Genomic DNA, 57,671 nt, shown 5'->3' with positions numbered 1-57,671 from the left:
CCTGTTTCAACTGTGGTATCGAAAGTAAAATCACCCCACTTGTCGTAGTCATCAAATGCAGTATCGGTTAGACCTACTTCTACGTAGTGCTCTTGGTTCTTACTCTTGTACAGGTCGTATCCAATAAAGACTTTATCGATCGCCAGAACCATATCACCTGAACCGCCTTTCCAGTTCTCACGCTCATAGTCCAGCTCTAAGCGATAATGCATCTTGTCGTTTTTACCCTTCACTCCCATAGTTGCGAAGGAATCGTCAATGAAATTTTGGTCGGCGTAAAACTCACCGTAGTCGTAGTTAGCACCAATATGGCCACCAACACCGACCTCACCATAGAGTTTTACGAAGTCACCGTTTTCATCTTCATAAATAGTGACAGCATTCGCTGCACTGGCTACAAATAGAGAAGACAAAGCCAATGCAATAGCATTCTTTGAAGTCATATCTAAATCCTTGTTCAAGACATTATTCTATTAATGATTTGGAAAGCTTTGGGGCAAGGTATCGATTGCTATGGCCAATACCATAGAAGGTAAAAATACAACACCGACCACTTATACAAACCAGCAGGTGGTGCGTAATATCCCTGTTTTATGTAACAGCTTGAAGTCATCCGTATTACAAATGAGATGTTTATCACTCGTTAAGTGATAATTTTATGAGTAAAAGTTTTGTTTCAACAAATAACGACATATCTCTGTTCAAACATCGAACAACTTTATGTAATTTTGAACTAGGACTCAGAAATAATTAAAACCGGGGGGATTGGAGTGGTCTTTAAAAAACGGACAGCAAAAAAAAGCCACCTATTCGGTGGCTTGGTAAGAGCTTAAAATACGACTACGGACGTGTCACAAACCCTACAGCTTCGTATGCTTTTTTCAATGTAACGGCAGCGCGCTCTGATGCTTTTTCAGCACCCGCTTTCATGACAGTGTCCATGTAAGCACGATCTTCTCGGATGCGCTTGTATTCAGATTGAATAGGTTCAAGCATTTCAACGATAGCGGCACCAACGTCTTTCTTAAATGGGCCGTACATTTCAACACCTTGGTACTGAGCTTCAATTTCTTCAAACGTTTTGCCGGTTGCCGCTGAGTAAAGGCTCATCAGGTTAGAAATACCCGCTTTGTTTTCCCAATCGCTGGCAATACGTGGTGGTGTTTCTGTGTCTGTTTGGGCCTTGTTGATCTTCTTAATGATCGACTTAGGCTCTTCTAGCAGAGTGATAACATTTTTACGGTTATCGTCTGACTTAGACATTTTCTTGGTTGCGTCTTGCAGGCTCATTACACGCGCATTCACTGTTGGAATGTACGGCTCTGGAATTTGAAAAAGAGGCTGCTCTGGCGTGCTGTACAAGTTATTAAAACGCGTTGCTATATCACGAGCTAACTCTAGGTGCTGCTTTTGGTCATTACCGACCGGCACTTGGTGTGCACCGTATAATAGAATGTCGGCAGCCATAAGTACTGGGTAACCGAATAGACCTGCATTTACGTCGTTCGCGTAACGTGCAGATTTATCTTTAAACTGAGTCATTCGGCTCAGTTCACCCATTTGGGTGTAACAGTTAAGAAGCCAACCAAGCTGAGCATGCTCTGGTACGTGTGACTGAACAAATAGCGTGCTCTTCTTTGGATCAACACCGACAGCAAGACAGATTGCTAATGCGTCTAGAGTCGCTTCATGCAGCGCTTTCGGATCTTGACGAACCGTAATTGCGTGAAGGTCTACAACACAGTATTGGCAATCGTAATCATCTTGCATCTGTTGCCATTGACGTAGAGCACCCAAGTAGTTACCGATACTTAGTTCACCTGATGGTTGAACACCACTCAATACGATGGGTTTGCTCATGCTTATGATTCCTTTGACTTCATAAAAATTCGATTAAAAAAACCGTGTCGAATTTATCAACACGGTTTAAGCAGTGTACTCATTGGCGAGTATATTACTAGAGGCTTTCGCTAAGTTTTCTGTGCTTTATGCTGAAACTAGGACGACTTCTAGCAATTGCGCAATGTCATCCGCAACATAGTCAGGATTAGATACAGAAATTGACTCACCATGGTTGTAGCCATAAGTTAAACCAAATGAGTAACAGCCCGCATTTTTAGCGGCCTTAATATCATTGCTTGAGTCGCCTACCATCAACATTTCTTCCGCTTTTACAGCGTGCTTTTCTAGTAGCCAGTTCAACGCCATTGGGTTCGGCTTTTTCTCTGGGAATGAATCACCACCGATAACATCAACAAAGTATTTATCGATACCATGTTGCGCTAACACATCCGGAACAAACTTAGAGGGCTTGTTGGTCACCAGCGCCATTGTGAAGCCAGCTTTATCGAGCTCTGCCAAAGTCTCTTTGACAGATGGGTACAGATGACTCAGTTTGTGGCCGCCTTGCTCATAAAAGTCATCAAACATAACCCGGGCTTTTTTCAGCAGCTCAGGTTCAAGGCTTGGATCAACCGTTAGGCTTTGACTCAGAGAACGTCCGATAAGAACATCGGCACCATTACCGACATAATCGCGAACTTGCTCTTCAGCGACTGACGGGAAGCCGAGTCCCTGACACGCTTGATCTGCTGCGACAGCTAAATCTGGCACGCTATCTAGCAAGGTTCCATCCAAATCAAAGGCGATCAGTTTTATTGCGCTTAATGACATCTTACTTTCCTATTAATATTGTCGTCTTACAAGTTGAGCGATAAGACGTAAAAAGGGGCTAATCAGCCCCTTAATCTAAATTCTGTGTCTAGTTCTACTTTTATGCGTTAACTTTTGCAAGTTCTGCACGCATTTGGTCAATCACTTCTTTGTAATCTGGTTGATTAAAAATTGCAGAACCAGCAACAAACATATCAGCGCCAGCTTCGGCGATCTCACGAATGTTGTCTACCTTCACGCCACCGTCAATTTCTAAACGGATGTCACGACCGGATTCATCAATCATCTTACGCACGGCACGTAGCTTATCTAGCGTATTTGGAATGAAAGACTGACCGCCAAACCCAGGGTTTACCGACATAAGCAAAATCATGTCGACTTTATCCATGATGTAATCAAGGCAAGACAATGGCGTCGCTGGGTTCAATACCACACCCGCTTTACAGCCATGCTCTTTGATCAATTGCAGAGTTCGGTCAATATGCTCAGAGGCTTCCACATGGAAAGTGATCATTGATGCCCCCGCTTTAGCAAATTCAGGGACAATATTATCAACCGGCTTCACCATCAAGTGAACATCGATAGGCGCTGTAATACCGTAATCACGTAGAGCCTTACAAATCGGCGCACCAAAAGTCAGGTTGGGTACGTAATGGTTATCCATTACATCGAAATGCACCACATCTGCACCATCTGCCAGTACACGCTCAACATCTTCACCAAGACGAGCAAAATCTGCAGACAAAATAGACGGGGCGATTAGAAAATCTTTCATACCTGACCTCTTAAAAGTGAGTAAATGGTGACATAGCGCCATTGCATAGTAATGAATCAAAACCATACAATTATTTGTGCGCAATTCTACCTAAGCCACTAGCGAGATCCTAGAGCTAGAAAAGATAAGTTGAAGAAATGTTAGCTAAGCAGCGATTAGCGTCGTTCAAAGATATGAAGCAAAGTGATATGAGAAATTTGAGCTCAGGAAATCATCACCGACAGTCGTGGACAATTAACACTGTTGATTCTTTTCACTGTGGAACAAAGCCAGCAGTTCATCAACCTTGTTACGGCCCGCTCCATTACGACTAATTGTTCGCTTCACTTTTACCACATTTAAATCGGCACCGTGATACAAACGTCGAGTCAACGTTGTGTCGTGATTAGAGATCAATACTGGAATGTCTCTTTCTATCGCCGCTTTTTCCGCAACATCTGCCAAGGCGGCTTGATCATCAAGAGAAAAGCCGTTGCCCGCATAAGAGGTGAAATTTGCAGTATTAGACAGCGGTGCGTATGGCGGATCGCAATACACTACGCACCCCTTTCTTGCTCGACGAAAAGTTTCTACATAACCTTCACAAACGAACGTCGCTTTTTGGGCTTTTTCTGCGAAAAACTCGAGTTCTGCTTCTGGAAAGTATGGCTTTTTGTAAGAACCGAAAGGAACATTGAAGCCACCCTTTTTGTTGTAGCGGCACAATCCATTAAAACCGAAACGGTTCATGTACAGAAACGCCAATGAACGGTACATGATGTTATCCGTTGCATTAAATTGAGCACGAATATCTAAGTACGCTTCTTTACGGTTATTTTCAGGACAAAACCAACGCTTAGACTCACTGATATAAGTCTCAGGGTCTGTTTTGAGCAGGTTATAAAGATTGATCAGATCTGGGTTGATATCTGCAAGTAGGTATTGGTCATAATCCGTATTCAGAAATACTGAACCAGCACCAACGAATGGTTCAACTAGCTTGCGAGCAGGTGGCAGGTGGCGTTGGATGTCTTCAACTAGGCCATATTTACCACCAGCCCATTTTAGAAAGGCACGCTGCTTTTTCATTTACTGCTCTATCTATCAACCGAAAAATAAGGCTGCGGAATGTAACATATTTTTGAGGGAAGCTCAGTGTTATTTCGCACGATCTATCTCTCGATGAACTTGATTCAACGATTTTGCCCAAGGCCCTAAGCTTCGCAAAGCTTCCGGTAAGCTTTCTACCGCGTCTCGTGCCACTTGAATCGTTGGGTAATCGCGGTAAGTAATAATAAACCACTCCGCATCATTACGTACGGTCGGGTAAATTCTTACTTCATTTTTAATATTGTATTTTTCGATGAATGACTGAACATCTTCCAACGATGTCATCGCCCCTAACTGTAACGTATAACCTCTTGGTGACAAGGCTTTCAGCTCTTCTCGGGCAAATGAGAAAGTAATGGTAGTGGTCGGTTTTTCCGCTTCTTCCGATTCTTTAACCAACGCCTCTTCAGCCTTGGCATCAGGCATAACTTCGGTTTCGTTGGTTACCGGCTCACTGATATTTACTTCCGCAGAAAGTATCGTATTTTCTTCAACTGCAGCATCAATAGCACTAGTGTCGACAGACTTTGGCTTATCGTCTAATAATGCGTCCACAACGTCGGAAGTGATCACGACACGCTGCTGATCTTGTTCCACACTGCCTACGCTTGCCGTATCTCCAACCACAGCCGGTGGCAAAGAAGCAGAGTCGTCATCAGCCCCTTGATAGCTAGGATCCATCAATGCCGAGTCAGACGCTTCGTCAACATCGCCAACCATAGTGAGACTCGCATCGGCTTCACTCACAGCCGTCTCAAACGTCGGGATCACCGTCTGTTCGATAGGTGCGATAAGCGCTTGAGCTTTATCTTCTGCTGAGGGTTGGTTCAGCATCCACCAGTAGCCTCCGCCGATAACCACCAACAGCAATGCGACAAGTATGGCAATCGTGGCAGGAGAGCCTATGATTGAGCGAATAATAATCCTTTTTTCCACTTTCAACTCTCCTAGAGCCATTAATTCACCAGGGATAGGGTTTGTTTTTTTAAACGCAGACCGCACGCGCTTTTCTGCGTCATCTTCGACATAGCGAACCACAAGAGATTCAAAGAACTGCAAGGCTTCTATTGAAGTAAGGTCATCAATTTCCAGGTCAACCGGCTTATGCTCTTGCCCATAACTTAAACGAGTTAATAAAGAGTCTAAGTTTCCAGATTCAGAAAACAAGACAACGTTGATGGTCCACTCAGGTTTGGTTTGAGCTTCTAGCACTAGCATCCACAATTCTGATACGAGAGCTTCCGTCAACTGGTGCGCGTCGTCTACAACAATGACGACATCACATAATTCGCCATCAAGCAGCCTATCAAGGCTATCTGCTAAGGAGTCTTGTTGATTAAAGAGAGGGTCTGATACGATTTGACTAAGAATAGTCGAACGACGCTGAAGGTCATCTTGACTAGGGTGGCAAAGGAGTAAGCACTGGTTCTTTTCAGGAACCCATGCTTCGAGATAGCGTTGAGCAAGCCATGATTTACCGGAGCCAAGTTTCCCTCCGACTGTCACTAAATTGGAGCCAAAATTCGTCAGAAGCTGCAAGCGTTCAAGCAGCTCGATCTGAGATTCTAACTCTAATACCCTTAACTCATGAGCCAAACTCATTCGATGTCCCTACTGATGGTTGATCAGTACACTTAGAAAGCTGCTTAGCGAATAATGATACTAAGCAGCCTAAGTAACCATAATTAAAGAGTACGGCAGAAATCGATCGCTTGTTTGATTATGTCTTGAGGCACATCAGCAACGACTTCAGCTGTTCCAATACCAGTTGGCAATACAAGGCGCAACTGACCAGATAAGACTTTCTTGTCACGCATCATATGTTTCATGAAATCGTCAAAAGACATACTTTCTGGAGTATGAACTGGTAACTTCGCATTCTTGAGTATAGAAATAATTTGCTCAAGCTGCTGCTCGGAAATCAATCCTTGTAATTGCGCGGTTTTGGCAGCCATCACTGTTCCAGATGATACAGCCTCCCCGTGTAACCAATTACCATAACCTAGTTCAGCTTCAATGGCATGACCAAATGTATGACCTAGGTTCAATAACGCTCTGATTCCAGACTCTTTTTCATCTAAAGCTACAACTTCCGCTTTAATTGCACAGCATCGAGCAATCGCGGTGATCAATGCCGACTCATCCAGTTGATAAAGCTTTTCTAAGTTTTCTTCTAACCAAGAGAAAAACTCAGCGTCGTAAATGATCCCGTACTTAATAACTTCAGCAATACCAGCGGCGAATTCTCGCGGCGGAAGCGTTGCTAAACAATTAGTATCAATAATCACAGACTTAGGTTGATAAAAAGCCCCAATCATATTCTTACCAAGAGGATGATTGACCGCCGTTTTACCACCAACAGATGAATCTACTTGAGACAATAAAGTCGTAGGGATTTGTACAAAGTCGATACCACGCTGATAACAAGCAGCTGCAAAACCAACTAAATCACCAATAACACCACCACCTAACGCAATTACCACCATATCGCGGCTGTAATTACCTTCAAGCAAATAGCCCATTACTGAATTAAATGTTTCTAAGGTTTTGTATTGCTCACCATCAGGCAGCTCCAATAATGAAGCTTGGCAACCTATTTTATCCAAAAGGGATAAAATCTTATCAGCATACAAAGGTGCAACGGTTACATTACTGATAACCAATACTTTTTGTTTGGAAGATAAGAAAGAAAGGTACGCCGGGTCTTCAAATAACCCGGCGCCGATAGAGATTGGGTAGCTACGCTCAGCTAGATTGACCGTAATCCGTTCCATGGTTTGCTCTCCGAAAAATGAACTTAACGTTCTTCTAGCATTTTTACGATCTGGTTGGCTACCACTTTTGCACTTTGATCGTCAGTTCGAACTGTGTAGTCCGACACTTCTTCGTACAGTGCATTACGTGATGTCGCTAAGTCTTCTAAAACTTCGCGAGGATTGTCTGTTTGAAGTAAAGGACGCTTCTTGTCGCGATTAGTGCGAGCAAGTTGCTTTTCAATCGTTGTTTCTAAGTAAACAACGATGCCTCGTGCAGATAGACGGTTACGGTTTTCCTTGCTCATTACTGAACCACCGCCTGTTGCAAGAACAATACCTTGTTCTTCAGTCAGATCGTTGATTACAGATTCTTCACGTTTACGGAAACCTTCTTCACCTTCAACATCAAAAACCCATGCGATATCAGCGCCAGTGCGCTCTTCGATCACGGTGTCAGAGTCCAAAAACTCCATATGAAGTTGGGAAGCTAGGTGTCTACCAATTGTACTTTTGCCGGCGCCCATTGGGCCAACAAGAAAAATATTGCGTTTCTCAGCCATGTTTAGCAGTAATTTACAACGTTAATTCAATGACATCGCCACAAGGTAGGTCAGTAGTGATACTGAAATTTAAAGGCCTGTGGCACCGATTCCTCACAGATAATTCGTGATAAGACCCGAAATTATCAAGGTTAGGTGCCACTAATGCAACTTTATTTTCGATCTAATTGTACCTTACTGAATCACAACTTTAGGTGTAACGAATATAAGGAGCTCACTTTTACCCACATTTTCGTAGCTGCGCCTGAACAATGCGCCCAATAACGGTAAGTCTCCTAGCAGTGGAACCTTGTCCACGCTATTGGTAATACTATGTTGAAATATCCCCCCTAAGACGACTGTTTCTCCGTTATTAACCAATACTTGAGTCCCAATTCTTTGCGTATCAATAGCTATGGCCTCACCAGTACCCGTTTTCACCACCTGGCCGGGCCTATCCTGAGTGACGCTTAAATCCAATACGAGACGATTATCTGGCGTGATTTGAGGGGTGACTTTAAGGCTTAACACGGCCTTTTTAAAAGCCACCGACGTCGCACCACTAGAGGATGACTCTAAGTAAGGGATTTCAGTACCTTGCTCAATGTAAGCTGGCTTTTTATTGGTGGTGATTAAACGAGGGCTAGAAATGATTTCCGCTTTAGATTCACGTTGTAGCGCTGAGAGTTCCAAATCCAGTAATGTATCCGATCCGAGTTTTGCGACTTGGAAAGCTATGCTAGAGGCATTAGGAGACGTAGCCGCCAAGTTCACATTTAGGAAATCGTCGATACTAGAACTACCGCCTTCATTATCGTCTCCATCATCGTTACCGCCATCGTAAAGACCAATCGCCGCTAGGTTACTTTCAATAGAGCCACCAACAGTGTTATTGCCATTCGTTGAAGAAAAGCCCCAACGCACCCCGAGCTCATCAAGGTTGCCTTCATTGACTGTCACAATTCGCGCCTCTATTTGCACTTGCTTGACCGGAATATCTAGCGATTGCACAATTTCACGGATAACTTCAATGTTTTCCGGTAGCTCTCTTAATAACAAGGAGTTGGTGCGCTCATCTATGGTGATAGAACCTCTGTCCGATAACATACTCACTGCGCCTTCGCCGCCTATCATGTCGGCGATATCCGATGCTTTAGCAAAATTAATCTTGATGATTTCCGACTTAAGTTCCCCTAGCTCTTCTTCAAGGCGAGATTTCTCGAGCGCTTGTTGCTCTCGCAAATCTAGCTCCGCTTTAGGTGCCACCAAAATAACGTTGCCATCCACTCGTTTATCGAGCCCTTTGACTTGAAGAATAATATCCAGCACCTGTTGCCAAGGCACACCATCCAAACGCAGCGTTAAGTTCCCAGAGACCGAATCCGATACCACCAGGTTAAAGCTGTTATAGTCGGCGATTAACTGGAGCACATTACGCACAGGAATATCTTGGAAGTTAATCGAGATTAGCTTGCCTTCTTTTTCCAAAATGCTTTTCTCGACAACGGGAGTGCTGTCTTCAGGCTGACTAATGATCACTTCAATAAAACGATCTTTAAGGGTGTATTCGTAGTGGTATTCACCATTTACTTCCGCTAACAATCGCGTACTTGGCGACTCCCGGAACACTTCGATACTTTCGACCAAGGTCGAGAAATCTTTTACATCGAGTAAATATAATTTTTCATCCGACACTTCGGTATTCAATAGCTCAATGCTTAACCCTTCCTGTGCTCGCTGCACGTCTACAACCGCAGAGCTGGTTGCAAGTTCGATCAAGATCACCGCATCTTTATCTTTATTAAGCCTGAAATCGATACTCTTAAGCGCATTACTTGAAGCTGACTCCGCATGAATAAACAGCGAAAACATCAAGGTGACACAGAGCAAGACACTTTGAAAAACCTTATTCATGGGTAGCGTTATTCCTTTAATCATAATTTTACATCTCATATCCACAACAGGATAAGTGGGTTATTTCAGGGCTAGCTTCACATTGCGTTTGTGCCAACAACCTAAGCCATCTGGTAACGTTTCATTGATCAATACGTACTTGTTGGTGACTTTCGTCACTCTGCCGTTATTCAGACCTATAAATTGGCCATTTTTTATTTTGACTACATTGCCAGAAGGAGTTTGGACTAACCCGGAAACGGAACTACCACTACCCATGACTCCTTTTAGTCTCAATTTACTGAGCGGATACTTCTCAAGCTTGCCCGTTTTTGAGCGAGCTCTTGGTTGCCAGCAATCTTTTTTGACTATCGGCTGATTTTGCACAATCGCTTCTTTAGGAAGGACAAAGGGAGGCCGCTGGTCATGTTGTTGATAACGAGCGGCCACAAAATCAATCGAAGGGGTAAGCTGTTCGATATCTTTTCGAGCCTTCGCTTCAACTTGAGAAACAAAGTCCGATAAAGACTCATTGTTTGCCTTACACCCAGCAAGCATTACGAGAATGGCGCAAGCGAAAGCGACTTTATTTATCTTCATCTTTCACCTCAGGCTTAAACTGGTAGGTGTATGCACGAACACGAAAATGGAGAGTGCTGCTTTCTTGACTCACTCGCTGCCAATGCACATCATCGAAGCTAATGATCCTAGGTAACTTCGCAATCGCGGCAGAAAAGTCGCCAATGCTGTGGTAATCCCCGGTGAGTTCGATGTTTAACGGCAGCCGGTATAAAAACTCTTTGTTTTGCTTTTCGCCCCAATCAATCCGAGTAAATGTTAAGTCGTTATCGAGCCCGAGCTCATTGACAGAAGCGAGCATACTGGCGAGCTCCTTCTGGACAGGTAACTGCTGCAACAAATAATCGTAACGGCTTGTTAGCTCATCAACTTGTGTTTGTAGCTTTGGCAGTGTCGCGACTTTGTTCGCTTTGATTTGCAGGGTCGTTTTAAGCGTTTGCTCTTGCTGCTTCAGTTCATCTAGCGCTTCTTGCTGAGGCATGACGTAAAACCACACCCCGAAGCCTTGAATCACGATCATTAATAACAGCACAACCAACAGTTGAGGAAATAAAGGCCACTCGGTAATTTCATCGATATCTAGGTCTTGCAGACTAATCATGATGATCACCTCCAACCTTGGCCTGTAAACTCTCGTCATTAAAAGTCACCGGCTTCAAAGAGAAAGAGACTTTGAAAGTTTGAAACTCTTTATTGAAACGCTTTCGATTATGGATAATCGAATGCATCTCGACATCCTTCAGTAACTTTGAGCGTTCTAAGTTATCGAGCATAGTCGCTAATCGAGCGGTACTATCACTGATCCCCGATAGTTCCAAGTCTTGACCGTTCATTTTGATTTTGTCGACATACACACCTTCAGGGATCATCTCCGGCATGATATTCATGAACTCAGTCGTTTTATTACGGCCGGTTTGGAGTGACTCCACCACATCTAGACGAGTCAATATGGCTTGATGCTCTTGCTCGGCAAGTTTTAAAGAACGAATTCGATTATCAAGTTGGGCGATATATTGCTTTAGGTAACTGAGCCTAGCGTGCTGTATGCCCTGCTGTTCTTTGAAGTGAAGCCCAACAGCCCACTGAGCAATCACGGCCATAATCGTCCCAAACAACAGTAACCCGATAAAACGTCGTCTATGCTGGGCTCGTATTTCATCTCGCCAAGGTAATAAATTAATTTGATGCAACATGCTTGGTGGCCTCCCATTGAAGTCCACTAATCGCTAGACCAGCAGCAAAGCCAAATACCTGCCAATCCACATTGTTACGCCTTTTCTTGGTCATCTTATTTTCAAACAGGCTTAATGGATTCAATAACTCACACTCTAATTTGAGTTGTCGTTCCAACTCTTCTGCTAATAAAGGAATCGTCGCCCCTTCCCCCATTAGCCAAATACCTGCGATAGGCTCTGACGCATTCACCGACAAGTACAAATGCAGTTGGCGCTTAAGCCGCTCTATTAGCTCATTGATAAAAACCTGTGTCTGCTGACCCGCCTCTAACCAATCCCCTTCTATATTGTTATCCGCATTAAGGTGACGAGTCCCGAAAGGTATATCTTTGTAGTAAGGCGTTTGGTTGCTTGGAAGTAAGCCCAATGAAGTTTGATTCACACCAACATCCACCAGTAACCAGCGTTGCTTATCCGGATTTAGCCTCGTAGCTAATTGCCACACATTCAGTAGACTATGAGCCTGAATATCTACAACGACAGGTTGAAAACCAGCTTTCCGCATGGCTTCCGAGCGGCTTTCTACCACTTCCTTTCGCGTGGCGTACACCTGATAGCTTGTTGTTGTACTCTTGTTTAATCGCTTCTCTTCCGTCTCAACGAAATCCAAACTTAATTCTTCGATGGGAAAGGGAGATTGATGAGCAAATGTCTGATAGATAGCAAACTCTTTTTCTCGGTGCTCTAGTTCGCTATCTATTTGTAAGACCTTACTTATTACCGCGCTGTCAGGCACAGATATCGCCACTTTCCGACTAAATAACGGCAAGCCCTTTCTTAGTTCTTTGAGTTTCTTTACAATTTTCTGATACTCCAAGGTATGGTTATCAGTGAAAATGTCGTCAGAAATGGCTAGCTCCTTGTAACCCACTAACGCAAACAGCTCTCCGGCTGGCTTCAGCACCACAGCTTTTATGCTATGACTGCCTATATCTATACCTGTAATTAATGATGACCCCATGTAACCTAGCTCCTGAAATGCTCAGCTTTCTCGTTTGCTTAGTTTGAAAAGGTTGTGATTATTGGTTAAATAAGCGTTAATAAACGAAAGCTAATTTTTTAGCCTAGAGTACAAGGGTTTGCAGCTTAACAGCCTTAACTAATCAGGGATTATCCGGTGAAGTTCATAAAGCGATTATTCATATTTTCATTGATTTGCATGATTCTTGGAGTCAGTACAATTATTGGGTTTTATTATTATGTAAAACCTGAATTGCCAGATGTAGCGACACTTCGAGATGTCGAGCTTCAAACTCCAATGCAAGTATTCAGTCAAGATGGAAAACTCATTTCCCAGTTCGGTGAAAAGCGTAGAAATCCAGTCACTTACGATGAGATACCTCGACACTTGGTCGAAGCATTAATTGCGACTGAAGACAGCCGATTTTACGACCATCCGGGTATCGACCCTATCGGTATTACTCGTGCAGCAATCGTTGTTGCGATGTCGGGTTCTGCAAAACAAGGTGCGAGTACCATTACTCAGCAGCTTGCGCGTAACTTCTTCTTATCTAATGAGAAAACGTACATGCGTAAGATTAAAGAGATCTTCATTGCGATCCACATTGAGCAACTGCTTAGCAAAGAAGAGATCATGGAGCTGTACGTAAACAAGATCTTCCTTGGCCACCGCTCATATGGCTTCGGCGCAGCAGCGCGTGTTTACTTCGGTAAAGATCTTCCAGATCTAACCCTAAGTGAGCTAGCTACGCTTGCAGGTATGCCAAAAGCACCATCAACAATGAACCCTATCTATTCTGTTGAACGTGCAACCAACCGTCGTAACGTTGTATTACGTCGTATGTTGGACGAGAAATACATCACTCAAGCAGAGTTCGATGAAGCTCGCAGTGAAGAGCTGATCTCGAAGTACCACGGTGCAGAGATTGAACTCAGCGCGCCTTATGTTGCAGAAGTTGCACGTGCTTGGATGGTAGAACGCTATGGCGAAGCCGCTTATACATCAGGCATGAAAGTGTACACAACGGTAGATTCAAAACTTCAAGCTGCAGCTAACCACGCGACCATCAAAAACTTGTTAGCTTATGATGAACGCCACGGTTACCGCGGTGCTGAAAAAGTCCTTTGGGAAAATGCCTCATCCGCATGGGACCAAGAGAAAATTGAAAAGCATCTACGTTCACAGCCTACCTATGGTCAATTGCTTCCAGCTGTCGTCACCAGTACAGACAAACAAGAGGCAACGGCCTGGGTTAAAAATGTGGGTACAGTACAAATCGATTGGCAAGGCATGAGCTGGGCTCGAAAATTCTTAACTGATGATCGTCAAGGCCCTGAACCAAAATCGACTCAAGATGTGTTAGCTGCCGGTGAACAAATTTGGGTAAGAAGTGTAGAGCTACCGATAGAAGGGGCTGATGAAAATGCCGAGCAACAAGTCACTTGGCGACTCAGCCAAGTCCCGAATGCCAATACCGCATTTGTGGCGATGAACCCAGAAAATGGCGCGATCATCTCTTTGGTTGGTGGTTTCAACTTTGTGCACAACAAGTTCAACCGTGCAACTCAATCCGTTCGCCAAGTGGGCTCAAGCATTAAACCTTTCATTTATTCAGCAGCGATTGATAAAGGCCTCACGCTCGCATCGCTGATCAATGATGCCCCAATTAACCAATGGGATAAAAGTCAAGGTACCGCCTGGCGTCCCAAAAACTCTCCACCAACCTATGTGGGACCTACTCGCCTACGTATCGGCTTAGCACAATCAAAAAACGTAATGGCAGTACGAGTGCTGCGTGACGTTGGCTTAGATGACACTCGCAATTACCTCACTCGTTTTGGGTTTGATATTAGCGATCTCCCGCGTTCTGAAACCATTGCTCTAGGCGCGGGAAGCTTAACGCCAGTGAAAATGGCTCAGGGTTACTCGGTATTTGCCAATGGTGGTTACTATGTCGAACCTTTCTACATAAGCCATATTGAAAGCCCATTTGGAGATGTCGAATTTGAAGCGTCACCAAAAATCGTGTGTCACGATAACTGCGAGCAACCTGCAGAATCCGACGCGATGGCTGATGAGTTTGCTGAACAAGATGTCGATGCTGAAGTTCAATACGCTCCGCAAGTCATTTCAGAACAAACGGCATTCTTAGTCCGTGAAATGATGTACAGCAACATTTGGGGTGGTGGTAACTGGCGTGAAGGAACTGGTTGGAACGGCACTGGTTGGCGTGCTCAACCACTCAAACGTCGCGATATTGGTGGAAAGACCGGTACGACTAACGACTCTAAAGATGCATGGTACAACGGCTACGGCCCAGGTATCGTTGCAACGGCTTGGGTAGGGTTTGACAACCACACTCGTAAGCTTGGTAAAACTAAGCCAAATAAAAACTTAGGTAAGAACCAAATTAGTGGTGGTGAAGCGGGGGCGAAAACCGCTCAGCCAGCTTGGGTTGATTTCATGGGAACTGCACTGGCAGATGTTCCAGCTCAAAGAAAGCAATTGCCGGAAGATATCGTTCGTGTACGCATCGACCGTAACACCGGCCTATTAACGAATAAGTTTGATGGTTCATCGATGTTTGAGTTCTTCCTAAAAGGTACTGAACCAACGGAATACGTCACAGAAACTCTGACTGATGATATTTACTCCACATCAAGCTCAGGTGAAAGCGAAGAACTCTTCTAAGTCTAGGTAGAACAAAAAAGGTTGATGCAATGCATCAACCTTTTTTATTGCTCGCGAAGTATTGTTTTAATCACACAACTCGAGCTGCTGCTTAATTGATAAAGCCAATTGTTCAAAACGCGCTTTAAGCGGGGAGCCCGGGCGGTAAGCCACGACAATTCGGCGTGAAGGCGTTGGGTTTACAGCAGGCAAATAGCAGACTCCGTCCTTTTTCTTTTCTGGTGGCAATGAGAGCTCAGGTAATAAAGTAATCCCCGCTCCTGCTGCCACCATATTTCTCAACGTTTCCAAGCTAGTTGCTTTAAAACGCTCATCATCTTTTGCGCCAGCAGCAAAACAAAAACCTAACGCTTGGTCACGTAAACAATGACCATCTCCTAACGCTAAGACTGTTTTACCATTAAGCTGAAGCATATCGATTTCTTCTTGCTCTGCCCATTCATGATCGCAAGGCACTGCAACACTCAATGGCTCGTCGTAGACATCAATCTCTTTAAACCCTGACGTTTCATCTACCGCGGCCAAGACCAAACAATCGAGTTTGCCGTCTTCCAGTTGGCTTACCAATTGATGAGTTTGAGCTTCGTGTAAGTAAAGCTCTAAGTCTGGAAAGCTTTCTTTCAAATGAGGAACAATCTTAGGAAGTATGTATGGCCCAACCGTTGGAATGAAGCCAATGTGCATCGGCCCACTCATCGATTCGCCATGACCACTCGCCATCTCTTTAAACGTTTTTACCTCAGCCAAGATTCGCTTCGCTTGTTCAACAAGCTGAAGGCCTGACTCCGTAAAAATCACCTTTCTCGGGCTACGCTCTGTCAGCTGAAGTCCAATTTCATCTTCAAGTTTACGTATTTGCCCACTGAGAGTTGGTTGACTCACAAAACACGCCTCGGCCGCTTTTCTGAAGTGTTTATGCTCCGCAAGCGCTACCAAGTATTCAAAGTCACGAATGTTCATGATCAGTCTCTTACCTCAGGTTTTAATAAGAACAACAGGGGGATAAATCGAGACATTTTAAAACAAAATGCTCTTGATAGAATTTACCTATCAAAACCATAACATCAAACGATTAGAGCTATCAAAGAATTTATCGAATAATAGGCTCAACGAAACGAAACAGAGCGCAGAAAACGCTAAGCTCTGAAAGAATCAAATTAGAAATTTAAGGAAACCATTATGTTTGCATCTAAAGAAGGTCAATCAATCCCTCAAGTAACATTCCCAACTCGCCAAGGCGATGCATGGGTTAACGTAACGACAGATGAGCTATTCAAAGACAAGACAGTTATCGTATTCAGCCTACCAGGCGCGTTTACTCCAACATGTTCGTCAAGCCACTTACCTCGTTACAACGAACTACACTCAGTGTTCAAAGAAAATGGCGTTGATGAAATCCTATGTGTTTCGGTAAACGACACATTCGTAATGAACGCATGGAAAGCAGACCAAGAAGCAGAAAACATCACATTCATTCCAGATGGTAACGGCGATTTCACAGACGGCATGGGTATGCTAGTTGAGAAAAACGACATCGGCTTTGGCAAACGTTCATGGCGCTACAGCATGCTGGTTAAAAACGGCGTGGTAGAAAAAATGTTCATCGAAGAAGACGTAGCAGGCGACCCGTTCAAGGTTTCTGATGCTGATACTATGCTTAACTACCTTGCTCCTGAGCACAAAGAGCAAGAGTCAATCACAGTGTTCACTAAGCCAGGCTGCCCTTTCTGTATGAAAGCGAAACAGAACCTAATCGACAAAGGTCTAAACTACGAAGAAGTCGTACTAGGTAAAGACGCAACAACAGTAAGCTTACGTGCAATCTCTGGTCGCACTACTGTTCCTCAAGTCTTCATCGGTGGTAAACACATTGGTGGCAGCGAAGAACTAGAAGCTTTCCTAGGCTAATCACTAGCAAATCGATAAAGCTTAGTCATAAAAGAACTTAAGCAATATCAGCTAACCCACCCTCTTGTGGGTTAGCAACTCCAAACCGCTCTTATCTGAGTTTTGGAAAGACAACATAGCTTCGGCTCGTTACGTTAAGAGTCCAGCTAAAACAAATAAAACAAAATCACAAAACTGGCCCGCTATCCTGACTCAAAAAAATCACTTGAGTTGGAGGGGTTCGTTCAAACTAAATTTAGCTATTGCGAGAAAATTATTATGGAACAAGTCAATGTAGATGTAGCAGTTATCGGGGGCGGTACGGCAGGTCTAGGGTCTTACCGCGCTGCAAAAGCACACACTGACCGTGTTGTGATGATTGAAGGCGGCCCTTACGGTACAACCTGTGCTCGTGTTGGTTGTATGCCATCTAAACTGCTTATTGCAGCAGCAGAAAGCGTACACCACATCGAGAAAGCTCCGGCTTTTGGCGTTCACCCACAAGGGGCTATCGTAATTAACGGTCGTGAAGTGATGGACCGAGTGAAATTTGAACGTGACCGTTTTGTTGGTTTTGTTTTAGAAGGCGTTGATGAAATTCCAGAGCAAGATAAAATCTCTGGCTACGCAAAATTCTTAGACGACAGCACACTACAAATTGATGACCACACGGTTGTGACGGCTAAGCGTATTGTTATCGCGACAGGCTCTCGCCCAGCATACCCAGCCGTTTGGAATGAACTGGGTGACCGTCTAATCATTAACGATGACGTGTTCAACTGGGATGATTTACCAGAATCGGTTGCCGTATTTGGCCCTGGTGTCATTGGCCTTGAGCTTGGTCAGTCACTACACCGCTTAGGTGTTAAAACAAAACTGTTTGGTTTGGGTGGTCAAGTTGGCCCAGTAACCGACCCAGAAGTAATGGCTTACGCAAACAAAGCCTTCAATGAAGAGTTCTACCTAGATGCCGACGTAAAAATCGAAAGCATGAAACGTATTACCACTGAATCGGGTGAACCGCGTGTCGAAATCCAATTCATCAACAAGCAAGGCGACCTAGAAACTAATATTGTTGAGTACGTACTCGCAGCCACAGGTCGTCGCCCTAATACGGACAAGCTTGGCCTAGAGAATACTTCTCTTGAGCTTGATGAGCGTGGTGTGCCAATCGCAGATCACTACACGCTACAAACATCACTTCCATCTGTCTTTATTGCAGGTGATGCAAGTAACCAACTGCCTCTGCTACATGAAGCCGCAGACCAAGCGCGCATTGCAGGTGATAACGCAGGTCGCTTCCCTGAAATCCGTGCTGGCCTACGCCGCTCTAAAATCTCAGCGGTATTCTCTGATCCGCAAATAGCAATGGTGGGTGAAACCTACAAAGAGATCACAGCCCGCTTAGGTACATGTGGCTGTTTCGCAACGGGCGAAGTATCTTTCGAAAACCAAGGTCGTTCACGAGTGATGCTACGCAACAAAGGTATCCTGCACGTGTACGGTGAGCAGGGCACAGGCCGCTTCCTTGGCGCTGAAATGATGGGACCAAACGCAGAACACTTAGCTCACTTATTAGCATGGGCACATCAGAACAAGATGACGGTTTCTGAAATGCTAGACATGCCGTTCTACCACCCAGTAATCGAAGAAGGCGTACGAACAGCACTACGTGACCTTAATGCGAAGCTGCACCTTGGTCCTGAAATGGTGAAACATTGTCTAGATTGCGGCCCTGGTTGTTAATCATTAGACTCACCAATTAAGTCCTAAATACTAAAAAGGAAAGCCAATGGCTTTCCTTTTGCATTTCTATTATCTAAGAAATTAACAACAGCTACTGTTTTTCTCAGCCGCAATCACGGAGATCTCAACAAGAAGTGCTTCTCGAGCCATGTCGCCTGTAACACATGCACGAGCTGGCGCGTGACCTTCAGGTACCCATGCGTCCCATACCGCATTCATCTCTTGGAAATCATCCATCGACTTAAGGTAGATTGTCGCTGATAGCATGTGCTCTTTATCACTGCCTGCTTGTTCTAGCAATGCTTCAACTTTATCTAGCATCGTCTGAGTTTGCTCTGTAATGCCTTTAGTCGCATCGGCACAAACTTGGCCACATAGGTAAATAGTACCGTTATGCTTCACGATACGGCTCATACGCTGTTTAGTTTCTTGACGAACAATCATGCTAATTCTCTCATTCAGTTAGGATGCCGTCCTCGGCATTCGACATGTTATAGTTGAATAGATAAGGATAACGCGAATAGAGCCCAAGATGACATGCCCTCATTGCAATAAAGAGAACAAACTTAGCCAAAAACTTGGCCGATGCCATCGATGCATGATTCAGCTGACCGTGTTATCTATCGTAGGCTGGGGAATATGGTGGGTAGTATTCAGAGATTCCTCCAAAAGTATCAATTCGATTACTTTGATAATGGCGAACTCCGCTTTCAACGGTTTGCTCACACTCCACTTATTAATGAAGTTTATTTTTCTGCCTCTACGCAGTCGAGGGAAAACCCCCTCAAATCGCAGATAGAAAAAAGCCCCAAAACCAATCGGTTTTGGGGCTCTCCTAGATATATTTCTAAGAAAAAGCAGTGGTACTTTAATAGACCGGCTGCTTTCTCATTAGTTCCCAAAAGTATCGATCTTTTTTGATCTTTTTTTGAGAATTCATTTCAACCCATTACAATCAATTACTTATGCTACATTAACCTTTGCAATCATTTGTTCCATTAGATTCACTTCCAAGGCAACTTCATCACAAGCATGCTGACGAGGACACTGGTCGCAATCTTTTAGCACCTTTTCAGGTAGCAGAGATTTCGACGTTGGTAAGAAGTCATGTTTCATAAAGAACTCAGGTGTACGAGTCAGTACAAACACTTTCTTAATCGCCATTTGGCGCGCTTTCTCTACCAAGTGTTGAACAATCGCAGTGCCCTGCCCTTGACCTTGCCAACCGGCTTCAACACCCAGTGAACGAATTTCTGCTAAGCCAGAGTCATACACATAGAGCGATGCACAACCCGTCACTTCACCATGGTGTTCTGCGACCGCAAACGAACCAATATCACGCACTAATTCATTACGAGAACGCGGTAGGTTTTCACCCATATTCGCCCAGTAAGCGACCATGCCTTCTAATGCTTCGATGTCAGTCAAACGAGCTGGACGAACCTTGACGATTGAGGTATCACGCTGCGCCAAACGCTTCTCAGCTTGGTCAACGGCATAAGCCACTTGCTTCGGTGATACACCACCAAGCGCACTACGTTTTTCTAAGCACGACTCAATCGTTAGAATGTCATACACATCTTCTTCAATCACTTCAGAGAACTCTTTCATCTCTGCAATGCTTAGTTCTTCTAAAGCACAGCCTTTCGAAATTGCCGCAACAACGGTCACCCCAACAATATGGTGCGCTTCACGGAAAGGAATGCCTTTCGCTACTAGGTAGTCAGCTAACTCCGTTGAGTTAGCGTAACCTTGTTTCGCCGCTTCAAGTGTACGCTCACCGTTCACTTTAATACCGTCAAAACACAGTGCCGCCATTTCCATACAATCATTCCAAGTGTCTAAAGCGTCGAACAGACCTTCTTTATCTTCTTGCATGTCTTTGTTGTAAGCTAAAGGCAATGCTTTCACTGTCATCATCATGCCAGCAAGTGAACCATAAACACGGCCAGTTTTACCACGGATAAGCTCTAGCGCATCTGGGTTTTTCTTCTGTGGCATCAGAGATGAACCAGATGTCACGGTATCCGCTAACTCGATGAAGTTTGATTCACCAGAGTTGTAGAAAATCATATCTTCAGCAAGGCGCGAAAGGTGAAGCATAGAAATAGAAGCGATCGACATCAGCTCCATCACATGGTCACGGTCAGAGACTGAATCTAGAGAGTTGCGCGTTGCACGACGGAAACCTAAGTTGTGAGCTAGCTCTTCACGGTCCATTGGATACGCAGTTCCCGCAAGAGCACCAGAACCCAGCGGACATGTATCTAGACGTTTGATTGCATCACTCAGACGAGAGTAATCACGCTCGAACATTTCAACGTAAGCCAAACACCAGTGAGCAAAAGTCACTGGCTGAGCACGTTGCAAGTGAGTATAACCAGGAAGCACGGTTTCTTGATGCTGAGAAGCAACGTTGACCATTTGGCTCTGTAGACGATCAAGCGCCAGTAGTAGCTGATTACCTTGCTGACGACACCATAGTTTCAGATCGGTCGCCACTTGGTCATTACGAGAACGGCCAGTATGAAGCTTTTTACCCAAATCACCGACTTTGCCGATAAGTTGTTGTTCAACCCAGCTGTGAATATCTTCTGCATCAGAACGTAGAATCTGTTCAGGATCTTCCATCACTTCAAGTTTTAGCTCATTTAGCGCTAACTCAAGCTTCTGCTGTTCTTCTTCAGTTAATACGTTGACCGACAGTAGAGCTTTAGACCAGGCGATAGAGCCCACAATGTCTTGCTCAGCGAGTCGGTAATCAAAACGAAGTGAATCGTTAAAATCTTTAAACCGCGTATCTGCTGCTTGGGTAAATCTTCCGCCCCATAATGCCATTGTGTCTCTCCTAAATGCTCAGTGCTAACTGTCTAGTGCAACTCGTAATTCTAATTATGAATTCAGTATTTATCTGATGGTTCAAATCTACGGTAATTCAAAGTAAAAATAAAGTATAAATTCATTATTTTTACATATTTATTCAATCAATTGTCGTTTTAAAGATTTATACAGTTCAAAGTGCGAATTATAAGTAACCGCTACAAAAAAAACGAAGCCTATTTGCTAAGCAAATAGGCTTCGTTTCAATAAGCTCTTATTTCTATATTAAGCAGTACGTTACTACTTTTGGCTATTCAATGCACGGATACGGCTTGATAGCGAGTAAAGACGGATGAAACCTTCAGCATGGCTTTGGTCGTAAACTTCATCTTCACCAAAAGTCGCAAACTCTTCTGAGTACAGGCTGTTGTCAGAACGTTTCTGAGTCACCGTTGCGTGACCTTTGTATAGCTTGATAACCACTTCACCATTCACATCCTGAGCTAGCTCTTCTGTCGCCGCTAGAATTGACTTACATAGCGGAGTGAACCAACGACCGTCGTATACAAGGTGAGAAGCTTTAACGCCTAGCTCTTCACGGAATTCAAACGCCGCTTTATCAAGAACCAGTTGCTCTACTGCACGTAGTGCTTCCATCATGATAGTGCCGCCCGGAGTTTCGTAACAGCCACGAGACTTCATGCCAACAAGACGGTTTTCTACGATATCGATACGACCAACACCGTGCTTAGCACCCTTCTCATTTAGGTAAACCAGTGCGTTGTATGGCGTCATTGTTTCACCATCAACAGCAACCACTTCGCCTTTTTCTACTTTTAACGTTACCGTTTCAGATTCGTTTGGTGCTTGCTCTGGATCGACCGTCCACGCCCAGCAATCGTCGTTTGGTGCATTCCACGTATCTTCTAGAACGCCACCTTCTGTAGAAATGTGCCATGCGTTTGCGTCACGTGAGTAAATCTTTGTCAAAGAAGCCGTACACGGGATGTTGCGCTCCGCTAGGTAATCTAGACACTCTTCACGACTTACTAGATCCCACTCACGCCACGGCGCAATCACGTGTAGGTCTGGTGCTAATGCCGCAAATGCACCTTCAAAACGAACTTGGTCATTACCTTTACCAGTACAACCGTGACACAGTGCGTCTGCGCCGACTTTACGTGCAACTTCAACCTGCGCTTTAGCGATGATTGGACGAGCCATAGAAGTACCCAGTAGGTATTTACCTTCGTAGTAAGCGCCCGTTTTTAGCGTTGGGTAGATGTAATCAGAGACCATCTCTTCTTTAAGGTCAGCGATGTAACATTCAGAAGCGCCCGATGCCTTTGCTTTCTCTTCGATACCGTTCAGTTCTTCTTCGCCCTGACCAACATCCGCAACAAACGCGACAACTTCACAATCATAGTTCTCTTTCAACCATGGGATGATCACTGAAGTGTCCAGACCGCCAGAATAGGCTACAACCACTTTATTTACTTTAACCTTGCTCATTTGAGTTTCTCCTAAATACCCGGGCCTGCGCTTGGCGGTCAGTTCCTCGGGGTGTGTTCCATTGCGTAAAAATTCTTAAACTTAACCTAGTTAAGTCAAATAAGTTATTGAGGTAAAAACTGTGTACCTATGCTTTTACCTGAAAATAGTTGCGTGAGTTTTTCTGGATAGCGCCATGTCGCCACTTCAATTGGTCGACCTAAATCATTTGCGGCTTCCAGTGCCGCTTGCACTTTAACGATCATGCCGTCGGTAATGACTTTTCCTTCAATCAGATCATCGGCCTCTTGTTGGTTTAGGCTAGAAATAAGATGCCCCTTACCATCAAGCACACCACTAACATCTGAAAGCAGAACCAGTTCAGCATCTAGGGCACCAGCCACAGCAACTGCAGCTTGGTCAGCATTTACGTTCATTAGTTGACCTTGCTCAGTCAAACCAATCGAGCTAATAATCGGTAATGCTTCAGTGGCTAAAATTGCTTGCAGCACTTGAGCGTCGCCAGGAGTCGCTTTACCAACCGCACCTAGCTCTGGATCAAGTTCTTCAACCTGACATAGTCCACCATCAGCTAAACTTAGCCCGACAGCTTTAAGCCCATCTTTAATGGCTTGACCTTGAAGTAGTTTGTTCGCAGTACCGGCTAATGCACCTGCAATCAGTGGAATTTGATCGTAAGGAGTCACTCGCAAACCGTCTTTTTTAACCGTTTCTAATTTCAATTGATTCATTAGATCGTCAACTAAGTAACCACCACCATGGACGATTACGATTGGTCGCTGCGCTTGCTGTTGGTAGCTAGAGATAGCACCAAAGAGTTTGCTTAACGTTTCAGTGCATGACAGTGCTGCACCGCCCAATTTAATGACTAAAGGTTGTTTGTTTAGGCTCATTTATAGGGTTCCTTACACTAGCGCAGTTAATGGCTGAAAACCATACCGTAAATTTAAACACTGCATCGCTTGGCTAGATGCACCTTTCAATAAGTTATCAATCGCTGAAACGACGATGATATGTTGACCTTGCACCTTAAAGCCCAAGTCACAAAATGGTGTGTTTTCAACATCTTGAATTCTAGGCAGCTTATCTTGTAGTAAGCGAACCGCTGGTTTTCCTTGGTAGGCATCCGCGAATGCTTGTTCCACTTGCTGCTCAGTCACACCTTCCGCTAACTTCATCGCAATGGTTGCTAAGATGCCACGCTTAAAGTTTCCTAAGTGCGGAGTGAAAATAACATCACTACCTAGATGAGAAGCAATTTCAGGTTGATGACGGTGGTTAAATACTCCGTATGGCTGCAAGCTCACTTCACAAAAGCTATTCGTCATACTGGCTTTACGACCTGCTCCCGTCACACCACTCGTCGCATTAATCACTGGCCATTGGTTTTCGTCGAGCAGTTTGTTTTCTACTAGTGGTTTAATCGCTAGCTGAGACGCAGTTGGATAACAACCCGCGACGGCAACCAGCTGAGCTTCTTTTATTTCTTGTTCGTTCCACTCAGCCAAACCGTAGGCTGCTTTGTCTAGCCATTGCTCGTGTTGATGTTCAAAACCATAAAACTCCTGATAGAAGTTTTCACCTTTAACGCGGAATGCACCTGACAGGTCAAACACCTGGCAATCATTCTCCAAAAAGATAGGAGCGAGATCATGGCTAACCTCATGGGCCGTCGCTAAAAAAATCACATCCGACGCTTTAGCCACTTCTTCAGGGTTCACCAAAGGTTGCACTGGCATATCAATAAGCCCAGCCAGCTTTCCATGTAATGACGCAATAGGTTTACCAGCATCAACGCTATTGGCGGATACATATAAACCTGATAGCGTAAGTTCAGGGTGCTTATTTACCATTAGAGCGAGTTCTGCTCCTGTGTATCCGCTTGCGCCAATGATCGTGGTTTTCAACATCTCAACACATCCAATTTCTTGAGGTTATTCGTATTTATTTTTGACTAATCATACTTATTTTTTAGCTTTATTTGATTTTTTATTCAATAAATATGATTTAATATGTGTTTTACCGCCTTATGGTTTTTCTGTCAATAGTAGAAGTGAAGATATTATGCAATTACCGAGTTTTCTTGAGGTCTATGAAGGCCTGATTTCCACAGCTTCCATCAGTTCAACCGATCCAAGTTGGGATCATGGTAATGAGAAAGTCATCGAAAAGATGGCAACTTGGTTTAAAGATCTCGGGTTCAGCGTTGAAGTTATCGAGGTCGAGCCTGGCAAACACAACATGATTGCAAAGAAAGGAGATGGGGAAGGTGGCTTATTGCTCGCAGGTCACAGTGATACCGTCCCTTTTGATGAGGGACGCTGGAATTTCAATCCTCACGCATTGACGGAATCCAATAATCGCTTTTATGGATTAGGCACTGCCGACATGAAAGGCTTCTTCGCTTTTATTTATGAAGCCGCAAAAAAGATAGATTGGAATAATCAAACCAAGCCACTTTACGTGCTAGCAACTTGTGATGAAGAAACCACAATGCTCGGGGCTCGTCACTTTACTGAAAACGCCCCTTTTAAACCTGACTACTGCATCATCGGTGAACCCACTAGCCTAGTGCCAATTCGCGGCCATAAAGGGCATGTTGCCAATGCCGTCAGAGTAACTGGTAAATCAGGTCACTCATCCGATCCCGCTCTTGGCGTTAATGCCATTGAGATCATGCATGAAGTGTTATTTGCCTTAATGCAGCTGCGTGACAAGCTCATAAAAGAGTATCACCACCCAGGCTTTGCGATTCCAAGCCCAACTCTTAACCTCGGTCATATTCATGGTGGTGACAGTGCTAACCGCATTTGTGGCTGTTGTGAGTTGCATTACGATGTCCGCCCGCTTCCTGGTATTAGCCTTGATGGCCTAAACAACATGCTACGTAGTGCGTTAAAAGAAGTAGAAGCAAAATGGCCAGGTAGAATCGAAATTACACCTTTACATGAACCGATTCCCGGCTACGAGTGCCAACACGATCACCCTTTCATTGGTGGGATGGAATCTGTGTGTGGAACTCAATCTGAAACCGTAAACTACTGTACTGAAGCTCCGTTTCTACAGCAGCTGTGTCCAACTCTAGTGCTCGGCCCAGGTTCCATCGACCAAGCTCACCAGCCCGATGAGTTCCTCAGCTTCGATTTCATAGATCCAACAATTGACGTATTGAGTAAGTCGATTCGTAAATATTGTTTCTAGTTATTACTCTTAATGACCCACAGTAGGAGAGTAAAACTCTTCACTTTGCGCTCCTACTGTACTTTTGTTTGCTCACCTTAAGTTGTAATAAAATTTCACTCCATATGCGATACACCGCTAATTTTTGTTTTACGTCATGAAGCAAACCAATAAATGCAAACTTAGAATGCTTTATTTGACTACAGACAGCACTTTTCGCTAGATTGTGTACTTAACAAGGAACAATGGATGTAATTTTTTTACGAGGCAGGATGACAATGAACGAGAAATACGCCGCTCTCAAGAGTAACGTAAGCATGCTAGGACGCTTGCTCGGCAACACTATTCAAGACGCACATGGCGACGTTATCTTAGAGAAAGTGGAAACTATTCGTAAACTTTCCAAATCCGCCCGCGCAGGTAACCAAGCTGATCGTGACAGCTTAGTAGAAGAAATTAAAAACCTACCTAACGAGCAACTGACTCCTGTTGCCCGCGCATTTAACCAATTCTTAAACCTCACCAACATGGCAGAGCAATACCATACTATCTCTCGCCACTGTGAGGAGCACGTATGTGAACCAGACGCGCTACAAGCACTTTTTTCTAAGCTTAGCCAGAACGATGTCAGCAAATTAGATGCTGCGCAGGCCGTACGCGACCTTAATATCGAACTTGTGCTTACCGCTCACCCGACAGAAATCACTCGTCGCACAATGATCAACAAGCTCGTAAAAATTAACGAGTGTTTATCAAAGCTTGAGTTGAGCGACCTTTCCAATAAAGAACGAGTAAAAACTGAACGCCGCCTAGAGCAACTCATTGCACAAGGTTGGCACTCAGATGTAATCCGTCAGCAGCGCCCAACCCCACTAGATGAAGCGAAATGGGGCTTCGCTGTTGTAGAGAACTCCCTATGGGAAGCCGTTCCTGATTTCCTACGCGAAATGGACGGTCGCTTGAAAGGGTACCTAGGCGAAGGGTTACCAATTGATGCTCGACCAGTACACTTCTCATCTTGGATGGGTGGTGATCGCGATGGTAACCCATTCGTGACGCACACCATAACTAAAGAAGTGCTACGCCTATCTCGTTGGAAAGCGGCGGATCTATACCTAAACGACATTAACGAGCTGATCACTGAACTATCGATGACTAAGTGCAACGATGCAGTCCGTGAATTAGCTGGTGAAGAACACGAAGCATACCGCGCGATTCTAAAAGGGTTACGTACCCTTCTTACGGATACGTTAGAAGTACTGGATGCCGAAATCCACCAAGCGGATGTTCCGAAAAAGACCACGCTTCAAAATATCGACCAGCTGTGGACTCCACTGTACGCGTGCTACCAATCTCTGCATGAGTGCGGCATGGGCGTGATTGCTGATGGCTCACTATTAGATACGCTTCGTCGCATCAAAGCGTTCGGTGTTCACTTAGTTCGCCTCGATGTTCGTCAAGAAAGTACCCGCCACTCGGACGTACTATCTGAGCTAACTCGTTACTTAGGGATTGGTGATTACGATCAGTGGAGCGAGCAAGATAAAATTGCTTTCCTAACCAATGAACTAAGCTCAAAACGCCCACTTTTACCACGTGACTGGGAACCATCTGAACCAGTAAAAGAGGTTTTAGACACCTGTAAGATTATTGCTGCTCAACCTCGTGAAGCGTTCGGCGCTTATGTTATTTCAATGGCTCGCACTGCTTCTGATGTACTGGCTGTACATTTGCTACTGCAAGAGTCAGGTTGCCCGTATCGCATGGACGTATGTCCACTGTTCGAAACGTTAGATGACTTAAATAACTCTGAAGACGTAATCAAACAGTTAATGGGTATCGATTTATACCGAGGCTTTATCCAGAACCATCAGATGGTCATGATTGGCTACTCTGACTCTGCAAAAGATGCAGGGGTAATGGCGGCTGGCTGGGCTCAGTACGATGCGATGGATAAGCTCGTGAAAGTCTCTGAAGAAGAAGGCGTTGAACTGACATTATTCCACGGTCGTGGTGGTACGGTCGGTCGTGGTGGTGCTCCAGCACACGCTGCACTGCTATCTCAACCACCAAAGAGCCTTAAAGGCGGCTTACGCGTAACTGAGCAAGGCGAAATGATCCGCTTTAAGCTTGGCCTACCTGAAGTCGCGGTCAACAGCTTCAACATGTACGCAAGTGCCATTTTGGAAGCGAACCTACTGCCACCACCGGAGCCAAAACAAGAATGGCGTGAACTGATGGAAGTGCTCTCTCAAGTGTCTTGTGAAGCGTACCGCAACGTTGTTCGCGGCGAAGAAAAGTTCGTCCCTTACTTCCGCCAAGCAACACCAGAGTTAGAACTTGGCAAATTGCCACTTGGCTCACGTCCAGCGAAACGTAACCCGAATGGTGGCGTAGAAAGTTTACGTGCCATCCCATGGATTTTCTCTTGGAGCCAAAACCGTCTGGTACTCCCAGCATGGTTAGGTGCGGGCGAAGCGATTCAGTATTCGGTTGATCAAGGTCATCAAGCGCTACTGGAAGAAATGTGTCGAGAATGGCCATTCTTCTCAACACGTTTGGGTATGCTAGAAATGGTATATTCGAAATGTAATATGGAAATCGCGAAATACTACGACCAACGTCTTGTTGATAAAGAACTATTGCCTCTAGGTGAATTACTGCGTGAACAACTGCAGAAAGACATCAAGGCCGTACTGAATGTAGAAAACAACGAAAACCTAATGCAAAGCGACCCTTGGGGACTTGAATCAATTCGTTTACGTAACATCTACGTTGAGCCATTGAATATGCTTCAAGCTGAGCTTCTTTACCGAACTCGTAAATGTGAAACACCACCTGCGGAGCTAGAAGAAGCGTTAATGGTCACAATTGCGGGTATCGCTGCAGGTATGCGCAACACCGGATAAGCAGTTATTAGAACCAACAAAAAGACAAAAGGTCGCCAATGGCGGCCTTTTATTTTGGCAAATACGTCTTATTGAGTTTTTTATCAGCTTTTTGGGATATTTTGTCCATGTATTCTACTTTATGCTTATTATTTAGATATACTACTGCTCCGCTGTGAGAGCTAATAATAAAATATTCCACAGCTTTTTGGTTCGGGAATCCGACCAATCTAGGTGATAAACGGCTTTTAAGGTGACATAACCAACGATTAAGTTGGTGTTGCTTAAACGAATTCCAACAAGTGCCAAAAGAAGCACAATTGATGTTTAAGCATTGTTTACTGTTTATTGACCATTTGGATTGAAGACATGTCATTACCACACGTAATCTTAACTGTTTTAAGTACGCGCGATGCTACTGGTTACGATATCACTAAAGAATTTTCAGCAAGTATCGGATACTTCTGGAAAGCTAGCCATCAACAAGTTTACCGTGAACTAAATAAAATGGCTCAGAATGAGCAAGTTACTTGTGTGCTTGAGCCACAAGAAGGTAAACCTGATCGTAAAGTTTATTCTATCACTGACGCTGGCCGTAGCGCTCTAGGTGAATGGTTTGAACAGCCGACTGCACACCCAACTGTGCGTGATGAGTTTTCTGCAAAGCTTATGGCTTGTGCAGTACAGCCTTCAGATGCTTACCGAGCTCAACTTGCAGAATTAGTAGAAGAGTCTCGTAAACTAGTTTCTCACTATAAAGAAATTGAATCAGCTTACTACGCAACACCAGCAACACTAGACAAGCAAGCACGTCTAGAGCGCTTAACGCTGCGTCGTAACCTAGTGATCCGTGAAGCTTGGATCTTATGGGCTGAAGAAGTTCTTCAAGAATTAGGCGCTATGGCATAAGCCATTTTATCGTCTTAAAAAAGTAAAGGCTTGAACTCCAAGAGTTCAAGCCTTTTTAATATCTAAACTATTTTATTGTCGCTGACTTTATACTGCAGCTACTTGCGGGCGAACCCCTAGAGTATGACAAAGCGCATAAGTCATTTCAGCACGGTTCAACGTATAAAAGTGGAAATCTTTCACACCTTCACGGCTTAAAGTACGAACCATATCAATCGCTTGGCTAGCACCAACTAACTGACGAGTTGTTGGGTCATCATCCAAACCTTCAAACTGCTGAGCCATCCAACCTGGTACTTTTACATTGTTCATTGCAGCAAAACGAGAAGCTTGCTTAAAGTTCGATACTGGCAAAATGCCCGGCACGATTTCAACATCGATACCCGCCGCAACGCAACGGTCACGAAAACGTAAGTAGCTTTCTACATCAAAGAAAAATTGAGTAATCGCACGGTTAGCACCGGCATCAACTTTACGCTTTAGGTTCAATAAATCAGATTGAGCACTTTTTGCTTCAGGGTGAACTTCAGGGAACGCCGCCACCGAAATATCGAAGTCATGACGAGATTTCAGTAGTTCTACTAGGTCAGAAGCGTACATTTCTGGAGCGCCACCACCTGGTGGAATGTCTCCACGTAAAGCAACGATACTTTCAATACCATTCGCCCAGTAGTCATCGGCAATTTGGATGAGTTCATCACGGCTCGCGTCGATACACGTTAGGTGCGGCGCAGCAACAAGGCCGGTTTTATCTTTAATTTCTTTAATGATTGAGTGGGTACGATCACGTTCACCAGAGTTAGCACCATATGTCACTGACACAAACTTAGGTTGAAGAGTTTTCAAGCGATGAACAGAATTCCACAATGTTTCTTCCATCTTCTCGCTGCTTGGCGGAAAAAACTCGAAAGACACATTAATATTGTCAGACAACTCAGCAATATTCTGATTTAAAGCGTCGATATGACTTGCGTGTGTATATCCCATCTTACTCTCCATGTGACCAATTCAGCCACGAAAATTCTAATCCTTAAATGACGTTTAGACGTCTATATGTCTACAGAATGTATTGAATACGATTTAATGTCAACAGATCCATTATGAATTTTTCTCAAGTAGATCGTGAGGAAACTTCAAGATAAGGAATGGAGTATTTTTATAAGATTACGCATAGATCGGGCAAAAAATAAGGCTGAAAGAGCACTATGCTACATTCAACCTTATTCTTATCATATTAGTTCGGATAGACGTCTAAAATAAGCTAGACATGCGATTCAAGTCTGATTGAATTGCACCGGCTGTAACCTCTCTACCCGCTCCAGGCCCACGGATAACCAATGGATTATCTTTGTACCATTTGCTTTCGATCGCAAAGATATTATCGCAAGGCAATAAGTTAGCGAGAGCATGTTCCTTAGATAGCGCCTCAACGCCGACGGTCGCTTTTCCGTTTTTCTCAAGGCGAGCCACATAGCGAAGTACTTTATGCTCGGCTTGCGCTTTCTTCAGGCGCTCTGCCAACTCTTCACTAAGTAAAGACGCTTTATCAAAGAAGTCATCCACCGACAGTTCTTGCAATTCAGTTGGTACTAAAGATTCGACTTTAACGTTCTCAGGCTCAATATCTAAACCAGATTCTCGAGCCAAAATCACCAGCTTACGCATAACATCTGAACCATCTAAATCAGCGCGAGGATCCGGCTCCGTTAAGCCTTGCTGCCATGCCAAATCGACCAATTCACTAAATGGTACACTGCCATCAAACTGTTGGAACAACCAAGATAACGTGCCTGAGAAAATACCAGACAACGCAATGATATCATCACCGCTTTCGCGCAAGTCGCGCACAGTATGGTTGATAGGAAGCCCCGCACCGACTGTCGCGTTGTATAGCCAATGACGACTAATCTTCGCGAATGCGTCTTGTACTTGATGGTAGTACTCACTCGATGCACTTCCTGCCACTTTATTAGCAGAGATTAGATGAATACCTTGTTGAGCAATCGCTAGATATTTTTCAGCCAGAACTTGGCTTGCGGTAACATCGAGTACAACGACTTCATCGTAACCCTGAATAGCGCCCAAACGTTCCAGCCATTCGTTACCATCATTCTCAATCGCTTCATCGTCGAAATGATCGAATACGCTCTCGGCGTTAATGCCCGCTTCGTTGTACCAATAAGTTTGGCTATCAACCACAGCAACCAAATCAAAGCTCATACCACGACGCTTTTCTAATTCACTCTTTTGCTCTGCAAATAGCTTAAGCCAGCTTGAACCGATATTGCCCTTACCACACAAAGCAATCGCAACACGTTTCTGCGCTTGGAAAAGTTGGGAGTGGACTCCCTTCACTAGCACTGGAGTTTCACTTTTACGCAGCACAGCAACTAAGCTCAGCCCTGAGGACGCTTCAGATATAAACTCGACTGGAGCGTTTTTCAGTTGCTGATAGAACCCATAGCAATGATTTGGATTTTTCGTCACCCCAGCACCGACAGCCGCGACCAGCGAGTAGCCCTCTTTTAGCTTGATCTCTGCATCCACAGCATGGTCTTGTAAGTACTCTAGAGCGCCTCCAGCGATTTCAGCCGTATAAGCAAGACGTAAGCAATTCTGATCTGGCTGCAGTTCATAAGCTAAAGGCTCTAACTGCGCACGTTTCAGACCTTCTAGAACATCCACTTCCAAACGTTCAAAATCATGTCCATGGCCAAAGTTTAGTTGCACCAATAATACTTCATCGAGAGACGTGATAATTTTTGCGCCGCGCCCAGAAGCCAACACTCGTTCAATTTGTGTTGAGCCTGCTTCCGGTTGGTAGCTGCATCGTAAACTCAAATCCATTGCGCTTTGTGCCACGGGCTGAAGCGTGCGGCTGTGTAATACCGGCGCCGCTAAACGCGCCAATTCACTTGCTTCATCTAAGCGAAGTAGAGGCAACAGACATGCATCCGACACTAAACGTGGATCCGCACTGTAGACACCGGCTACATCACTCCAAATTGTGACACGATCTACTTCTGCAAGAGCCCCAATCACAGTAGCAGAGTAATCGGAACCATTACGGCCGAGTAGTACCGTTTCACCTTCACTGTCCTGCGCCATAAAACCCGTGATAACGACACGACAATGTGAATGCTGAGCCAAGACTTCCTTAATCAAAGCGTAAGAACGAGAGCGATCTACCTCTGGCTGAGTTCCGGCTTCTGCTCTGAGAAACTCACGGGCATCTTGCGCAACCGCTTGTAAATCGTGTTGACACAGTAACGCTGATAATAAACGTGACGACCACACTTCACCGTGGCCAAGAACTTGCGCTTTTTGCGCTTCCGATAATGGCGCGACCAGTTCACCCAATGCCGTAAATTCAGTCTGAACTTGACTTGTCAAAGCCTCTGCAGTTTCACCCGTTAGCAAACCTTCAATGAGCTCTAACTGGAACTGACGTAAAGACTGCAGACATTCATGCGCCAAACGGCCATCTTTATCGAGAGCTTCAAGAAATTCGATGAGGCGATTTGTAGTTTTACCAGCCGCAGACACCACCACTAAATCATTCGTGCTCGAATATTCTTTAAGAATGTTCACGACACGTTGATAACACTCAGGGTTAGCTAAGCTACTACCACCAAATTTGTGTAATTGGCGTGATACAGTCATTAGCTTTTTTCTCCGTTATTGATGAACGCTTGTGCTTTAGCAAATGCCTGTTGCAAATCAGCAATCAGATCACCGGCATCTTCTAAACCAACAGATAGACGCAATAACTGCTGAGAAACCCCCGCCTCTTCTAGCGCAGCTTCACCCATCGCTCGGTGAGTCATCGAAGCTGGATGACAAATCAAACTTTCCACACCACCTAAAGATTCAGCCAACGAGAACAATTCAAGTTCACCCACAAAATATTTCAATGCTTCAAACGAGCCCGCAAATTCGAAGCTCAACATGGAGCCAAAGCCCGACTGCTGCTTCTTAGCGATTTCATGACCTGGGTGTTCAGGCAGGCTTGGGTGATAAATCGTGCCCACAAGTTCCTGCTCTTGCAGTGCCACTAAAATATCACGCGAGCTTTCTTCGTGAACGCGCATACGAGCACCCAAAGTACGAATACCGCGTAGCGTCATGTAGCTATCAAACGGTGTTCCCGTAGCGCCAATGCAGTTCCCCCACCACGCGAGTTCTTCCGCATGCTCTTCCGTTTTGGTGATCACAACACCACCGATAACATCCGAGTGGCCATTGATGTACTTAGTCGTAGAGTGAATAACAAAGTCCGCACCAAGCTCTAATGGCTTTTGGAACACAGGTGTCAAAAAGGTATTGTCGACAGCAACCAGTGCGCCGACTTCTTTTGCTTTGCGACACGTTTCAGCAATATCAACCACTCTAACCAACGGGTTAGATGGCGTTTCCAACAAGATCAGTTTTGGTTTCAACGCAATGGCTGCATCGAATGCTTTTTGATCGGACTGATCGACAAATAAAACTTTAAAGTCACCTTTCTGAGAGCGTGTATTGAATAAGCGGTATGTACCACCGTAGCAATCATGGGGAGCCACTATCAGATCATCACCACCTAGGAATGCTGAGACCCATAAATTCAGCGCAGATGTGCCACAGTTTGTCACCACAGCGCCCTTACCTGACTCTAATTCAAACAATGCCGTTTCTAACAGGCCTCTATTTGGGTTACCAGAGCGTGTGTAGTCATACTTTGGCACTTCACCAAAAGCAGGAAAACCATAGTTTGTTGAGAGGTAAATAGGTGGAACAACGGCATGGTGTTGAGTGTCTGACTCGATACCAGTACGAACTGCAATAGTGGCTGGCTTCCGGCTGCTCATAGGTGTTTCCTTTCAAATTGGAGGCTTGAAAATCACAGGCTCTTGTCGGGTATAAGAGCCTGTGTTAGATATATGTTATTCACTTTACTTTTATTACATTAGGACGTCAACACTTCTAGACGTCTATATGTCTTTGCTTATGGCGGTAAATCCCGCTAAAATCACCGTTCTAAATTTTAATCAAACAACAAAAATGATGAAGGTGTGCAATGGCCGACTGGAATGGTGAATACATAAGCCCATATGCAGAGCATGGAAAGAAAAGCGAACAAGTAAAAAAGATCACAGTTTCTATCCCTCTAAAAGTATTAAAGGTGTTAACTGACGAGCGTACTCGCCGCCAAATCAACAACCTACGCCACGCCACAAACAGTGAGCTTTTGTGTGAAGCGTTCCTGCACGCCTATACAGGCCAACCACTACCGACGGACGAAGACCTACGTAAAGACCGCCCAGACGATATCCCTGCTGAAGTGAAAAAGCTGATGACAGAGATGGGTATCGAATTTGAAGCGTTTGACGAAGAATAAAAAATAAGACCAGTCTCACGCTAGCATCATTTTATTCGCCTGTGGCCAATACTAAATCATCATTGTCTGATTATTAAACTAGACATCAAAATGCAAAAAAGCCGACTAACTTACGTTAGTCGGCTTTTTCTTTATTCGCGAATCGTCACTTCAAAAGCGTCGAGTTAATACGATTATGCCATGTAGTTTTCAGGCATTTCGATGCGTGCTACACCTGAGTCAACCGCCGCTTGAGCGACCGCTTTTGCTACGCGAGGTAATAAGCGCGGATCCATTGGTTTAGGAATAATGTAACCTTTACCAAATTCTAGAGAAGTCGCGCCTGCAGCCGCTAGCACTTCAGCCGGTACTTCTTCTTTAGCTAGGTCACGAATGGCCTTAACTGCAGCTAGCTTCATTTCATCGTTAATTTCACTTGCGCGCACATCCAATGCACCACGGAAGATGAACGGGAAACACAACACGTTGTTCACTTGGTTAGGGTAATCACTGCGACCAGTACCCATGATTAAGTCTTCACGAACTTCATGAGCCAATTCAGGCTTAATTTCAGGATCAGGGTTAGAACATGCGAACACAATTGGCTTATCAGCCATTAATTTAAGTGCTTCTGCAGGTAGTAAGTTTGGACCCGATACGCCAAGGAACAAATCCGCGCCTTCAATGACATCTTCTAGCGTACGTTTGTCAGTGTTGTTCGCAAATAGCTGCTTGTATTCGTTCAGATCATCACGACGTGTGTGAATCACACCTTTGCGGTCAAGCATGTAGATTTTTTCACGTTGAGCGCCACACTTAATCAGTAGCTCCATACATGCAACAGCTGCTGCGCCCGCACCCAGACAAACAATTTTAGACTCTTCCAGAGTTTTACCTTGAAGCTCAATCGCATTCAGCATACCTGCTGCCGTTACAATTGCAGTACCGTGTTGGTCATCGTGGAATACCGGAACATCACAACGTTCAATTAAGCGGCGTTCAATTTCAAAACAATCCGGTGCTTTAATGTCTTCTAAGTTGATGCCGCCAAATGTATCAGCAATGTTCGCAACAGTATCAACGAACTCATCGATTGTGCGGTGTTTTACCTCAATATCGATAGAATCTAATCCTGCAAAGCGCTTAAACAGTAGTGCTTTGCCTTCCATAACTGGTTTAGATGCAATAGGGCCTAAGTTACCCAGACCAAGAATCGCCGTACCGTTAGAAATAACAGCAACCATGTTGCCTTTTCCTGTGTACTTGTAAACGTTATCTACATTCTGAGCAATTTCACGTACTGGTTCTGCGACACCTGGGCTGTAGGCAAGGGCTAAATCTTCTGCAGAGTTTGCAGGTTTAGTCAGCTCTACGGCAATTTTACCTGGGATTGGAAATTCATGGTAATCAAGGGCTTGTTGACGGAATTGTTCTTGTGGAGAAAGTTCTTGGCGAGTGTCGTCTGACATAGGTGTAGGTTTCCTAAAGATATTATAATGATTGGGTAAGAAGTTTGATTTTAATGGATGTACTTCAAAGTTCCTAGATAGGAAAGCCCCCTGTCTCATTAAAAAACGAGATTTGACTACTAATAAGACCAGTGAGCAGTTGAAATCCCTAAACGACAGGCAACAAAAAAGGACACCGAAGTGTCCTTTTTCATGTCTAAATAGCGAGAATTACTTCTTGCTAGAAAGAGCACCGAAACGCTTGTTGAAGCGATCTACACGGCCGCCTGTATCAACGATACGTTGCTTACCAGTGTAGAATGGGTGACATTTGTCACATACGTCTAGGTGAATGCTGTCTTTACCTAGAGTAGAGTTGAATTCAAATGTGTTGCCGCAAGAACAAGTAGCTGTTACAGCTTTGTATTCTGGGTGGATACCAACTTTCATGGGATAACCTCAATTAGGCCGTGTCGCCATCCGATTCTAAGCCGGACACCACACGTAGTTAAAAAATAATAGATAAAGATACCGCAGCGATACAAAAAGCATCGAAGCCATACCTTCAAGGCGCAGTATAGTAATGAATCTGTGATGTGGGATCAACTCATTTGGTACATTTTTCACCAATCTTTTATTGCTTCTTTATTATTAATACCTAATCGACTGAAAATGGTAGGTTCAAGGCTCCGCTTCATCGAAACTGAACCTCGAATTTATAGAGGGGATCCATTAGACTGTCCATTCGATTTTCCCCTTATTAAGCCATCTATCTATGCGCCCAACGATTGCCCGCGTGGCACTGCCTGTCCCTTTGGACAAACAGTTTGATTACCTGATTCCCAATCATCTGTTTCCGATTATCGGTGGCCGAGTGTCTGTACCATTCGGACGACAAACACTCGTTGGCATTGTAACGTCGTTGGTCAACGAATCTGAATTCAGTATCGATAAACTCAAGCCCATTAAAGCCATTCTCGACAATCAACCCGTGTGGCCAGATTCTGTCTATGAGTTATTAACTTGGTGCAGTCAGTTCTATCAATACCCATTAGGCGAAACATTGGCGAATGCCTTACCTAGCGGCTTACGCAAAGGTAAAGCGGCTGATTTCGCCACGCTCATCGAATGGCAACTGACACCACAAGGGAAAAACCAATTGATGCAAGGGTTTGGGCGAGCGGTGAAACAAGCCAAAGTCATGCACATGCTTGAACGCGGCCCGGTACCACATCAAGAGTTTATCGACCAAGAAATTGGCAGCGCGGTATTAAAAACACTGCAAGAGAAAGACTGGATCGAATCTGTCGAGAAAAAGCCAACACGCATCCAATGGCCGACTGAAATCGAAACCGATCAGTTCAAACCGAAACTCAATGAAGAGCAAGCTATTGCTATCGCCACGGTGAATAGCCAAAATGATTTTGCGTGCTTTTTATTAGAGGGGGTCACGGGATCAGGCAAAACAGAAGTCTACCTCAACATGATTAAGCCGGTTCTTGAACAAGGGAAACAAGCGTTAGTACTGGTTCCTGAGATAGGCTTAACACCGCAAACCATTAATCGATTTAAAAAACGCTTTAATGTGCCAGTAGAAGTGGTGCACTCCGGACTTAACGATACCGAGCGCCTGAACGCTTGGTTATCTGCAAGGGACAACATTGCCGGTATTGTGATCGGGACGCGTTCTGCTTTGTTCACCCCGTTTGCTGACCTAGGCATTATTATTGTCGATGAAGAACATGATTCTTCCTACAAACAGCAAGACAGCCTGCGTTATCACGCGCGGGATGTCGCCATTATGCGAGCCCACAAAGCCAAAATACCGGTAGTCCTCGGCTCAGCGACGCCAGCATTCGAGACCTTACATAATGCGAAAATCGGTAAGTATGCCCACTTAACACTCACTAAACGTGCTGGTGTAGCATTACCTACCACCAATAAAGTGCTAGATGTTAAAGGACTTTATTTAGAAAGCGGCTTATCTGCTCCATTAATTGCGGAAATGCAACGACACCTAAAAGATGGCAACCAAGTGATGCTGTTCTTAAACCGTCGAGGGTTCTCCCCTGCTCTGATGTGTCATGAGTGCGGTTGGACAGCAGAATGTAAACGCTGTGATGCGTACTACACCTATCACCAAAACAGCAACGAAATTCGTTGTCACCACTGTGGTTCACAACAACCTGTGATTCATCATTGCCAAGGCTGTGGTTCTCATCAGTTAGTGACATTAGGTGTGGGTACAGAGCAGCTAGAGTCTCAGCTTGGTCAACTATTCCCAGAATATAAAACGATTCGCATCGACCGCGATAGCACCCGACGCAAAGGTAGCCTAGAAGCAGCATTAGAATCCATCCGCAATGGGGAGTATCAAATTCTCATCGGAACCCAAATGCTCGCAAAAGGTCATCACTTCCCTGATGTCACACTGGTTGCCCTATTAGATGTCGACGGCTCTTTATACAGCAGTGATTTCAGAGCTTCAGAGCGGCTGGCTCAATTGTTTATTCAAGTCGCGGGGCGTGCTGGGCGTGCAAGCAAACCAGGGGAAGTGATACTTCAAACCCACCATCCGGAACATGGGTTACTCCAAGCCTTGCTGCACAAAGATTATCATCACTTTGCTGAAACGGCTCTTGCCGAGCGCAAGCAAGCAATGCTGCCACCTTACACTTTCATGACTCTGTTTAGAGCGGAGGCGAACGATTCTCAGTTGGTTGAGGACTTTTTAAGACAAGTTCGACATACTTTGGAGTCTCACCCGCTATTTGATGGCTACTGCATGGTATTGGGCCCGACCCCAGCACCACTCGCGAAAAGAGCAGGGAAATCACGTTGGCAATTGATTTTACAAACCCAGACTCGTTCGCAAATGCAAAAGCTACTGATGAGCGCCAAACCAGCGATAAACCTATTACCTACCGCAAAAAAAGTGCGCTGGTCATTGGATATCGAACCGCAAGATCTCAGCTAAGTTGTTCTCATTGAACTGAAAGATCATATTTATCGTGAGTCAGTTCACACTAGCAATGCAATTTTTGTTAATCTAGCCGTAACTTTCTGTCTGTAAATGAATAAACTATTGCAAGCGTAAAGTTTTAACCAAGCTTTTACATAGTTTTATCAATAAGAACAACAATTAACTGCCTCAATGGATGGCATAACAAGGATATTAAGAGGTCAATTTTATGGCGACAATGAAGGATGTTGCCCAGCTCGCAGGGGTTTCTACAGCGACAGTTTCACGAGCGCTAATGAACCCAGAAAAAGTCTCGTCATCGACACGTAAACGTGTTGAAGATGCAGTACTCGAAGCTGGCTACTCACCAAACTCGTTAGCGAGAAACCTACGCCGCAACGAATCCAAAACCATTGTCACTATTGTTCCTGACATTTGTGATCCTTACTTCACTGAAATCATTCGCGGTATTGAAGATGCAGCCGTCGAGCATGGCTACTTAGTTTTGCTTGGCGACAGCGGTCAACAAAAGAAACGCGAAAGCTCATTTGTGAACTTAGTCTTCACCAAACAAGCTGATGGCATGTTGCTATTGGGTACCGACCATCCATTTGACGTCAGCAAACCAGAACAGAAGAACCTACCACCTATGGTAATGGCGTGTGAATTTGCGCCAGAGCTAGAATTGCCAACGGTTCATATCGATAACCTGACATCCGCCTTTGAAGCCGTAAACTACCTCACTCAATTAGGTCATAAGCGTATTGGGCAAGTTTCAGGCCCTAAAACCGCAGCGCTTTGCCAATTCCGCCAGCAAGGTTACCAGCAAGCACTTCGCCGCGCAGGGATCACGATGAACCCGACCTATTGCACTGTAGGTGACTTCACGTTTGAAGCGGGAGCGCAAGCCGTTCGTCAATTGCTCGCGCTACCTGAGCAACCAACCGCAATCTTCTGCCATAACGATACAATGGCGATCGGCGCTATCCAAGAAGCAAAAAAGCTCGGTTTACGCGTTCCTCAAGACCTGTCTGTGGTGGGATTCGATGATATTCAATTCGCACAATACTGCGATCCACCACTGACCACTATCTCTCAACCTCGTTACGAGATTGGTCGCCAAGCCATGCTGATGATGCTAGATGTGTTAAAAGGGCACGATGTGCAAGCGGGCTCTCGATTGTTAGAAACAAAATTGGTTGTTCGCGGCAGTACCGCGCCTCCTCGAATTCAATAATTCATACTCAATTTAAAGCGGCACATTTTGATGTGCCGCTTCCATTTCTAGGCTGTTATCTCCGAACAATCTGGATTACCATGAGGGCAGTATCAGTAACCATGAAAGTGTCTTGTGGCTAATAAAGATTATGTAAGACGAGGTCGAGCCCCTAAAAAGCCGACGAAAAAACAAGCCCCACGCCGAAAACCTTGGCGCAGTGGCCTTTTGGCGGTCCTCTTAGCCAGTGGTTTTGGTTACGGGTTGTATTTGCTGAGCAATGATCCTGAGCCACCAGCACCAACAGTGGTGACCAAACCAAAACCTAAGCCAAAACCAAGTAAGCCGATCCCACCGCCACCAGAAGAAAAGTGGGATTACGTGGAAACGCTACCGAGTCGCCAGGTAGAAGTTAAAGCTAAAGAACAGAAAGTGTCTGAGATCCCTTACATCATGCAATGTGGCGCGTACAAAACGTTAAGCCAAGCTGAAGCTCGTAAGCTGGATATCGCTTTTCAAGGCATCAACAGTAAAATTCGTAAGAAAGAGAACAGCAGTTGGTACCGTGTCGTGCTAGGACCATACAAGTTCAAGCGAGATGCAGAACGCGACCGCCATAAATTACAGCGCGCGAAAATAGAGCCTTGTGCCATTTGGAAAGAGACGCAATAAATATTTACCAGAAAGCCTTCACTATTGAAGGCTTTCTGCTTTTCCTTTCCTTGAAAACCCTCAACCTTATCCTCATATACCTGTTATACCTAAATATAAGAAAGCATTAAGAGGCCCTACTCGTGACTACCATTGTATCTGTACGCCGTAATAATAAAGTCGTCATCGCGGGTGATGGACAAGTATCTCTAGGCAACACTGTAATGAAAGGCAACGCTCGCAAAGTTCGCCGCCTATACAACAATAAAGTACTGGCAGGTTTTGCTGGCGGTACTGCTGACGCTTTCACGCTGTTCGAAAAATTTGAAAGCAAGCTGCAAATGCACCAAGGCCACCTAACCAAAGCGGCTGTTGAATTAGCCAAAGATTGGCGTAGTGATCGTGCGTTACGTAAATTAGAAGCACTACTCGCTGTCGCGGATGAAACCGCCTCTTTGATCATCACAGGTAACGGTGATGTCGTTCAGCCAGAAAATGACTTAATTGCTATCGGCTCTGGCGGTAACTTCGCCCAAGCAGCCGCGACAGCATTACTCGACAATACCGATTTAGACGCACGCGAGATTGCAGAAAAAGCCCTAACTATCGCAGGCGATATTTGTGTATTCACGAACCACCACCATACGGTTGAAGAACTAGAAAGCACTGTTGAACTGCCTAAGCCTGAATAATCAGCTGCAACGAAATCAATAGAATAGATAAAGCACCGTATCAGTTTACAGAATTAAGGAAACACTATGTCTGAGATGACTCCTCGCGAAATAGTTCACGAACTTAACCGCCACATTATCGGTCAAGATAACGCTAAACGCTCTGTCGCTATCGCACTTCGTAACCGCTGGCGTCGTATGCAGCTTGAAGAAAGCTTGCGTGTTGAAGTCTCCCCAAAAAATATCCTGATGATTGGCCCTACCGGTGTAGGTAAAACAGAAATTGCTCGCCGCCTAGCGAAACTTGCGAACGCGCCGTTCATCAAGGTAGAAGCGACAAAATTCACAGAAGTCGGCTATGTCGGTAAAGAGGTGGAAACCATCATTCGTGACTTAACGGATGTCGCGATCAAGATGACGCACCAACAAGCCATGGAAAAAGTTCAGTTCCGTGCAGAAGAGCAAGCGGAAGAACGCATTCTTGATGCTTTATTGCCGCCAGCTCGCGATGCTTGGGGTCAAAATGAGCAGCCGGATGACACGTCTTCAAACACGCGTCAGATCTTCCGTAAGAAGCTGCGAGAAGGCAAACTGGACGACAAAGAAATTGAAATCGACGTAGCGGCACCGCAAATGGGTGTTGAGATCATGGCTCCTCCTGGTATGGAAGAGATGACCAACCAGCTGCAAGGCATGTTCCAAAACCTAGCGGGCGACACCAAAAAGAAGCGTAAGCTAAAGATTAAAGACGCATTCAAAGCACTAACAGAAGAAGAAGCCGCTAAGCTTGTCAACCAAGAAGAACTAAAAGAGAGCGCGATTTACAACGTTGAAAACAACGGCATCGTCTTCATTGATGAGATCGACAAAATCTGTAAGCGTGGCGACAGCTCTGGCCCAGACGTTTCTCGCGAAGGCGTGCAGCGCGACCTACTTCCTTTGATCGAAGGCAGCACGGTTTCGACTAAACACGGCATGGTTAAAACAGACCACATCCTATTCGTAACATCTGGGGCGTTCCAAGTAGCAAAACCATCGGATTTAATTCCTGAACTTCAAGGTCGTCTACCGATCCGCGTTGAACTTGAAGCGCTATCCAGCCATGACTTCAAACGCATCTTGACCGAGCCAAAAGCTTCTCTGACTGAGCAGTACATCGCCCTGATGAAAACAGAGGAAGTGGATGTCGAGTTCACTGAAGATGGCATTACGCAGATTGCAGAAGCTGCGTGGCAAGTTAACGAAACGACGGAAAACATCGGTGCGCGCCGACTGCATACTGTTATGGAACGCTTGATGGATGAAATCTCATTCGAAGCGACGGACAAGGCTGGCAGCAAGCTAACCATTGATGCTGGCTATGTGAAGTCAAAACTGGGCGAATTCGTTGAAGACGAAGATTTAAGCCGCTTCATCCTGTAGCACATAAAATCAATGCAACTTGCTCTATCTCAAAGAAGTTGCAGCTAAATAACGAAAATAAAGCCCGCTCTCGAGTGGGCTTTTTCTTCGCCAAAAAATGAGCGTATACTGATTTTACTTTATGAAACCGTGTGTAAATAATGAAAGAATCTTTGCTTATCTGGCTAGATGCCGCAAGACCGAAAACCTTACCTCTCGCATTAGTTTCAATACTGACAGGCAGTAGCCTTGCCTTCTCTACCGGGCACTTCTCCTTATCCGTAGCCGTGCTCGCCTTTATTACCGCGACCCTACTTCAGATACTTTCCAACCTCGCCAATGATTACGGAGATGCCGTAAAAGGTACCGACAACGACAAACGTCTTGGGCCTGTACGAGCGATGCAATCTGGTACGGTTGATGCGCGCACCATGAAAAACGCCATCGTGCTCAACATCATTTTCACAATGATCGCAGGGCTCACTTTGGTCTTTCATGCACTAACTAGTCTTGAAAGCATCTTGGTCTTCATTGGGCTTGGTGTCTTAGCCATTGTTGCGGCGATCGCATACACCGTTGGTAACAAGCCCTATGGCTATATTGGACTTGGGGATCTTTCTGTGTTCATTTTCTTCGGCTTACTTGGGGTATCAGGCACGTATTTCTTGCATACTGGCAGCGTTGAAACAAGCTTATTCTTGCCAGCTTTAGGTTGCGGATTAATGGCTGTCGCCGTTCTTAATATTAACAACATGCGTGATATCGAAAATGACAGTGAATGCGGAAAACGCACGATGGCCGTTCGGCTTGGGCAACATAAAGCTAAGCAATATCACTTTGTGCTATTGAGTGCAGCGGTTGTCTCTTTCGCATCTTATCTGCTTATTCAAGGTAAACCTTTATGGATTAGCCTACCTTTCTTGCTTAGCCTCTTCACCGTTGCCAAACATGGTAAAGAGGTGTGGAATACAGTAAGACCCGCACAAATCGCTCCAATGATGCCAGTGATAGTAAAATGTTCTTTAATCACTAACCTATTGTTTGCAGGGGTTGTTGTAGCTCAAACTCTACTCAGTTAATTGACCGATATCGTTGCATTGGCTTAATGCACCGATATACTCAAATATAAGCTTTTAGCCTTAAAAGGTATGTCATGGAATACAACACCTCTGCACTGTGTGATATTTACTTAGATCAAGTGGATGTCGTCGAACCTATGTTCAGTAACTTTGGTGGCAGCGTGTCATTTGCTGGCCAAATCACCACACTCAAGTGTTTCGAAGATAATGCACTGATTCGCTCCGTACTGGAACAAGATGGGATTGGTCGCGTATTACTGATTGATGGTGGCGGCTCTCTTCGTAAAGCACTTGTCGACGCAGAAATCGCTTCTCTTGCAGAAGAGAATGAGTGGGAAGGTATTGTTGTTTACGGATCCGTACGCGAAGTCGATGAACTTGAAGATATGAGCATTGGCATACAAGCGCTTGCCTCCATTCCTGTTGGTGCGGCTCAGCAAGGCATTGGCGAAAAAGACGTTCCGGTCAATTTTGGAGGAGTCACCTTCCTTCCTGAAGACTACCTCTACGCTGACAACACCGGCATCATCCTGTCTCAAGAACCACTCGATATTGAGTTATATTTGGATGAAGAAGATGATGACGTCATCTAGATAGATTCCAATAAAAAGCCCGCTAATAGTCTTAGCGGGCTTTTTAAATTCATCAGAGTAATGATTACTCTACTTCATCCATTTTACCTAAAAGGTTACGGATGCGATCTTGCCATGCTGCGTGTTCTTGCTGCATTTGCTGTGATTTTTGCTCTAGTTCTTCACGGCTAGCTTTTAGCTCGTTAGCTTCTGAAGCAAGCTGCTCTTTTTCTTCTTTAAGCTCTTCTACTTCCATCTGTAGAAGTGCAATTGTATCTACTGCTGTTTGAATTTTTGCTTCTAGTTGCTCTAGTACTTCAAAAGACATCTTAGCCTACCTTTGATTATCCGGTTGAGTTGAAGGTTACTCCACTTTATCTCCCCATTCTACTCAGCACAGCGCGGATAAACACTCTCTATATTGTATATTTTGCGTCATTCGGCTAAAAAAACAGCGCAATTGACCTAAGATTGACTTTCTTATTGACGAAATACCGCGCTTATTAATTAACCCGCTGAATATTTGTAATTTCTCCATCACTTTTGATCCTTGGCAAATTGAGAAAAACAAAAAGGCAAACGTTTCCTATGGGATATGTTAAAATCCGCCGCGAAAATTCTATCCCTTTGAATATTTGGAGTCCGCATGAAACGCGATTTAGCAATGGCATTCTCTCGTGTCACAGAAGGTGCAGCACTAGCAGGTTATAAATGGCTTGGCCGTGGTGATAAAAATGCAGCCGACGGTGCCGCAGTTGAAGTTATGCGTAGCCTACTGAACAAGACCGAAATTAGCGGTGAGATTGTTATTGGTGAAGGTGAAATCGATGACGCACCAATGCTTTACATTGGCGAGAATGTTGGTGTAGGTGGCGATGCCGTTGATATTGCGGTTGACCCAATTGAAGGGACTCGCATGACTGCGATGGGGCAATCCAATGCACTCGCAGTACTTGCCGCGGGTGAAAAAGGCAGCTTCTTAAAAGCGCCAGATATGTACATGGAAAAGCTAGTCGTTGGGCCAGGCGCAAAAGGGGCGATTGATCTAACACTGACTCTGGAAGAGAACCTAGCGAACATTGCGAAAGCATTAGGTAAAACATTAGACACTTTGGTTGTGACCACACTTGCGAAGCCTCGTCATGATGACGTTATCGCACAAATGCAGTCGATGGGCGTTCGTGTTTTTGCTGTGCCAGATGGCGATGTGGCTGCTTCAATTCTAACGTGTATGCCAGACAGTGAAGTCGATGTTATGTACTGCATTGGTGGTGCACCGGAAGGGGTGGTGTCTGCCGCAGTAATTCGAGCATTAGACGGCGATATGCACGGCCGCTTACTCCCTCGTCACGAAGTGAAAGGCGATACCGAAGAAAACCGTAAGCACGGCGAACTTGAGTTAGAACGCTGCGCTGAGATGGGCGTTACGGCTGGAATCGTGTTAAAAATGGAAGACATGGCACGCAGCGATAACGTGGTATTCTCGGCAACTGGTATTACTAAAGGCGACCTTCTGGAAGGCATCACGCGTAATGGTAATATCGCGACAACAGAAACACTGCTGATTCGTGGCCGTTGCCGCACCATTCGCCGTATTAAGTCTATCCACTACCTAGAGCGTAAAGACCCTGAAGTCATCGGACACATTCTTTAATCTCAACTCTGAGCTCTACTAGTTTCAAAGCCAGTTGTTTTCGCGACTGGCTTTTTTAATACACTCGGCCAATTGATAAGCCCTTCATATAGTAAATGGTTTGCTTTATAAACACCTTGCCTCATAATAGATAGGACAATAAAGGTAGGGATAACATGAAAACAAGCGATCGTATCTTAAACACGATTAAGCGCCAGGGTGCCGTAACTGCGAAACAACTGTCTGAAGAGTTTGGTATGACGACGATGGGGGCCCGCCAACATTTACAAGGTTTAGAAGACAACGGAATCCTTGCATTCCATGATGTAAAAGTGAAAGTAGGACGCCCTACTCGCCACTGGTCTCTGACTCCTAAAGGGCATGCGCAATTTTCCGATCGCCACGGTGAACTCACCATTCAAGTTATCGATGCCGTTCAACATTTATTCGGTGAAGAAGGGCTCGCGAAAGTCACAGCCGAGCGCGAAGCCCACACTTTGACGCAATATAAAGAGGCCCTCCAAGACAGCCCTGATCTTGCCAGCAAATTGAAAGTCCTAACCCAGCTGAGAGAAAATGAAGGCTACATGGCTGAGCTCATCTCTGAGACAGATCACTTCACTCTGATTGAAAATCATTGCCCAATTTGTAAGGCCGCAACTCGCTGCCCGAGTTTGTGTCAATCAGAACTAAATGTATTCAAAGAGTTACTGAAAGATGAATGCGATATTAGTCGCACCGAGCACATCATTGCTGGCGAACGTCGCTGTACCTACACCATCACACCGCTTTAAAGTGGTCGAGCTTTATTGTCTCATTTTTAAGAAAATCACAAACTGGTCAAGATATAATCAACATCCTCTCTTATGCTTAACAAGTGTGTTAGTTATCAGTAAAGCACAGAGGACGTTTTTATGGGACACCCACAGCCACTTGAACAACCCCTTCCTCCATTCGATGAGCTGGTTGAACTTGCTAAAGATAACCCAGAAGCTTTTAATCAGTTTAAGCATGAAATGTGTGAAGAAATGATTTGCTCTGCGTCCATTGCCATGCAAGACAGGTTAAGGGCTCAGCAAAGCCATATCGACTTAGTTGTCAGTCGCTGCAAAAACCCAGACCACACCAATGTGGTATTAATGCAAGAGCTACGTTGCCAAGTCTTTAAGTTCCAAGAAATTCTCGAAGGCGACAGCTACTATAGTGAAGTGCCTAGTGCCGATATTATTCCATTTAAGTTAGCGGATTAAAAAAGGAGGCGACAGCCTCCTTTTCTCACATACTCTGATTTACGCGACCGGGTCTGACCCGAATTTGTTCTCGCCTTCCGTGCCTTTCATAAAACCACATTCCACTAATATCCACAGACCACAAGCTAATGCTGCAGTTGTCGCGGCCATTTGGAAAACCGACGCAGACTCAGCAGATGGTGAAGCCATTGGCGTTGCCAGGCGGCCTAACACTAAAGGAATATTTAGCAGCAACCACATGTTTGACTTGTCACGATCATGCCAGCGCTTTGCTGTCACGGCGAGATCCGGAACAAGTAAAAACAGTAAGAACACCGGTAATAAAATATAGGCATAAGCTGGGAAAAGCACACTAATCCCAGAAGCAAAACCAAAAATGGAAACGTAGTAAACAATATTCCAAGTCCAGAAAGTCTTACGACCAATTCTGCCCTTGAACGAGAACAGCAGTTCTTTCATCGACATCTTAAAATACTCAATAAGTCGTGCCACCAAAGCATGGGCAGCAGCAAAGTTAGTTAATCACTTTTTGAAAACAGCTCTTATCCATATCGCGTATATTAACGGTTAGGCTACGAACATGGCTAGCTTGTTCCTGTAAAACTTCCATCAACAATCTGGAGACATCGCGTTTCTGTTCTTCGGTTCGGCCTGAAAGCAATTCAAAGCTAATGTGAATGAAATCGACACTGTCGCCCTCTTCACCGACTAGCCAATTATGGCAACGCAGCGAGCGAGACTTAACGGAGCTGCTATCAAACAGCCCGCAATTCAAAGTGGCTTCATGAAGATCTTCCAACAAACCTTGGATATTTACTCGCTCATCCACTGAGTTTGAATACTCTAAAACTAAGTTTGGCATTCTCAATTCCTATACTTTCACGCAATCGTTTGTCCTTTAATAACAATTAACCGTGAAAAATCCGAGAGCTTCGCTAATATTCTGTCTGTTGGATCACTGATATGTCGTCAAAATCAACTCTGACCATTGAATAAGATCCAAGAAAGACATGACCACAGTCATGATCTGTTGCTATTAATCTGTTATATTATTTCGTAATAAAGTTTACTTTTTACATTCAATATATTTTAAATACTGGAGATATTCCTATGCGTCATCCTGTAGTTATGGGTAACTGGAAACTAAACGGCAGCAAAGAAATGGTTGTTGAACTACTTAACGGTCTTAACGCTGAACTTGAAGGCGTAACAGGCGTAGACGTAGCAGTAGCTCCACCAGCTCTTTTCGTTGACCTAGCTGAGCGTACTCTTACTGAAGCTGGCAGCGCTGTAATCCTAGGTGCTCAAAACACTGACCTAAACAACAGCGGTGCTTTCACTGGCGACATGTCTCCAGCAATGCTTAAAGAATTCGGTGCTTCTCACATCATCATCGGTCACTCAGAGCGTCGTGAATACCACAACGAATCTGACGAGTTCATCGCTAAGAAATTCGCATTCCTAAAAGAAAACGGCCTAACGCCAGTTTTCTGTATCGGTGAATCTGAAGCTCAAAACGAAGCTGGTGAAACTGAAGCAGTATGTGCTCGTCAAATCGACGCTGTAATCAATACTTCTGGCGTTGAAGCGCTTGAAGGTGCGATAATCGCTTACGAACCAATCTGGGCTATCGGTACTGGTAAAGCAGCGACAGCTGAAGATGCACAACGCATCCATGCTTCTATCCGTGCTCACATTGCTAAGAAATCTGAAGAAGTAGCAAGCAAAGTTGTAATCCAATACGGCGGTTCTGTTAAGCCAGAAAATGCAGCTTCTTACTTCGCTCAACCAGACATCGATGGTGCTCTAGTTGGCGGCGCAGCTCTAGACGCGAAAAGCTTCGCAGCTATCGCTAAAGCAGCAGCAGAAGCTAAAGCTTAATTGCTCACTTAGCCTCTTGGCTTAGTGTGAAAAGGTCAGCCCTTCGCTGGCCTTTTTTGTGTCTGTAGCTTTTGGTTCATCAAGCGCTATCTCTCAGACACAAAAAAGCCGCTGATTTTCAGCGGCTTTGTATCTCTATTTATTGGAGTCGATTTAGAACAACTCTTCAGCAACCTTGTATAGGTCATCACGAACAGGGCGCTTCATATTTTCAATCGCATCGATGATATCGTGGTGAACAAGCTGCTCTTTCTGAATACCAACACAGCGACCACCGTGACCTTCCATTAGAAGATGAACGGCATAGTTACCCATGCGAGAAGCCAATACGCGGTCAAATGCCGTTGGACGACCACCACGTTGGATATGACCAAGAACCGTTGCACGAGTCTCACGGCCTGTTGCCGTTTCGATTTCTTTGGCTAGTTCGTTCGCATCCATCATTAGCTCGGTAAGCGCGATAATTGCGTGCTTCTTACCTTTCGCAATGCCATCTTGGATGTTGCTGATCAACTGCTCTTTATCTAGACCAGTTTCAGGTGTAATGATGTACTCACAACCACCAGCAATTGCTGACGTTAGCGTTAGGTCACCACAGTGGCGGCCCATGATTTCAACAATAGAAATACGTTGGTGAGAAGATGATGTATCACGTAGACGGTCAATTGCGTCGATAACCGTGTTCAAAGCTGTTAGGTAACCAATTGTGTAGTCTGTACCCGCGATATCGTTATCGATAGTGCCCGGAAGGCCGATACATGGGTAGCCCATTTCAGTCAGCTTCTTCGCGCCCATGTAAGAACCGTCACCACCAACAACAACAAGCGCTTCAATGCCGTGCTTTTGTAGGTTTTCGATACCTTTTTGGCGAACAGCAACATCTTTAAACTCTGGGAAACGAGCAGAACCTAGGAAAGTACCGCCACGGTTGATCACATCAGATACGCTTGAACGATCCAGTTTTTCAATGCGATCTTCAACCATGCCTAAGTAGCCATCGTAAATACCGTAAACTTCAATGCCAGCTGAAAGCGCCGTACGAACTACGCCGCGAACTGCTGCGTTCATACCTGGTGCGTCACCGCCACTAGTCAAAACACCGATCTTTTTAATCATGCTCACCCTCGATCTTTGAGAATCTATTATTGATTTTTTCGGTTCTGCTGATGACATATCAACAAAACAATAATTCTATATTTGTGCGTTATGTTACATTTCCCCAACAGGAATGCCACTCAAATCGCATTAATTTCTGTAACTTTTCTACTTATGTAAGAGTATTACAGGTTTAGCTAGGTACTTTGTTGATTCACATCAGAATCAACAGAATTTGTTACTACGTGAAGCTTTGTTAACCGAGTTTTGTCGGTTTCAAATCAATGTAGTTCAAATTCAAGTCGCTTACCAATCTGGACTCTTTACTACCACTGTTCAGATTTCTGCTTTTTTTCTGGGCCAAATACTACGGAATACGGGTCCTGATGAATTAATACATCAGCCGACGGAAAGGCAGCTATTAGCTTATCTTCTACTTCATCAGAAATGCGATGAGCTTCAATTAGTGGTATCTGATCTTCAAGCTCAAGGTGTAGTTGGATAAAACGAACTGGCCCAGACATTCGCGTTCTGAGCTGATGAACTCCGAGAACGCCTTCGACCCCTAACGACACTTCTTTTATCTTTTCCAGCTCGTCATCTGGCAGCTTTCTATCAAGCAAAGATTGAATCGCTTCGTTGGCCATCTGATACGCGCTATACAAAATGTATAAACCAATACCGATCGCGAAAATTGGGTCTGCTTGGCCCAAGCCAAACCAACTTAGTGCAAGCGCCAACATAATCGCGGCATTCATATATAAGTCAGATTCGTAGTGCAAAGAGTCAGCTGCAATGGCTTGGCTTCCGGTTTTTTTCACTACGCTCTTTTGGAAGCGCACGAGTCCGAATGTCATCGACATGGCAAACAGGCTGACATAAATACCAATTTCAGGAGAGTTCAACTCATGAGGGCGGAAGAAACGCTCAACACCATTGAGGATAAGGAAGCAGGCCGAGCCAGAAATGAACATCGCTTGCGCTAAAGCAGCCAAGGATTCAGCTTTGCCATGTCCGAAAGCATGTTCTTTATCAGCAGGCTGCAAGGCATAGCGCACCACCAATAGATTGACAACAGAAGCGGCTATATCAAGTAAGGAATCCACCACCGAGGCAAGTAAGCTCACAGAGCCAGTCACCCACCATGCGGCAACTTTAACGACCAATAAAATAGTCGCAATTGTAGTCGCAGCCCAAGCTGCCAAAGTCACGAGACGTGCGTATTCTTGTTTCATATTTCAGTCTAAAAATAGAACAGATAATTGAAAGTATAACGCGCATGTCGCCACTTTAATATGACAATAAAAAAGCGGCTACTTAGCCGCTTCTTTGTTAGAAAGAATCTAAATCAATGCATTACGATTGATGCTTCTCCATGCGCTCTGCCATTTTGTCAGAACATTTTTGGAAACGCTCTTGTTGAAGCTCTTTCAGCTGGTCTTTTTGTTCAGCTGTCAAAATGCTCATCATTTGGTGTTGCTTCTTCAGCATGGCAACGCGACGCTCAGACTGCTTTTCTACCATTTGTTGAGCCAGTTCATTCGCTGCGGCTTCATCGAAATTATCCGCTAAGACTAACTCTTGAACTTTCGCTTGGTGCGCTTGCATATTGGCAAAGTGCTCGCCACGCTTACCTTTCATTTCTTCGTGGCTGGCTTTACGCATTTCTTTCAGTTGCGCTTGCTGCTCATCAGTCAGGTCTAATTGGCGCATGATTTTTTTATCAAATCCACCGCATTTACCGCGCATGTCTTTATGCTCACCTTTACCACCGAATGCGTAAGCACTCGCAGTGCCAAAAACAAGAGGAAGTGCAGCTGCAGCTAGTACTAGTTTCTTAGTCATTTTCATAATTATTGCCTCAATTCAATTTGGTCGTATGTCGTCTATGTCGTTGTGTCAGTGGCTGTGTTGTCAGCGCTTGAGTGTAGAATAGGGGCTGGGTCGTAAAGCAACGTTGAGAAATCGTAAAGAATCGTAAAGACTATAAATCCGTACCAAAATCACAGTAAGATTAAATGGTACACAACAAGGTAAGGTAACCCATGGCGCACATACTTCTTATTGATGACGACACAGAGCTAACTAGCTTACTGAAAGATATTCTGAGCTTTGAAGGCTTCACCATTTCAGAAGCCAACGATGGTTATGCCGGGTTAGAAGCTCTATCTGACGATATCGACCTGGTATTGCTAGATGTCATGATGCCCAAACTAAATGGCATGGAGACCTTAAAGAAACTCAGAGAAAACTGGGAAACACCAGTATTAATGCTAACCGCCAAAGGTGAAGAGATAGATCGAGTGATCGGCTTGGAACTTGGCGCGGACGATTACCTACCAAAACCATTTAGTGATCGTGAATTGCTGGCACGTATTCGAGCGATCCTTCGCCGAACGCAAACACCTACCAGTAAAGCCAATGCTGATGTTATCGAATATCAAGACATCAAAGTGTACCCAGGCAAACAAGAAGCCTACTGCAACGACGAATTGGTTGACTTAACCACCACCGAATTCGCTCTGCTGAGCCACCTCATTCAGAATCCAGGCAGTGTTATTACCAAAGAAAGCCTTAGCCTTGACGTGTTAGGTAAACGTCTTGCCGCCTTCGATCGCGCCATTGATATGCATATTTCCAATCTGCGGAAGAAATTGCCTGAACGTGCTGATGGTAAATCGCGCATCAAAACCTTACGTGGGCGTGGCTACTTATTAATTGAGGAAGATTAATGCGCATCCCTAAAATCACTAGCTTGTATGGACGCATTTTTGCCATCTTTTGGTTCACCATGTTACTCGTACTTCTCGCAGTCTTGTCACTGCCACACCTAGATCCACGAGTCGCCAGAGACATCCCTGCCGATCATTATGATCGTCTCATCAAAATAAAAAAGGCCACCGAAAGGCGTTTTCAAGGTGAAGATAATCTTGGCAAAATTTTATATCAGCTAGAAAAACCGACCAATCGCAAAGACACTCGACCGCGAATGTTCGTCAGTGATTTGGAAGGGAATATTCTCACCACCAAGAAACACGCAGATTTTAAGCTTAAAGCGATTAAAAACTTTGTCACGACCATAGAGACGCCAGCTCAGCCTAAACAAAAACTGTACGGTCACTACATGGTCGCAGGGCCAATTCCGGTTGAGCTCGCCCAACAAGATCTGCTGTTGTATGTGGGCGTAAAATGGAACCAGCCACCGCCATTTTTACTGCGTTTATTTGATAAACCTTTACAGCTATTACTTTCGGTAATGCTCGCTAGCACTCCCCTTTTACTCTGGTTAGCTTGGGCACTCAGTCAGCCCGCACGTAAGCTTGAGCGGGCGGCGAAGCGTGTCGCCAAAGGTGAGTTTGAAGTCGACCCAGAACTAGAAAGAGGCACGTCTGAATTTAGACAAGCCGGTGCCAGCTTTAACCAAATGGTAGAAGCCGTCAATCAGATGATTTCAGGTCAGCAGCGACTGCTGTCTGATATTTCTCATGAGCTGCGCTCTCCACTCACTCGGTTAAGAATGGCCAACGCCCTTGCCACTAGGAAGCAAGGAGAAAGCCAAGAGTTAGAAAGAATCGAGACAGAAGCACAGCGCTTAGAACAAATGATCGGAGAGCTGCTTACCCTCTCTCGGATGCAAGTAGACAGCCACCTCACCCGTGAAATTCAGCCGCTTTCTAGCTTGTGGGAAGAGATCTTAAAAGACGCGCAATTTGAAGCCGAACAGATGGACAAAGCACTCTCCTTTAGCGAGATCCCAGATCGCTCTATCTCAGGTAACCCTAAGCTACTCATGAGCGCTGTCGATAACATCACCCGAAATGCGATTTATTATGGTCACAATGAAGTCAGTGTAGAGATGCGCACGCAGGCAGACCAACTCATTATCCAAGTCGATGACAATGGAGAGGGCGTACCAGAGGAAGAGCTAAGCTCGATCTTTAGGCCATTTTATCGAGTATCAACCGCTCGTGATCGCAACTCTGGAGGAGCCGGACTCGGGCTAGCGATTACAGAAAGCGCCATCAGGCAACATAGTGGGTTGATCGAAGCAAGCCGAAGTCCACTTGGCGGATTGAGAATCGAAATCACGCTACCACTGGTGCCGGATAAATAACCTTACAAAGATCGCAGTTGATAATGATATTTATTATCATTATGGTAAATCCTTCAATTATGGAGGATTTACCATGTCACACTCATTTCCCGAGCTACCTTATGCCTACAATGCGTTAGAACCTTACATCGACGCCAAAACGATGGAAGTGCATTACAGTAAACACCATAAAACCTACTACGATAAATTCATGACCGCGATTCATGGCAGCGCACTAGAGTCCGCCACATTACGCGATATTTTTGCCAATATATCTTCACATTCACCTGCGATCAGAAACAACGGTGGTGGTTACTACAATCACGTACTCTACTGGTACTGCATGTCTCCTCAAGGTGGCGGCGAGCCAAAAGGAGCACTCGGTAATGCCATTCAACAAGCTTTTGGCAGCTTTGAAACTTTCAAAGAGGCGTTCTCGCAAGCAGCGGTCAACACGTTTGGCTCTGGCTTTGTGTGGTTAATCGTCAAAGACAAGCAACTTCAAATTACATCGACCCCAAATCAAGACAACCCACTTATGGATGCCGCTGCCGAGAGAGGAGAGCCAATTCTTGCGCTAGACGTGTGGGAGCATGCTTACTACATCAGCTACCAAAACCGTCGCCCAGAGTACATAGAAGCATGGTGGAACGTCGTAAATTGGGATGCGGTGTCTGAAAATTACGAAGTCGCCCTTTTCCAAGAATAACGCGAGCTGTTTAGGTGGCTTGTGTTCCGACAATAAGCCACCTTATACTCTAGCGACTTTTCTTCGACAAATAGTGAATCGAATGTTTGATATTGCACTTTATGAACCTGAAATTGCCCCAAATACTGGCAACATTATCCGTTTATGCGCCAACTGTGGTGCTAACTTGCATTTGATTGAACCGCTCGGGTTCGATTTAGAAGAAAAAAAAGTACGTCGTGCCGGCTTAGACTACCATGACCTCGCTCGCGTTAAACGCCACAAGAATCTCGAAGCCTTCATTGAATATCTAGAGAACGAACGTGAAGGTGATTATCGAATTTTTGCCTGTACCACTAAAACAACGGGTCACCACGTTGATGCAAAATTCCAACAAGGCGATGTACTGATGTTTGGCCCAGAAACTCGCGGCTTACCTGCAGAGTTCATTGAAAGCATGCCAATGGAGCAACGCATTCGAATTCCAATGATGCCAGATGCGCGTAGCTTAAACCTATCCAACGCAGTCGCGATCATTGCGTTTGAAGCATGGCGTCAAATGGGATTTGAAGGCGCAGTCTAGATTTCAGACATAATCACCGAATATTAAAAAAGGCCCGAGAATCTTCTCGGGCCTTTTGTTTATTTCTGACGCTAATCTCGATTTAGTTGAGCTTATTTACATCGTCATCATTCTTACGCTCGAATTCACCTTCAAACGTATTGTTGTCTTTCGATTGACTGAACGGGTCGCGGTGAAAAGGGTCTTGCTCAAATGGGCTATGGCCAAACCCAGCCTGAAATCCACCCGCCCCAGACATATTTTTCACGACCATTTTCTCCATCAATTTTTTTGCGATGATGGCACGAGGTGCAGGAAGTAATACCAACATTCCTAAAGCATCCGTCATAAAGCCAGGCGTTAGAAGCAGTACACCCGCGACGGCAAGCATCACGCCTTCTAGTATTTGTTGCGCGGGAAGTTCACCTTGCTGTAAACGCCCTTGCACTGACATCAACGTTTGAATGCCTTGGCTTCTTACGAGCGACGCGCCAACAAAAGCCGTCACTAACACTAACGCGATTGTTGGCCACAATCCGAGGAATCCGCCAACCTGAATAAAGAGCCCAATCTCAATGATAGGAACAAATATAAATAGTAATAATAAGATAGGAAACACACGCCCTCCTTTGTTGTAGCCAGTGTACGCTTAAAGGGGCAACAAGCTCAAATTAATCCTGTAAAAAACCATGTTTCGCAGCAGATTTTAAGCTTGCAAAATACTGACTTAATAAAAGTAAAAAAGGTGATCCAGTTACTATTTTTATGCGCCAAGTACAGTATTATGAGCGACATAAGTCAGGACGGATTTATCAGCCAATAATTCTAGCGAACGGACTCTTAACGCACAGAAATGGCTAATAATTTATTATATTGTCAGAATAATTCTCTAAGGATCCTGTTATGACTACCCTATCTAAGGCACCTCAAGCCGCTACTCCAGCTACTCGTATCGAAGAAGATCTACTAGGTCAACGTCA

The 57,671-nt window shown here is 44.8% G+C and carries 55 protein-coding genes (2 of these 55 cut by a window edge); 24 read left to right on the top strand and 31 right to left on the bottom strand.

Annotated features, from left to right (window positions below; genetic code table 11):
- From ACHUFI_RS11525 to pilM, 13 genes are all read right to left on the bottom strand, one after another.
- A protein-coding gene (locus ACHUFI_RS11525) for a porin (protein ID WP_394249246.1) crosses the window boundary here: on the bottom strand, positions 1 to 443 show its 5' portion. The gene continues 664 nt to the left of window position 1, outside the view; 443 of the gene's 1,107 nt are visible here — the first part of the coding sequence; the start codon lies at positions 441 to 443; its stop codon lies beyond the left edge, outside the window.
- A gap of 397 nt (positions 444 to 840) precedes the next feature.
- Positions 841 to 1,860: a tryptophan--tRNA ligase gene (trpS, locus tag ACHUFI_RS11520; protein ID WP_394249244.1), complete on the bottom strand. Its 1,020-nt coding sequence runs from the start codon at positions 1,858 to 1,860 to the stop codon at positions 841 to 843.
- Between the two features lie 126 nt (positions 1,861 to 1,986).
- Positions 1,987 to 2,673, bottom strand: coding sequence for a phosphoglycolate phosphatase (locus tag ACHUFI_RS11515; RefSeq protein ID WP_394249242.1), 687 nt, complete (start codon positions 2,671 to 2,673; stop codon positions 1,987 to 1,989).
- Positions 2,674 to 2,773: 100 nt separating this feature from the next.
- Positions 2,774 to 3,448 carry a ribulose-phosphate 3-epimerase gene (gene rpe / locus ACHUFI_RS11510; RefSeq protein ID WP_394249240.1) on the bottom strand — a complete coding sequence of 225 codons (675 nt, stop codon included), beginning with the start codon at positions 3,446 to 3,448 and terminating at the stop codon, positions 2,774 to 2,776.
- 234 nt (positions 3,449 to 3,682) lie between these two features.
- On the bottom strand, positions 3,683 to 4,516 hold the full coding sequence (locus ACHUFI_RS11505) for a Dam family site-specific DNA-(adenine-N6)-methyltransferase (protein ID WP_394249238.1): 834 nt from the start codon (positions 4,514 to 4,516) through the stop codon (positions 3,683 to 3,685).
- A 69-nt stretch (positions 4,517 to 4,585) separates the two neighbouring features.
- The gene (locus tag ACHUFI_RS11500) at positions 4,586 to 6,139 is read right to left on the bottom strand and encodes an SPOR domain-containing protein (RefSeq protein WP_394249236.1); all 1,554 of its coding nucleotides are present in this window, start codon (positions 6,137 to 6,139) and stop codon (positions 4,586 to 4,588) included.
- An 83-nt stretch (positions 6,140 to 6,222) separates the two neighbouring features.
- Positions 6,223 to 7,311, bottom strand: coding sequence for a 3-dehydroquinate synthase (gene aroB / locus ACHUFI_RS11495; protein WP_394249234.1), 1,089 nt, complete (start codon positions 7,309 to 7,311; stop codon positions 6,223 to 6,225).
- A 23-nt stretch (positions 7,312 to 7,334) separates the two neighbouring features.
- Positions 7,335 to 7,853, bottom strand: a complete 519-nt coding sequence (gene aroK / locus ACHUFI_RS11490) for a shikimate kinase AroK (protein WP_137358568.1) — start codon at positions 7,851 to 7,853, stop codon at positions 7,335 to 7,337.
- Between the two features lie 174 nt (positions 7,854 to 8,027).
- Positions 8,028 to 9,746 carry a type IV pilus secretin PilQ gene (locus ACHUFI_RS11485; protein ID WP_394249232.1) on the bottom strand — a complete coding sequence of 573 codons (1,719 nt, stop codon included), beginning with the start codon at positions 9,744 to 9,746 and terminating at the stop codon, positions 8,028 to 8,030.
- A 60-nt stretch (positions 9,747 to 9,806) separates the two neighbouring features.
- Entirely contained in the window at positions 9,807 to 10,325 is a 519-nt protein-coding gene (locus ACHUFI_RS11480) for a pilus assembly protein PilP (RefSeq protein WP_394249230.1), read from the bottom strand.
- Positions 10,312 to 10,905, bottom strand: a complete 594-nt coding sequence (locus ACHUFI_RS11475) for a type IV pilus inner membrane component PilO (RefSeq protein WP_394249228.1) — start codon at positions 10,903 to 10,905, stop codon at positions 10,312 to 10,314. Before ACHUFI_RS11475 ends, ACHUFI_RS11480 begins: the two co-directional genes overlap by 14 nt.
- Complete coding sequence (locus ACHUFI_RS11470) at positions 10,898 to 11,497, bottom strand: PilN domain-containing protein (RefSeq protein WP_394249226.1); 600 nt, start codon at positions 11,495 to 11,497, stop codon at positions 10,898 to 10,900. The genes ACHUFI_RS11475 and ACHUFI_RS11470 overlap by 8 nt, the downstream gene beginning before the upstream one ends.
- Positions 11,481 to 12,500 (bottom strand): type IV pilus assembly protein PilM, encoded by a 1,020-nt coding sequence (gene pilM / locus ACHUFI_RS11465; RefSeq protein ID WP_394249224.1) that lies wholly within the window; start codon positions 12,498 to 12,500, stop codon positions 11,481 to 11,483. The genes ACHUFI_RS11470 and pilM overlap by 17 nt, the downstream gene beginning before the upstream one ends.
- Positions 12,501 to 12,656: 156 nt before the next feature.
- Here pilM and ACHUFI_RS11460 point away from each other — a divergent pair, with 156 nt between their 5' ends.
- Positions 12,657 to 15,191: a penicillin-binding protein 1A gene (locus ACHUFI_RS11460; protein WP_394249222.1), complete on the top strand. Its 2,535-nt coding sequence runs from the start codon at positions 12,657 to 12,659 to the stop codon at positions 15,189 to 15,191.
- 66 nt (positions 15,192 to 15,257) lie between these two features.
- Here ACHUFI_RS11460 and oxyR read toward each other — a convergent pair whose 3' ends face one another.
- Complete coding sequence (gene oxyR, locus ACHUFI_RS11455) at positions 15,258 to 16,151, bottom strand: DNA-binding transcriptional regulator OxyR (protein ID WP_394249220.1); 894 nt, start codon at positions 16,149 to 16,151, stop codon at positions 15,258 to 15,260.
- Between the two features lie 219 nt (positions 16,152 to 16,370).
- On the opposite strand from oxyR, the gene ACHUFI_RS11450 reads away from it, so the two are divergent.
- Together ACHUFI_RS11450 and ACHUFI_RS11445 are read left to right on the top strand one after the other, a co-directional pair.
- On the top strand, positions 16,371 to 17,099 hold the full coding sequence (locus ACHUFI_RS11450; protein WP_394249218.1) for a glutathione peroxidase: 729 nt from the start codon (positions 16,371 to 16,373) through the stop codon (positions 17,097 to 17,099).
- Positions 17,100 to 17,357: 258 nt separating this feature from the next.
- Entirely contained in the window at positions 17,358 to 18,824 is a 1,467-nt protein-coding gene (locus ACHUFI_RS11445; RefSeq protein ID WP_394249216.1) for a dihydrolipoyl dehydrogenase, read from the top strand.
- Between the two features lie 81 nt (positions 18,825 to 18,905).
- On the opposite strand, the gene ACHUFI_RS11440 is transcribed toward ACHUFI_RS11445, so the two are convergent.
- Complete coding sequence (locus ACHUFI_RS11440) at positions 18,906 to 19,268, bottom strand: RidA family protein (RefSeq protein WP_137358559.1); 363 nt, start codon at positions 19,266 to 19,268, stop codon at positions 18,906 to 18,908.
- A gap of 88 nt (positions 19,269 to 19,356) precedes the next feature.
- Between ACHUFI_RS11440 and ACHUFI_RS11435 the strand changes: the two genes are divergently transcribed.
- Positions 19,357 to 19,623 (top strand): DUF3624 domain-containing protein, encoded by a 267-nt coding sequence (locus ACHUFI_RS11435; RefSeq protein WP_394249214.1) that lies wholly within the window; start codon positions 19,357 to 19,359, stop codon positions 19,621 to 19,623.
- A 164-nt stretch (positions 19,624 to 19,787) separates the two neighbouring features.
- On the opposite strand, the gene argH is transcribed toward ACHUFI_RS11435, so the two are convergent.
- The 4 genes from argH to argC form a co-directional block, all read right to left on the bottom strand.
- Positions 19,788 to 21,662 carry an argininosuccinate lyase gene (gene argH / locus ACHUFI_RS11430; RefSeq protein ID WP_394249212.1) on the bottom strand — a complete coding sequence of 625 codons (1,875 nt, stop codon included), beginning with the start codon at positions 21,660 to 21,662 and terminating at the stop codon, positions 19,788 to 19,790.
- Between the two features lie 282 nt (positions 21,663 to 21,944).
- Positions 21,945 to 23,156 (bottom strand): argininosuccinate synthase, encoded by a 1,212-nt coding sequence (locus tag ACHUFI_RS11425; RefSeq protein ID WP_394249210.1) that lies wholly within the window; start codon positions 23,154 to 23,156, stop codon positions 21,945 to 21,947.
- Positions 23,157 to 23,260: 104 nt separating this feature from the next.
- Entirely contained in the window at positions 23,261 to 24,049 is a 789-nt protein-coding gene (gene argB, locus ACHUFI_RS11420) for an acetylglutamate kinase (RefSeq protein ID WP_394249208.1), read from the bottom strand.
- A gap of 12 nt (positions 24,050 to 24,061) precedes the next feature.
- Positions 24,062 to 25,066 (bottom strand): N-acetyl-gamma-glutamyl-phosphate reductase, encoded by a 1,005-nt coding sequence (gene argC, locus ACHUFI_RS11415; RefSeq protein WP_394249206.1) that lies wholly within the window; start codon positions 25,064 to 25,066, stop codon positions 24,062 to 24,064.
- Between the two features lie 154 nt (positions 25,067 to 25,220).
- On the opposite strand from argC, the gene argE reads away from it, so the two are divergent.
- The 3 genes from argE to ACHUFI_RS11400 all read left to right on the top strand — a co-directional run bounded on the left by argE (position 25,221) and on the right by ACHUFI_RS11400 (position 30,133).
- Complete coding sequence (gene argE / locus ACHUFI_RS11410; protein ID WP_394249204.1) at positions 25,221 to 26,357, top strand: acetylornithine deacetylase; 1,137 nt, start codon at positions 25,221 to 25,223, stop codon at positions 26,355 to 26,357.
- Between the two features lie 257 nt (positions 26,358 to 26,614).
- Positions 26,615 to 29,245: a phosphoenolpyruvate carboxylase gene (gene ppc / locus ACHUFI_RS11405; protein WP_394249202.1), complete on the top strand. Its 2,631-nt coding sequence runs from the start codon at positions 26,615 to 26,617 to the stop codon at positions 29,243 to 29,245.
- Positions 29,246 to 29,593: 348 nt separating this feature from the next.
- Positions 29,594 to 30,133: a PadR family transcriptional regulator gene (locus ACHUFI_RS11400; protein ID WP_394249200.1), complete on the top strand. Its 540-nt coding sequence runs from the start codon at positions 29,594 to 29,596 to the stop codon at positions 30,131 to 30,133.
- 87 nt (positions 30,134 to 30,220) lie between these two features.
- Here the strand turns inward: ACHUFI_RS11400 and metF are convergent, their stop codons facing one another.
- The 3 genes from metF to ACHUFI_RS11385 all read right to left on the bottom strand — a co-directional run bounded on the left by metF (position 30,221) and on the right by ACHUFI_RS11385 (position 34,980).
- The gene (gene metF / locus ACHUFI_RS11395; protein WP_394249198.1) at positions 30,221 to 31,120 is read right to left on the bottom strand and encodes a methylenetetrahydrofolate reductase; all 900 of its coding nucleotides are present in this window, start codon (positions 31,118 to 31,120) and stop codon (positions 30,221 to 30,223) included.
- A 264-nt stretch (positions 31,121 to 31,384) separates the two neighbouring features.
- On the bottom strand, positions 31,385 to 33,796 hold the full coding sequence (locus tag ACHUFI_RS11390) for a bifunctional aspartate kinase/homoserine dehydrogenase II (RefSeq protein WP_394249196.1): 2,412 nt from the start codon (positions 33,794 to 33,796) through the stop codon (positions 31,385 to 31,387).
- Positions 33,796 to 34,980, bottom strand: coding sequence for an O-succinylhomoserine (thiol)-lyase (locus tag ACHUFI_RS11385; RefSeq protein ID WP_394249194.1), 1,185 nt, complete (start codon positions 34,978 to 34,980; stop codon positions 33,796 to 33,798). Before ACHUFI_RS11385 ends, ACHUFI_RS11390 begins: the two co-directional genes overlap by 1 nt.
- A gap of 209 nt (positions 34,981 to 35,189) precedes the next feature.
- On the opposite strand from ACHUFI_RS11385, the gene metJ reads away from it, so the two are divergent.
- Positions 35,190 to 35,510 (top strand): met regulon transcriptional regulator MetJ, encoded by a 321-nt coding sequence (gene metJ / locus ACHUFI_RS11380; protein WP_004415993.1) that lies wholly within the window; start codon positions 35,190 to 35,192, stop codon positions 35,508 to 35,510.
- A 173-nt stretch (positions 35,511 to 35,683) separates the two neighbouring features.
- On the opposite strand, the gene ACHUFI_RS11375 is transcribed toward metJ, so the two are convergent.
- Positions 35,684 to 36,958, bottom strand: coding sequence for a malic enzyme-like NAD(P)-binding protein (locus ACHUFI_RS11375; protein ID WP_394249192.1), 1,275 nt, complete (start codon positions 36,956 to 36,958; stop codon positions 35,684 to 35,686).
- 210 nt (positions 36,959 to 37,168) lie between these two features.
- Entirely contained in the window at positions 37,169 to 37,387 is a 219-nt protein-coding gene (gene rpmE, locus ACHUFI_RS11370; protein ID WP_032549979.1) for a 50S ribosomal protein L31, read from the bottom strand.
- A 325-nt stretch (positions 37,388 to 37,712) separates the two neighbouring features.
- Between rpmE and priA the strand changes: the two genes are divergently transcribed.
- From priA to rraA, 7 genes are all read left to right on the top strand, one after another.
- Positions 37,713 to 39,914 (top strand): primosomal protein N', encoded by a 2,202-nt coding sequence (gene priA / locus ACHUFI_RS11365; RefSeq protein ID WP_394249190.1) that lies wholly within the window; start codon positions 37,713 to 37,715, stop codon positions 39,912 to 39,914.
- 214 nt (positions 39,915 to 40,128) lie between these two features.
- The gene (gene cytR / locus ACHUFI_RS11360) at positions 40,129 to 41,136 is read left to right on the top strand and encodes a DNA-binding transcriptional regulator CytR (RefSeq protein WP_394249188.1); all 1,008 of its coding nucleotides are present in this window, start codon (positions 40,129 to 40,131) and stop codon (positions 41,134 to 41,136) included.
- Positions 41,137 to 41,250: 114 nt separating this feature from the next.
- Positions 41,251 to 41,787, top strand: coding sequence for a cell division protein FtsN (gene ftsN / locus ACHUFI_RS11355; protein WP_394249186.1), 537 nt, complete (start codon positions 41,251 to 41,253; stop codon positions 41,785 to 41,787).
- A 122-nt stretch (positions 41,788 to 41,909) separates the two neighbouring features.
- Positions 41,910 to 42,458 (top strand): ATP-dependent protease subunit HslV, encoded by a 549-nt coding sequence (gene hslV, locus ACHUFI_RS11350; RefSeq protein WP_394249184.1) that lies wholly within the window; start codon positions 41,910 to 41,912, stop codon positions 42,456 to 42,458.
- 66 nt (positions 42,459 to 42,524) lie between these two features.
- Positions 42,525 to 43,859, top strand: a complete 1,335-nt coding sequence (gene hslU / locus ACHUFI_RS11345; protein ID WP_394249182.1) for an HslU--HslV peptidase ATPase subunit — start codon at positions 42,525 to 42,527, stop codon at positions 43,857 to 43,859.
- Positions 43,860 to 43,999: 140 nt separating this feature from the next.
- The gene (locus ACHUFI_RS11340; RefSeq protein ID WP_394249180.1) at positions 44,000 to 44,917 is read left to right on the top strand and encodes a 1,4-dihydroxy-2-naphthoate polyprenyltransferase; all 918 of its coding nucleotides are present in this window, start codon (positions 44,000 to 44,002) and stop codon (positions 44,915 to 44,917) included.
- A gap of 74 nt (positions 44,918 to 44,991) precedes the next feature.
- Entirely contained in the window at positions 44,992 to 45,510 is a 519-nt protein-coding gene (rraA, locus tag ACHUFI_RS11335) for a ribonuclease E activity regulator RraA (protein ID WP_394249178.1), read from the top strand.
- Between the two features lie 64 nt (positions 45,511 to 45,574).
- Here rraA and zapB read toward each other — a convergent pair whose 3' ends face one another.
- Positions 45,575 to 45,817: a cell division protein ZapB gene (gene zapB, locus ACHUFI_RS11330; protein WP_394249176.1), complete on the bottom strand. Its 243-nt coding sequence runs from the start codon at positions 45,815 to 45,817 to the stop codon at positions 45,575 to 45,577.
- Between the two features lie 318 nt (positions 45,818 to 46,135).
- Between zapB and glpX the strand changes: the two genes are divergently transcribed.
- The 3 genes from glpX to ACHUFI_RS11315 all read left to right on the top strand — a co-directional run bounded on the left by glpX (position 46,136) and on the right by ACHUFI_RS11315 (position 48,372).
- The gene (gene glpX / locus ACHUFI_RS11325) at positions 46,136 to 47,143 is read left to right on the top strand and encodes a class II fructose-bisphosphatase (protein WP_394249175.1); all 1,008 of its coding nucleotides are present in this window, start codon (positions 46,136 to 46,138) and stop codon (positions 47,141 to 47,143) included.
- A 155-nt stretch (positions 47,144 to 47,298) separates the two neighbouring features.
- Positions 47,299 to 47,916, top strand: coding sequence for a helix-turn-helix transcriptional regulator (locus ACHUFI_RS11320; RefSeq protein WP_394249173.1), 618 nt, complete (start codon positions 47,299 to 47,301; stop codon positions 47,914 to 47,916).
- 120 nt (positions 47,917 to 48,036) lie between these two features.
- Positions 48,037 to 48,372: a DUF3135 domain-containing protein gene (locus tag ACHUFI_RS11315; protein WP_394249171.1), complete on the top strand. Its 336-nt coding sequence runs from the start codon at positions 48,037 to 48,039 to the stop codon at positions 48,370 to 48,372.
- A 39-nt stretch (positions 48,373 to 48,411) separates the two neighbouring features.
- Here ACHUFI_RS11315 and ACHUFI_RS11310 read toward each other — a convergent pair whose 3' ends face one another.
- Positions 48,412 to 48,837 (bottom strand): DUF805 domain-containing protein, encoded by a 426-nt coding sequence (locus ACHUFI_RS11310; RefSeq protein WP_394249169.1) that lies wholly within the window; start codon positions 48,835 to 48,837, stop codon positions 48,412 to 48,414.
- A 49-nt stretch (positions 48,838 to 48,886) separates the two neighbouring features.
- Positions 48,887 to 49,234 carry a 5-carboxymethyl-2-hydroxymuconate Delta-isomerase gene (locus ACHUFI_RS11305; protein WP_394249167.1) on the bottom strand — a complete coding sequence of 116 codons (348 nt, stop codon included), beginning with the start codon at positions 49,232 to 49,234 and terminating at the stop codon, positions 48,887 to 48,889.
- 248 nt (positions 49,235 to 49,482) lie between these two features.
- Between ACHUFI_RS11305 and tpiA the strand changes: the two genes are divergently transcribed.
- Positions 49,483 to 50,253 (top strand): triose-phosphate isomerase, encoded by a 771-nt coding sequence (gene tpiA, locus ACHUFI_RS11300; RefSeq protein ID WP_394249165.1) that lies wholly within the window; start codon positions 49,483 to 49,485, stop codon positions 50,251 to 50,253.
- Positions 50,254 to 50,406: 153 nt separating this feature from the next.
- Here the strand turns inward: tpiA and pfkA are convergent, their stop codons facing one another.
- The 3 genes from pfkA to ACHUFI_RS11285 all read right to left on the bottom strand — a co-directional run bounded on the left by pfkA (position 50,407) and on the right by ACHUFI_RS11285 (position 53,199).
- Positions 50,407 to 51,369 (bottom strand): 6-phosphofructokinase, encoded by a 963-nt coding sequence (pfkA, locus tag ACHUFI_RS11295; RefSeq protein WP_394249163.1) that lies wholly within the window; start codon positions 51,367 to 51,369, stop codon positions 50,407 to 50,409.
- 305 nt (positions 51,370 to 51,674) lie between these two features.
- Positions 51,675 to 52,583 carry a CDF family cation-efflux transporter FieF gene (gene fieF / locus ACHUFI_RS11290; protein WP_394249161.1) on the bottom strand — a complete coding sequence of 303 codons (909 nt, stop codon included), beginning with the start codon at positions 52,581 to 52,583 and terminating at the stop codon, positions 51,675 to 51,677.
- A gap of 121 nt (positions 52,584 to 52,704) precedes the next feature.
- Positions 52,705 to 53,199, bottom strand: coding sequence for a CpxP family protein (locus ACHUFI_RS11285; RefSeq protein WP_394249159.1), 495 nt, complete (start codon positions 53,197 to 53,199; stop codon positions 52,705 to 52,707).
- Between the two features lie 194 nt (positions 53,200 to 53,393).
- On the opposite strand from ACHUFI_RS11285, the gene ACHUFI_RS11280 reads away from it, so the two are divergent.
- The 4 genes from ACHUFI_RS11280 (at position 53,394) to trmL (ending at position 56,712) form a co-directional block, all read left to right on the top strand.
- Complete coding sequence (locus ACHUFI_RS11280) at positions 53,394 to 54,080, top strand: response regulator (protein ID WP_394249157.1); 687 nt, start codon at positions 53,394 to 53,396, stop codon at positions 54,078 to 54,080.
- Entirely contained in the window at positions 54,080 to 55,462 is a 1,383-nt protein-coding gene (cpxA, locus tag ACHUFI_RS11275; RefSeq protein ID WP_394249155.1) for an envelope stress sensor histidine kinase CpxA, read from the top strand. Before ACHUFI_RS11280 ends, cpxA begins: the two co-directional genes overlap by 1 nt.
- Positions 55,463 to 55,535: 73 nt before the next feature.
- Positions 55,536 to 56,150 carry a superoxide dismutase gene (locus ACHUFI_RS11270; protein WP_394249153.1) on the top strand — a complete coding sequence of 205 codons (615 nt, stop codon included), beginning with the start codon at positions 55,536 to 55,538 and terminating at the stop codon, positions 56,148 to 56,150.
- Positions 56,151 to 56,232: 82 nt separating this feature from the next.
- Complete coding sequence (gene trmL / locus ACHUFI_RS11265) at positions 56,233 to 56,712, top strand: tRNA (uridine(34)/cytosine(34)/5-carboxymethylaminomethyluridine(34)-2'-O)-methyltransferase TrmL (RefSeq protein WP_394249151.1); 480 nt, start codon at positions 56,233 to 56,235, stop codon at positions 56,710 to 56,712.
- Positions 56,713 to 56,794: 82 nt separating this feature from the next.
- On the opposite strand, the gene ACHUFI_RS11260 is transcribed toward trmL, so the two are convergent.
- The gene (locus tag ACHUFI_RS11260; protein ID WP_394249149.1) at positions 56,795 to 57,310 is read right to left on the bottom strand and encodes an FxsA family protein; all 516 of its coding nucleotides are present in this window, start codon (positions 57,308 to 57,310) and stop codon (positions 56,795 to 56,797) included.
- A 284-nt stretch (positions 57,311 to 57,594) separates the two neighbouring features.
- On the opposite strand from ACHUFI_RS11260, the gene aspA reads away from it, so the two are divergent.
- Positions 57,595 to 57,671, top strand: partial view of an aspartate ammonia-lyase gene (aspA, locus tag ACHUFI_RS11255; RefSeq protein WP_394249147.1) — the 5' end (the start) only. Its footprint extends 1,375 nt past the window's final position; the window shows 77 of its 1,452 coding nt (coding positions 1-77); it begins with the start codon at positions 57,595 to 57,597; its stop codon lies beyond the right edge, outside the window.

The sequence above is a fragment of the Vibrio profundi genome, from assembly GCF_043642225.1.
In the GTDB taxonomy this organism is placed as follows: Bacteria; Pseudomonadota; Gammaproteobacteria; order Enterobacterales; family Vibrionaceae; genus Vibrio; species Vibrio profundi_A.
This window is presented reverse-complemented; position numbering and strand designations above follow the sequence as displayed.

Excerpts from the sequence above, each read along its gene's own strand:
- trpS (WP_394249244.1), bottom strand. The coding sequence starts at position 1,860 with ATGAGCAAACCCATCGTATTGAGTGGTGTTCAACCATCAGGTGAACTA.
- ACHUFI_RS11515 (WP_394249242.1), bottom strand. The coding sequence starts at position 2,673 with ATGTCATTAAGCGCAATAAAACTGATCGCCTTTGATTTGGATGGAACC.
- rpe (WP_394249240.1), bottom strand. The coding sequence starts at position 3,448 with ATGAAAGATTTTCTAATCGCCCCGTCTATTTTGTCTGCAGATTTTGCT.
- ACHUFI_RS11505 (WP_394249238.1), bottom strand. The coding sequence starts at position 4,516 with ATGAAAAAGCAGCGTGCCTTTCTAAAATGGGCTGGTGGTAAATATGGC.
- ACHUFI_RS11500 (WP_394249236.1), bottom strand. The coding sequence starts at position 6,139 with ATGAGTTTGGCTCATGAGTTAAGGGTATTAGAGTTAGAATCTCAGATC.
- aroB (WP_394249234.1), bottom strand. The coding sequence starts at position 7,311 with ATGGAACGGATTACGGTCAATCTAGCTGAGCGTAGCTACCCAATCTCT.
- aroK (WP_137358568.1), bottom strand. The coding sequence starts at position 7,853 with ATGGCTGAGAAACGCAATATTTTTCTTGTTGGCCCAATGGGCGCCGGC.
- ACHUFI_RS11485 (WP_394249232.1), bottom strand. The coding sequence starts at position 9,746 with ATGAATAAGGTTTTTCAAAGTGTCTTGCTCTGTGTCACCTTGATGTTT.
- ACHUFI_RS11480 (WP_394249230.1), bottom strand. The coding sequence starts at position 10,325 with ATGAAGATAAATAAAGTCGCTTTCGCTTGCGCCATTCTCGTAATGCTT.
- ACHUFI_RS11475 (WP_394249228.1), bottom strand. The coding sequence starts at position 10,905 with ATGATTAGTCTGCAAGACCTAGATATCGATGAAATTACCGAGTGGCCT.
- ACHUFI_RS11470 (WP_394249226.1), bottom strand. The coding sequence starts at position 11,497 with ATGTTGCATCAAATTAATTTATTACCTTGGCGAGATGAAATACGAGCC.
- pilM (WP_394249224.1), bottom strand. The coding sequence starts at position 12,500 with ATGGGGTCATCATTAATTACAGGTATAGATATAGGCAGTCATAGCATA.
- oxyR (WP_394249220.1), bottom strand. The coding sequence starts at position 16,151 with ATGAACATTCGTGACTTTGAATACTTGGTAGCGCTTGCGGAGCATAAA.
- ACHUFI_RS11450 (WP_394249218.1), top strand. The coding sequence starts at position 16,371 with ATGTTTGCATCTAAAGAAGGTCAATCAATCCCTCAAGTAACATTCCCA.
- ACHUFI_RS11445 (WP_394249216.1), top strand. The coding sequence starts at position 17,358 with ATGGAACAAGTCAATGTAGATGTAGCAGTTATCGGGGGCGGTACGGCA.
- ACHUFI_RS11440 (WP_137358559.1), bottom strand. The coding sequence starts at position 19,268 with ATGATTGTTCGTCAAGAAACTAAACAGCGTATGAGCCGTATCGTGAAG.
- ACHUFI_RS11435 (WP_394249214.1), top strand. The coding sequence starts at position 19,357 with ATGACATGCCCTCATTGCAATAAAGAGAACAAACTTAGCCAAAAACTT.
- argH (WP_394249212.1), bottom strand. The coding sequence starts at position 21,662 with ATGGCATTATGGGGCGGAAGATTTACCCAAGCAGCAGATACGCGGTTT.
- ACHUFI_RS11425 (WP_394249210.1), bottom strand. The coding sequence starts at position 23,156 with ATGAGCAAGGTTAAAGTAAATAAAGTGGTTGTAGCCTATTCTGGCGGT.
- argB (WP_394249208.1), bottom strand. The coding sequence starts at position 24,049 with ATGAGCCTAAACAAACAACCTTTAGTCATTAAATTGGGCGGTGCAGCA.
- argC (WP_394249206.1), bottom strand. The coding sequence starts at position 25,066 with ATGTTGAAAACCACGATCATTGGCGCAAGCGGATACACAGGAGCAGAA.
- argE (WP_394249204.1), top strand. The coding sequence starts at position 25,221 with ATGCAATTACCGAGTTTTCTTGAGGTCTATGAAGGCCTGATTTCCACA.
- ppc (WP_394249202.1), top strand. The coding sequence starts at position 26,615 with ATGAACGAGAAATACGCCGCTCTCAAGAGTAACGTAAGCATGCTAGGA.
- ACHUFI_RS11400 (WP_394249200.1), top strand. The coding sequence starts at position 29,594 with ATGTCATTACCACACGTAATCTTAACTGTTTTAAGTACGCGCGATGCT.
- metF (WP_394249198.1), bottom strand. The coding sequence starts at position 31,120 with ATGGGATATACACACGCAAGTCATATCGACGCTTTAAATCAGAATATT.
- ACHUFI_RS11390 (WP_394249196.1), bottom strand. The coding sequence starts at position 33,796 with ATGACTGTATCACGCCAATTACACAAATTTGGTGGTAGTAGCTTAGCT.
- ACHUFI_RS11385 (WP_394249194.1), bottom strand. The coding sequence starts at position 34,980 with ATGAGCAGCCGGAAGCCAGCCACTATTGCAGTTCGTACTGGTATCGAG.
- metJ (WP_004415993.1), top strand. The coding sequence starts at position 35,190 with ATGGCCGACTGGAATGGTGAATACATAAGCCCATATGCAGAGCATGGA.
- ACHUFI_RS11375 (WP_394249192.1), bottom strand. The coding sequence starts at position 36,958 with ATGTCAGACGACACTCGCCAAGAACTTTCTCCACAAGAACAATTCCGT.
- rpmE (WP_032549979.1), bottom strand. The coding sequence starts at position 37,387 with ATGAAAGTTGGTATCCACCCAGAATACAAAGCTGTAACAGCTACTTGT.
- priA (WP_394249190.1), top strand. The coding sequence starts at position 37,713 with ATGCGCCCAACGATTGCCCGCGTGGCACTGCCTGTCCCTTTGGACAAA.
- cytR (WP_394249188.1), top strand. The coding sequence starts at position 40,129 with ATGGCGACAATGAAGGATGTTGCCCAGCTCGCAGGGGTTTCTACAGCG.
- hslU (WP_394249182.1), top strand. The coding sequence starts at position 42,525 with ATGTCTGAGATGACTCCTCGCGAAATAGTTCACGAACTTAACCGCCAC.
- ACHUFI_RS11340 (WP_394249180.1), top strand. The coding sequence starts at position 44,000 with ATGAAAGAATCTTTGCTTATCTGGCTAGATGCCGCAAGACCGAAAACC.
- rraA (WP_394249178.1), top strand. The coding sequence starts at position 44,992 with ATGGAATACAACACCTCTGCACTGTGTGATATTTACTTAGATCAAGTG.
- zapB (WP_394249176.1), bottom strand. The coding sequence starts at position 45,817 with ATGTCTTTTGAAGTACTAGAGCAACTAGAAGCAAAAATTCAAACAGCA.
- glpX (WP_394249175.1), top strand. The coding sequence starts at position 46,136 with ATGAAACGCGATTTAGCAATGGCATTCTCTCGTGTCACAGAAGGTGCA.
- ACHUFI_RS11320 (WP_394249173.1), top strand. The coding sequence starts at position 47,299 with ATGAAAACAAGCGATCGTATCTTAAACACGATTAAGCGCCAGGGTGCC.
- ACHUFI_RS11315 (WP_394249171.1), top strand. The coding sequence starts at position 48,037 with ATGGGACACCCACAGCCACTTGAACAACCCCTTCCTCCATTCGATGAG.
- ACHUFI_RS11310 (WP_394249169.1), bottom strand. The coding sequence starts at position 48,837 with ATGTCGATGAAAGAACTGCTGTTCTCGTTCAAGGGCAGAATTGGTCGT.
- ACHUFI_RS11305 (WP_394249167.1), bottom strand. The coding sequence starts at position 49,234 with ATGCCAAACTTAGTTTTAGAGTATTCAAACTCAGTGGATGAGCGAGTA.
- tpiA (WP_394249165.1), top strand. The coding sequence starts at position 49,483 with ATGCGTCATCCTGTAGTTATGGGTAACTGGAAACTAAACGGCAGCAAA.
- pfkA (WP_394249163.1), bottom strand. The coding sequence starts at position 51,369 with ATGATTAAAAAGATCGGTGTTTTGACTAGTGGCGGTGACGCACCAGGT.
- fieF (WP_394249161.1), bottom strand. The coding sequence starts at position 52,583 with ATGAAACAAGAATACGCACGTCTCGTGACTTTGGCAGCTTGGGCTGCG.
- ACHUFI_RS11285 (WP_394249159.1), bottom strand. The coding sequence starts at position 53,199 with ATGAAAATGACTAAGAAACTAGTACTAGCTGCAGCTGCACTTCCTCTT.
- ACHUFI_RS11280 (WP_394249157.1), top strand. The coding sequence starts at position 53,394 with ATGGCGCACATACTTCTTATTGATGACGACACAGAGCTAACTAGCTTA.
- cpxA (WP_394249155.1), top strand. The coding sequence starts at position 54,080 with ATGCGCATCCCTAAAATCACTAGCTTGTATGGACGCATTTTTGCCATC.
- ACHUFI_RS11270 (WP_394249153.1), top strand. The coding sequence starts at position 55,536 with ATGTCACACTCATTTCCCGAGCTACCTTATGCCTACAATGCGTTAGAA.
- trmL (WP_394249151.1), top strand. The coding sequence starts at position 56,233 with ATGTTTGATATTGCACTTTATGAACCTGAAATTGCCCCAAATACTGGC.